We start from the raw sequence: 48,653 nt of genomic DNA on the forward strand, positions 1-48,653 counted from the left end.
CATTCTTCCATGCCATAAAATTCAGCGAATGCAGGATACCGTTTAATAAGCTTGTTGGAGAAAATTCTGCTCAATCTGGGGTCGCGTGCAGTATCAATTAATTCAGGATCACCTATAGCGGCTAGCATGCGTTCAGCTGCATTAGCATATGCCATACGGTCTTTTTTACAAAGTTCTAAATACTCCTGGAGATTTATTTCTTCTTCTTGAATAGACTCATAACGACTTTTAATAGAGCTAAAAATATCCATTATATTCACCCGCTGACATGTAAGTAATTAAAATTCCAAATCCATCAAACCCTTAGACTTATGATTTATAAATTTGTTAATAAAAAAAGTTATGAATATTGCGAAGCAATTAGAACCTAACTTTCTAGTTCAGTTTTAATTGCCTGCAGAAATCGGGCCGCTTCTCCCCCTGTTACAGCACGATGATCAAATGTTAGGGATAAAGGCATTATTTTATGTATAACTATCTCGTTATTTATTGCAACAGGTTCTCTTCTGACGCGTCCGGTGCCTAATATACAAACTGTCGGGGGTACTACAATTGGGCTAGCATAACGGCCAGAGATGGTGCCGAAATTACTTAGAGTAAGTGTAGCACCTTGTAGCTCTGACGGCGGAATTGTGCGTTTCTCTACATCTTTTCTCAGTCTATTTAGTCCTTTTCGTAAATCAGCTATATCTCGCTTTGCTACATCTCGTAACACAGGAACAAATAATCCTTGTGGGGTATCAACAGCAATACCGACATCCACTTTTTTGTGTAGCCGACGTGCCATTCGTTCGCCATCAAACCAGGCATTTAAATGGGGCTCTACTGTGCAAGCCTTAGCAAGTGCCTTAACCAGGCGAATAGTCATGTCTTCTTTGGGCTGCCAGTGATTAATATCTGCATCATCAAACAAGGTAACAGGTACAATTTCCTGATGCGCCAGTGTCATGTTTTTAGCCATATGCTTTCTAACACCAGTCAAAGGCTCTGCCTGACTACCCAGTACGGAGTTCAAGCGAGCAGCCTGTTCTACATCTTCGGTGTTGATAAACTGGTTGGCTCCCGTTGCTTTAACGGTTGATAGGTCAATATTCAGGCGTCTTGCTAAGGCTCGTACTGCTGGAGTGGCTTTTATCTGTGCTTGACGGCTAGTACTGGGTGAGGCACCGATAATAAACTCATCTTCTTCATTGTCACCTTCAGTTGCCTGCTTGATTTCACCTACAACAGTGCCTGTATCCTCATCTTCTTCATTAGCAAACTCCACTAATGGCTCGCCTGTGTGGATAGTGTCTCCTTCATTTACAAAAAGTTTGGCAATTACACCTGACTGGGGAGCGGGAACATCAACAATGGCTTTAGCTGTTTCTACAGATACGAGTATTTGGTCTTCTTTTACCTGTTCGCCAGGTTTTACATGCCACTTCACTATATCTGCTTCAGGAATTCCTTCACCCAGATCGGGTAATTTAAAAAATCTCATGCTTGCTCCATGGTTTTATTCACAGCGTTGATGATGTCGTTTTTACTAGGAATGTAATATTGCTCCATACGGTAATAAGGCATGGTGATATCATAGCCGGTGACTCGTTCTACAGGCGCTTCTAACTCAACAGCAGCGTGGTAGTTAATTTCAGCAGCTATATCAGCACTAACAGCACCTGCTCGAGCAGCTTCGTGGACAATGACACAACGACCGGTTTTTTGGACTGAGGCAAGGATGGTGTCATAGTCAATGGGCTTAATAGTGGCAAGATCGATGACTTCAGCAGAGATGCCAGTTTCCTCTAGTTGCTTGGCTGCTTGAAGGGTTTCTTGAACGGAGGCACCCCAGCTGATCAGGGTGACATCGTGGCCTTCTTTTAAGGTGAAGCAGGTATCTAGTGGCAAAGGTTCGCCATCATTAGGGACGATTTGCTTAGATGCTCGATAGATACGTTTGGGCTCAAAAAATAGCACTGGGTCAGGATCTTGAATGGCTGCCAGCAAGAGGCCATAAGCTCGCTTGGGTGAAGAGGGGATCACTACTCGAAAACCTGGAATATGGGCGAACAAGGCTTCAGTGCTTTCGGAGTGATGTTCTGGTGCATGAATACCGCCACCAAAGGGGGCACGCACTACCATTGGGCAGGTGAGTCGGCCTCGGGTTCTGTTGCGCATTCGAGCAGCATGGCACATGAGTTGTTCAAGCGCTGGGAAGATAAAGCCCATAAACTGAATTTCTGCGACAGGCTTTAGCCCTTGGGTAGCCATGCCAATACTGACTCCGCCAATCAGTGCTTCGGCTAAAGGAGTGTCCATTACGCGTCTAAAGCCAAATTTTTCTTTAAGCCCTTGGGTAGCCCGAAAAACGCCACCATTGACACCCACATCTTCACCCAGCACTACGACATCAGGGTCGTTGGTCATGGCATAGTGCAACGCTTGATTAACCGCCTCCACTAAGGTGATTTTATCAGTCATGACCACCTCCTTTGGTAACCTTGGCTTCCATTGCCATTTGTTGCTCCGTCAAACTAACTGGCATTTGCTGATAGTGGTGAGTAAATAAGTCGCTTACAGGAGGCAAAGGAGTTTTCAAATACTCATCAACTGATTGTTGTACGTGATCTGCAACCTGAGCTTGGAGGCGTTGTTCTTTTTGTTCATCCCACCAGCCATTACTATGTAGATATTGCTGAAGTCGTTTAATAGGTTCCTTAGACCAACCTGTTTTAAGCTCTTCTGCATTTCGGTAGCGAGTAGCGTCATCAGCCGTGGTGTGGTCGCTGAGCCGATAGCTCATAGCTTCAATTAAGGTAGCACCTTTACCCGTTCTTGCCCTGTGAAGGGCATGGCTAATGACCTCATGGAGGGCAATAACATCGTTACCATCGACCTGTAAGGCCGGAATACCTGCACCAATACCTTTTTGCGCTAAAGTAGGAGCGCCACATTGGAGTCTCCTTGGCACAGAAATAGCCCACTGGTTATTGTTGATAATAAATACCAGCGGCAGCTGCCAAATACCCGCCAGATTAATACTTTCTAAAAAGTCTCCTTTAGAAGTTCCACCATCACCACAAGTACAGAGGACAGCACGTTGTTGGCCACGAATTTTAATTGCAGCAGCCGCTCCGGCAGCATGTGGCACTTGAGTAGCAATAGGAACACAATAAGGTAAGTCTTCTTTGCAATCTGGGTTGGCACTGCCTCGTTCATCACCTCCCCAATAACGATACACATCGGCTTGCTTCATACCCCGTATTACCATGGCGGCATGGTCTCGGTAATAGGGGACAAAAACATCATCTGTGGCCATCACACTTCCAATGACGACCGCGATGGCCTCTTGACCCAATGTTGAGGGATAAGTGCCTAGTTGACCTGTTCGCTGTAGGGCAATGGCTTTTTGGTCAGCCTGTCGGGCTTGCACCATTTCTCGATAGTAAGAAACCAGCGTGTCAGGCTTGCTTGCCCACTCTGGTAACGGTTGGGTGAGTTCTGCGCGCTCATTTAGGTATTGCACATAATCAATGGTGACTTTGGTTTGAGAAATACTCTTTTGGGAAAAACTGCTTTGGGACATGTAATCCCCCTTTTTTATATTTATCATTAAGCTGGTGGTAATCTCAGATCTATTGAGAAACCAAGCGTGGAGCTGGTCATGGGTTGTTAGACCGGCGCCAAAAACTATCTTTGTTAGACAGCTGGCCTGTTAGACTGCTGGGAGCTGTAAAGTACTTCTTCAGCCATATGATCGGCTATTTCGCTGCTGGGTATATTTTGACTAAGTGAACGTTTGAGCAGGGTATGCAGGGTGGTGCCAATCTCCTCTATTTTCTTTTTAATGGCGTCCAGCTTAGCGCCTTTGTGTTGTAGTGCAACAAACATCAAGCCACCTGCATTGATTAAGTAATCAGGCGCATACAAAATATTCCGTTGGTGAATAAATTCTCCGCAATGGGGAAGAGCCAGTTGATTATTAGCTGATCCTGCTACTATCTGGCAGTTTAGTTCATTGATGGCTGACTTGGAGAGGATACTGCCAAGGCCACAGGGACTAAAGATATCGCAATTAACTTTATGAATGGCATCAGCTGGTGCGGCGGTGGCGTTAAACTCATTAATGCAGCGAGCTAGTTTGGTTTTATCAATATCTGCCACTGTAAGCCTGGCATCATTTTCATACAGCAGCCTGGCTAGCTCATAACCAACATTACCTAGTCCTTGAATGGCTACATGCACGCCTTTAAGGTTGGTTGTTTGGTGCCCCTTTAATTTTAGGCAGGCTTTGATTCCGTTAAATACTCCAAGGGCTGTATAAGGCGCTGGATTTCCACCAGTCGATGTGCAGGTAACATATTGGGTTTGGCTGGCGATGGCATCCATATCCTCTGTGGTGGTACCTGCGTCCATGGCAGTAATATAGCGGCCTCCCAACTCATTGACAAAGCGACCAAAAGCTTCAAATAGTAACGCACGGTCTTTTATTTTAATGGGTTTAAGGATAACTGCTTTGCCACCACCCAGTGGCAAATTTGCCAATGCTGCTTTATAACTCATACCTTTCGCTAAGCGGATAGCGTCGTCTATTGCCTGATCAGTATTTTGGTACTCGATAATCCGGCAGCCGCCTAGTGCAGGGCCTAATAAGGTATTGTGGATAGCAATAATTGCTTTTAAGCCAGTCTTCTCATCGTATTTAAAGTGAAGATCGTTGACTTTCGCCGTTGTCATGCGTTTAAACATAACGGGGTCCTCCGTTGCCGCTAAACACATAAATGCTGCTATGGCTTTTAACCATTATGTAACTCTAGCCTGAATATTTCACCTGATCATAGTAATTTTGCTTTCATTGACTGGTAATCCTTAGTATTTGACTCGCAGTATCAGGATATTGGTAAGTAAATTGATACTTTCATTTAATTGGCTATCGCTAAGAGCTACTATAAATAAGTAGCAGTGAATTCTATGGAGTAACTGATGACAGATGGCCACCAACGAGATGATGAGCGGAGATGCTTGCCAAGGAAGCGACTAAAAAATTGTCATGTAGAAGTATTAAGCCAGCAAACGGGAGATGCGGTTGGCAAGGTTTTTGATATCAATATAAAAGGGTTTATGCTGTTATCTTCTAACCAGGTTAATCCTTTTGAACAGTATGCATTATCGTTTGTTTTGCCGGATGGCAAACAGCAGGGAACGTTGATTAACTTCGAAGCTGAATGTATGTGGTGCCAGGGCTCAAACTTTTCCAGCGATTTTGGGGCAGGCTTTGAGTTTAAGCGTATAAAAAAAGCCCATCTCCCCATATTAAAAGCCTTTATCGATGCATTTTAGGAAGGATTTTCAAGGATAGGAATGGTTAAAGTTTCTTTAAGTTCTTCCATCACAATATAACTTTTTGACTCTCTCACACCTGGCAGCTTTAGTAAAATATCGCCCAGTAATTCTCGATAAGAAGCCATCTCTGATATACGCGCTTTAATTAAATAGTCAAAATCCCCAGAGACTAAATGGCATTCTAAAACATGGGGAAGTTTAATCACTGCTCGGCGAAACTCATCGAAGATATCTGCAGATTTTGAATATAAACTGATCTCAACAAATACTAATAAGCCAGCTTGTAGTAATTGAGGGTTTAGTTTTGCTGCATAGCCTTCAATGTAGCCTTCTCGTTCTAGTCGTTTAACTCGCTCAAGACAGGGGGTGGTGCTTAAGCCTACCTGATCAGCCAAATCTACATAGGAGATTCGACCATCTTCTTGTAAGATCCGCAAAATATTTCGATCAATTCGATCTAATTGACGGCTGGTTTCGCGTTTATTTCTCATTGGTATCTAAGTTGGCCGTTACTGTTACAGTTCAATGTAATTTATTTTTTAAAAAAGCACCACATTAGCTGTTCAAGTAGGTTGTAATTGTTTTGTTTTATTATTGCAAGCCGATGTGAGTGTCAATTACAAAGAGAAGAATGCAGTAGGCTTGTATTGCTCTGTATAGGGGGGAGAGTGAAAGTAGTCGTTTTAGGCTGTGGCGTTATTGGAGTAACAACCGCTTATTATTTAGCAAAGCAAGGTCACCAGGTTGTCGTTGTTGATCGCCAGCCAGGGCCAGCCCTGGAAACCAGCTTTGCCAATGCTGGGCAAATTTCTACTGGCTATTCATCGCCTTGGGCGGCACCAGGTATTCCATTAAAAGCAATAAAGTGGATGTTGCAAAGCCACTCCCCCCTAGTGATTCACCCTCAGCGAGACTCTTTGTTCTTGCACTGGCTATGGCAAATGTTAGCAAATTGTACCAGTAAGCGTTATGCCATAAATAAAGCCAGAATGGTACGACTAGCGACTTATAGTAAGCAGTGTCTAGTTTCTTTAAGAGAAAATCTCGCGTTAAATTATGAAGGCCGAGAGCTAGGTACACTACAGTTGTTTCGAACGGCTAAACAATTACATGCAATTGATAAAGACATCAAAGTACTTGAACAGTATCAAGTGCCTTATGAGCGCTTAGATGTGGCTGGCTGTATTAATGTTGAGCCCGCATTAAGTGATCAACAACATAAAATAGTGGGCGGTTTACGGTTGCCCCATGATGAAACTGGGGATTGCTATTTGTTTAGCCAGTTATTGATGGAGCAAGCTAAGAAGCTGGGTGCCACCTTTTTATTTAATAAAAAAATACTTGGCATTAATGCAACCACCACTGAGGTAAAGAACCTGGTATTGGAAGATGGCATTATTGAGGGTGACTGCTATGTAGTGGCACTAGGCGCATACAGCCCTGCTTTATTAACTTGGTTGGGGATCAAATTACCGGTTTATCCTGTAAAAGGCTATTCGCTGACGGTTCCTATCAAAAATAGCGAAATGGCACCCTGTTCAACGGTAATGGATGAAACCTACAAAGTAGCGATGACGCGTTTTGATCAGCGGTTAAGAGTAGGGGGGACAGCTGAGCTGGCAGGGTTTGACCTTTCTTTGCAGGAAACGAGACGCAAGACGCTTGCCTATGTGGTATCCGATTTATTTCCCAATGCTGGTAATGTGACAGGCAGCGAGTTTTGGACAGGATTACGACCAATGACGCCTGATGGAACCCCAGTGGTCGGCCCAACGCCGTTGACTAACTTATATTTAAATACAGGACATGGTACGTTAGGCTGGACTATGTGCTGTGGTTCTGCCAAATTGCTAGCTGACCAAATAGCAGGAAATACACCAGAAATTGACCCTGAAGGGTTAGCAATTAGTCGCTACAGTGAATAAGGTAGCTGTAAATAGTAGTTGAATAACTGTTTTATGTGGTAATTGAATTGAATGAGTCGCCCTACCAAAGCGGTAGTTAATTTATCCGCCATTCGCCATAACTACCAGTTAGCGAAGCAATTAACCAAACAACCGGCACTTGCTGTCATTAAGGCAGATGCTTATGGGCATGGTGCAACTGCTGTAGCCCAGGCATTGCATGATATTGCTGATGGCTTTGCTGTGGCTTGTATTGAAGAAGCAATGCAGTTGCGAAAGGTTGGTATTAATCAGCCAGTGTTGTTGCTAGAAGGTTTTTTTACCCAAGATGAGTTGGCGGTGATTGCTGAGCAGCAGTTTACTTGTGTTGTACATAACCAGTGGCAGCTACAAGTATTACTTGCAGAGTCTTTAAGTAAGCCGATTAATGTATGGCTGAAGTTTGATAGCGGTATGCACCGTTTAGGGTTGTTGGAAAATGATTATTTAACTGCTTATCAGCAATTACTCCATTCACCTAATGTACAACAAGTGGTTTGCATGACCCATCTGGCCAGTGCTGATGAGCTAACTGACCCCATGACCCATGATCAGTTAGCCCGTTTCAAGCAACTGATCAAGCCTTTAAATGCCTCTGTTAGTGTAGCGAACTCTGCAGCTGTATTAGGCTGGCCTGAAACCTACCTGGGTTGGGTAAGGCCTGGCATTATGCTGTACGGCGCTTCCCCATTTGTAAAAAATCAACCTGACTCAGCTAAATCACTACAGGCAGCGATGACACTACAGTCAGCACTAATTGCAATAAAAATGGTGAAAAAAGGGGATACTGTAGGATATGGTGCAACTTACCAAGCCCCTGAAGCGATGCGGATGGGGGTAGTCGCCATTGGTTATGGTGATGGTTATCCACGCCATGCTAAATCAGGTACCCCTTTGTTAGTCAATGGTGTTCGCTGCCCCTTGATAGGGAGGGTTTCGATGGATATGTTAGCCGTCGACTTGCGCCCCGTAGCTAATGCTCAGCTTAATGATCCTGTGGTGTTATGGGGGGGGGATTTACCCGCTCATGAGGTAGCAGAGTGGGCTGATACCATCGCCTATGAGTTATTTACGGGAATAACCCGGCGCATAAAAGTGGAGTATACCCATCATAAATAACCATTTTCGAAGTGGATATAACTTAAAAAAACGATTGTTGTCTAATAGTAGGCAAATAGTACTATTTGTTCACACTTGATCTGAAAAGGGTTTTGCTTGAGTCAACTTTTAGGAGTATTGTTTTGCGAATTACTGGTGAGAAGAAATAAGGCCGTTGAGGAGTCAGTATGAAGCTCCAGTCAGTTAATCCTTTTAACCAAGAGCTGCTTGATGAATTCGAGGTGTTTGATAATAACAACTTGGAGCAGGCAATAACTGAAGCTGATCAGGCTTTTAACCACTGGCGTCAGTTTACTTATAGTAAAAGAGCTGATGCTTTAAAAAGGCTAGCCAATCTTTTAAAAAAACAACGCGACTCACTTGCAAAGTTAATTACTTGCGAAATGGGAAAGCTTTATAAAGAAGCGTTGGCAGAAATTGATAAGTGTGCGTTGGCCTGTGAATATTATGCTGATAATGCTGAACAAATGTTAGCGCCTGTGCAAGTAGCTACTGATGCTAGTCGCAGCTATGTTACTTATCAGCCACTTGGTATTATTATGGCGGTAATGCCATGGAATTTTCCTTTTTGGCAGGTTTTTCGGTTTTTAGCCCCTGTATTAATGGCTGGTAACACAGCTGTGCTTAAACATGCTTCTAATGTACCTCAATGTGCTTTAGCTATTGAGCGACTAGTAAAAGAGGCCGGTTTGCCAGAAGGATGTTTTCGCACTTTAATGGTAGGCTCAAATAAAGTAGAGCAAATAATCACTGATAAGCGAATTAAAGGTGTTGCACTCACTGGCAGTGAATTAGCAGGGCGACAAGTTGCCAAACTGGCAGGGTATAATCTTAAAAAATCTGTGATGGAGCTGGGTGGTTCTGATGCATTTATTGTATTGGATGATGCCGATTTAAACATCACTATTCCAACCGCAGTGACATCCCGCTATATGAATGCAGGGCAAACCTGTATTTCGGCTAAACGTTTTATCGTGCAATCAGCAATAGCCGATCAATTTGTTGAGCAATTTAAACAAGCGGTTAGTCAACTAACCCTGGGTGACCCTTTAGACCCTTCCACCACTTTAGCGCCGATGGCTCGTGCTGACTTACGCTCAGAGTTACATCAGCAGGTCAGCTATTCACTTAAGCAAGGTGCTATTAATCTGCTAGGGTGTGAGCAAGGAGAGGGGAATTTCTATCAGGCTTCAGTTTTGGCTAATGTAAAGCCTGGTGTATTAGCTTATCAGGAAGAAATATTTGGGCCTGTTGCCAGTATTATAGAAGTGGCAAATGAGCAAGAAGCAATAGCGGTAGCCAATGACAGTGCCTATGGGCTGGGAGCAAGTGTTTGGAGCCAGGACAATGAGCGAGCAGAGCAACTAGGCTTATCACTAGAAGTAGGTAATGCTTTTATTAATGGCTTGGTAAAAAGCGATGTACGTTTACCTTTTGGTGGTGTAAAGCGCTCTGGATATGGGCGGGAGCTTGCAGCAGAAGGTATTAAAGAGTTTATGAATATTAAATCAGTCTGGATTAAGTAACTCTACTCTTTGCGAATGATTTTTATAACCCTTCGCATTGGGTATATGTACTCTTAATTGTAGGGTATTAAAAGATTGTCAGAAAAGTTGAGCTTATCTGACAATCTTCTTACCTCTTCTAACACTTATTCAAGTGCTAAGCTTAAAAGAAAGCAATGAAGAATAAGAGGAAGGGGCAAGCCTAATGTTTCGTCACGCTATTTTCGATCTTTTTGCACGTTCACCCTTCCACCCTATCCAACAACATATGGTTAAAGTGCTTAGTTGTGTGGAATTAATGCCTGCATTCATGCAAGCAGCAGTAGGTGATGACTGGGATGAAGCTGCTGTTATAGAACGGCATATTTATGAGTTAGAGCATGAAGCAGATGAGCTGAAAAAAGAAATCCTTCATCGCTTACCTAGTGGCATATTAACACCAGTGCCTAGGGAGTTATTATTTAAACTGGTTTATGATCAAGATGAAGTCGCTAATATCGTTGATAATATTACGACCAGAATTATCTCCCGCCAACTGGTTATTCCCGAAGGAATGATGAATCAGTTAAACCAGTTTGTTCAGGTGGTGGTTGATACCACAACATTGGCACACCGTTGCGTTGGGGAGTTAGATGATTTATTAGAAACGGGGTTTAAAGGTAAAGAGGCAGAAATTATTGCTGAAATGACCCAAGAAGTAGAAGATTTAGAAGACACTGCCAGAACCCAACTAAGGGAAAACCGTAAAGCCATTTATAGTCTTGAAAATCAACTGAATCCACTGGATGCCGTTTGCTTATATCGAGTAATTGATGATTTAGCTGAATTAGCCGCAGCAGCAAGGAGTGTTGCTATGCAGTTGGAGTTGATGGTGGTTAAAACCAGCTAATCTTATTTATATTAATCAAGCTCAACAATTAGCCATGGAAACTTGCTGTATTATTCAGCAGCAGTAGATAACAATGCAGCAATAGCTTTATATGAAAAAGTTGGTTACCAAAAAAACATTGCTTTTGAGTATTATTCTAGAAAGGCCAAGTAGTTACTAAGTAGAATATTATATACGCAGATATGGTGATATTTTGTTAATTTTGGTTATATAATGTTATCAGCTATATTCTATTTGTCGTATTTATTTTACAGTGCTGATTCAGTGAACTTTTAGGTTTAAAAAAGCAATATGAATAATAGTGACATAGCAGCAGTAGCTAGCATAAGTGATAGTATAGAAACCAATTATCTCCAGTCAAATTACCAAATCATTAGCTCGGGAGCAGTTATCTATCACCAGTCTAATAATATAGACTTAATATCTGATGATAGTAGGAATCAAAGCTTATTTGGTAAAATTGAATATGGATTAACCATCATAGATAAGAACAATGACGATACTGCAAAAATTGCTGAGTTTTTTCAATCTACGCCTACAGTTGATTTTAGCGTAAATAACACAACTTCAAGCTATTTAAATCTAACAAACACTGAATACTCCAACCTATCATGCTCTGGTGATTCAGATTACCTTTTAATTGGTGTCGGTAATGAAACTCTTCTTGGCAATGACTCATATGATCAGGAATATGACAGCAGATTTATAGATCCACTTTTAGGCGAGAATGAGTTAGCCTCTTACCAAATAGGTGATTTAGTACAAGCAATGGCCAGTTTTAATCAAAGAGAAACTATAGAAGTTACTGTATCAGATGGTGGGTTAACTGATATTGATAAAAGTGGTAATATAACATTACCAACAGTGAGCTTGAGTCAGTAATTACCTATTCTGTAATTGTAGTTTAATAATACTTTAAAGAGGCCACTTAAAGAGGCCTCTTTTTTAATGTGAAGTTAACATTTTTTAAAAAGTAAACTATACTGCTGCTTTGCTCCTAAAGGGTAATAATTTACACTTCCTGTAGCTTCTGGATTTTCTTTTTGTTTCAATTGAAGCCCTGTTCTAAAAAGTAACTTACTTTCTCCACCACACTGAGACCATGTTAGTTGACTAGGGTTTAATGAATCATTGACCCAGTAACCACCTTCAAAAGGACCATCAAAAGACGTATAAAATTTAATGTCATTGAGTGGTTCAGTAAACCGGAAAGAGCTACTTAAACTCAGATTTATATTTTCATCTATAGAAGCATGGCCTTGGTAACTTGCTTTAGATATAGTGTAGGAATAGTTATCTGGTATTTGCAAAATAAATTGAGCACTACAAAAGCGAGTAGTATCTGCATATGATATATCAGGACCTATTATGCCTTTAAGTTCCTGCAAGTTCACAATGATAGATTTATTATCTGGACTAATAGAAGTTTCAAATGATCCGGGTAAGCAACCTGGGCCAATTGTTGAGAGAACTTCTATTTTAACTTTATCAGAAGGAGCTTCATCCATATAATTAAAACTTTCACTGTTTATATCTTGAGCAGAAGATATAAAGCTATAACAGATAAGAATAATAGAAAAAGAGGTATTTCCTATAATTTTGTTTTTTTTAATATCCATTTTTTTCTCTAGTAGTATATATTAATAAAAAAACCAAGCCGACCACAGATGCGAAGTGAGTTACATGCGACTTGGCAAGTTCATACTATAACAGTTGAAACTTAGCTCTGACTTAGGGCATATAAGTGGGCAAGTAAAATTTAGGCAAGAATTAAACTAGAAGAAATAACTATCCAAATATTATGGTTAACCTATCGGCTTCATCATGAAGTCATTGACAATTTTAAACTCTAACCTATCTGACTATCTAAGGCCTAATTTTTTTTAAGATAATTGCTAGAGTAGACTTGTTTAGTTATTATGCTGTTTTAGAATATCCCTGATTGAGATAAATATCTATTGATCTATCCTTCTTCAATCTTCACTACTATATACTGTCACAAGTAGTGATCAGTCATCAGGAAGTACTATAATGGAATTATTAATCTATTAGCTTCCAGAAAAGAAAGATGGTAGTACAAGATAAGTTAGACCCATAAAAATAAGTTTAGGTGGTATAATTTGCTAAATTATGTATCAGGAAAAGCTATTTACTCTGAAGTTAATACACAATATGCCTAAAAGCTTTCTGTTAAGTATATTGTTATTAATAAGTATGCCTGCTTTAACTGAAAAGCAAGAGTTTATTCTTGCAACAGGAGAGTGGGCTCCATTTACAGGAAAAAATTTACCAAATGGTGGAATGTTAGTAGAAATAGTAGAGACTGCATTAAATAATACAAAATTAAAATATCGGATAGTATACTTGCCTTGGAAAAGAGGTTACAAAAACCTTTTAGATGGAGACATTGAAGGGGCTTTTCCGTGGATGTTGACTGCAGAACGGGAAAGATTATTTAGTGTTTCTGATAGTATATATAAATCAAAAGAAAGATTTTTTGCTAGTAAAGACTTTACTATTAATTATCAAAAGTATGAAGATTTTAAAGGATTAAGTGTGTGTCTTCCACTTGGATGGACTAAGGCACCAATAAAAGAATTTTTAGATAATAAAATACTAAGTTTATATCAACCTAAGAATGAAGAAGACTGTTTTCAAGGGATAATCTTAAAGCGTACTCACTTATATTCAGCTAATTCTTTATCAGGCTGGGAAGCAATAAAGAGAGCAGGACTAAACCCAGCTGACTTTAAGGAAATTGGTCCAGTAATAAGAGAAAATACTTTTGTCTTACTTGCTTCAAGTTTGAAAGATAACAATAATAGGCTTATTCAAGAATTTAATAGAGGTATGAGAATAATAAAAAATAATAATGCATATAATGAAATAGTAAAAAAGCATTTGGAGTTAGTGTTGAAATAACAGATATGTCTAAAAATGCTCTTATCAGAAATATCTGTTGTTTAATGACTCTATTAGCCTTATTTTTTGGTATTCTTTTTATAGAGGCATCTATTTCAGCTTTAGAAGGCTGGGATAATCTTCTTCTAGATACTCCCAATATCTATTATCTTGGTTATTGGTGGGGAAATCACCATATGAGCCATCAGTATCTAAATTGATTAACCTGAAATAAACTGTTTTTTTATAATTTGGTGGGTTATGCTTAAAAACGCTACCAAGAACATAACCATCTTCACTCCATGACATTATCTTCTGAACATAGTTTTCATTAAAACTAGTTCCAATATACGTCCAATGACTGTTATTATTTTGATGTGTAGGAATATCATTAATTACTTGCTCATCATTAAAATTGTTTAATATAAAATATTCAACTTTATTTGAATAGTGGTTATATTTTACATAAGTACCACCGACAGTTTTGGGGCTACTTTCGTCTGCTAAATAAATAATTTTATTTCTCCAGGGAGGGTTGTCAGCCAGCTCTTGCTTAATATTGCGCTTTAAGTCGATAAGATTAGATTTTTCTAAATTTAGATAATAATTTATATCTGATAATAAAATATTTTTTGATATCTTTGTTGGATTGTTACAAGATGAAAATGGGTGGTAAGTATTCTTATCACATAATGAAAATTTTAGTTCATCAACTGGGTTAGTTAAATTTTTAATCCATTTATTAAGCTTTATAGGAGCACTTGGATCTATACTAGGGTCGAATACATATACAGTATCTTGAACTGAAGCAACTACAGCCACATGATACCACCAAGAAACAGATCCATCTGGTGCATTAATAGTAGTCGCTTTTAATTTTCCAAAAACAAATAATTTTTTTGTATCCTGATAATTATTATCTGTTAGGATTCTACTAAGTAAAGCTGCTCTTACGAAACACCCATCTTGAGGGTATAGCCAAGGTAATCTTCTTTTAACATTATTTTCATCGGTAATAAATTGACTATCTCTTCCACTCATAAAGGCATTATTTAAATTACTATAACTGTCCCATTTTGGAATTTCAGAAAAGTCAATATTTGTGATACTTGTGGCTATATTTTTTGGAGTATACTCTATACCTCGTTTGTTTCTTTTTTTAGTTTGTTTGAGGTTAAGGTACAGCATTTCATATTTTAAGGCTGCTGATTCATAGCTTTCACCCTTATTACGAGTTGCTGATATACCAGTGAGTTCAGAGTTGACATCAATGGCCCAACATTGTATCCAAGTGGAAGTTAATAGTAATATTAATATAGCTTTATTTACAATCATATTGTCAATGCGGAGTTAGTTAAATTAGCAGTTATAATTTTTTTAGTTGGTTAAGTCATCAATAGGATCATTTCTGAAATCTGTATTTTTTGTAATAGTATTAAATATTCTTTTGATAAGTCTATATAAATTCTTAATGGTGTTTTTTATTAAAAGCACTATAATATTAGAGTTGTAATTGTTAATAATTGGTAATACTTGGTAAAAATTAGGTGAGAGCTGTCTGTTTATTTAGTAGATTCAATATCTCTTGTTTGTTTTCGTCATCTATTATTTTGGATAGTTTGATAGTTTTTGATAGTTGTATAGAATAATCTTGATCTAGGTGTTTTAGGATATTAACTGCTTTAGAGAAGTGATTGTAAACTATACAGGTTTGGATGTACTGTAGCAGGGTCGGTATGAAAAATAGCTGTTCATGCTCATATACTGTACTTTGTTGTGAGGTAAAAAAAGGTTTGATTTTTTCTATGAGTTGATCATTTATTTCGAGTAAATCAACTATGCTTGTATTTTCTTTAAAATTAAATAAAATTTCAATGTATTGAGTTATAAGTATAACAGCTTCCTGGGTAGCTCCTAGTTCGATGTCAATATTCGTTATTAATAGTATTTTCCCATAATTTTTTAGTGATTTTACTGTTGGAGTTGAAATTACCTCTTGCTGAAGCATCAAAAGATACTGTAGTTCTATATAGCTTAGTCCTATTTTTTGTTCAAGTAGTTGAATTCTTTTATATTCTGAATAGATATTAGTTTCAATGCCATGATCTGCATTTACTCTATCATTAAGAAATTCTTTATCATAATCAATGTTGCTGCTTTTTTCTAGTATTTTATACATTATATCAAAAAACTCAGAAATTGAGTTAGCTATTACAAAGCGTTCACAAGCCTCATTATCAATATAAATTACTTGCCCAGAAACGCCATCATTTCTTGGGTTCATGTCGATATGGAGTTGAACATCGTCATTATCATTTCCAAAAGGTATCCAATAGGTGTCATAAAATACAGGTTGTATTTTGTTGCAAATGTTCCACTCGACCCCACGAAATTCGCTGGATACCTTAGTCCACAATTTATAGTTTAAAATGATAGAGCTTACATTTGTATATAATTCCATGTTTGTAAAAAAACTTTCATCATCTAGAAATCTGAAGCATCTTTCTTCATTTATTTTTAAATAGTCCTTCAATTCCTGGTTGATATTGAATTGAAGGGTTGACTCTAATTTTTTGATTTCTTCTTTGCTAGATGTGCGCTTTGATTTATTTAACTTGGCTTTATCATGGGTACTAAACCAATTGCATAATCGCTGATAGGCAGTACTAACATTGTTCATTATCTATTTCCTTTAATGAAAAATAAATTTTTTCATTGTTATATAAGATTTCGTAGAATTGAGGCTACTATATATCACTAAAAAAGAAAGTGTCAATTCAATCTAAGGCATTATTGTAATTGTATTTTGAGTACTCTAAATCTAGTAGTATCTGTTTGAGCGTTTGCTTAATAGGATTCTATGCTTCCTAATCTTTAGCTAAGTTTTCTCGTTTACTCTATACCTGACACAATCAAAGTTGTGTTTAGTTTAAATTAGGAGAAATGCTATGAAGAACGCTAACAAACTTGTACCTGCAGCTCTGGCCAGTGTGATTCTAGCTGGCTCAATTGTTGTTGCACATGCTGGTGATAGGCATGGGCGAGATGGTAAAAACATTAATATGAGTGATGTTAATGTTACCATGGAGCAAGCTATTTCTACAGCTTTGCAGGCAGTTCCTGGTACGGTTGTAGAAGGTGAGCTGGAGGCTAAAAGACGCAATAGAGGTAAAAAAGTTTGGGAAATTGAAGTAAGAGATGGTAATGGGAAGTTTCATGAAATTGAAGTTGATGCTGCTACAGGAGAGTTGATTAGCCAAGAACTAGACGACTAAATTTTACTCTGACTGTTCTCCTACTATAGTTTGCATAATCAGAAGTTTATCTTATGGGTTGTATCTCGCCCACCTCTTGGGCGAGATTTTGTGAGGCGTATATGCAAAAAATCATTTTAGACAAAGTCAATGATATTAAAAAAATAAGATGGCAATCAGCAGGCTTTTTATTAAAGTTATGTATGGCAATGATATTGCTCATTATCATTGCTACGGGTTTAGTTGCAGGTGTAAGCATATTGAGTGCTATATTACTTTTTGCTTGTGCTTGGCTCGTTAAATTAAAAACTGAATCACTTATGGAAAAGATTAAATGGAATTTTCATGGTTATTTGAAAGCTAAGAAAACTGCTTAAAATTAATGAATTTAATATTTTTATAGTTTTTGAAGGTCTAGTATGAAATTTTTTAAGAAGTCTGTAAGTTGTATTTTTATTGTGTTTTTATTGAGTGTCTCAACATTTACATATTCTGGTTCATGGATTGTATTGTCAGACTGGAATACAGATGATATAGAAGAAGTAAACAGTGCTATCAGCTATGATAATAATAAGTCTATGAATAAATTGCTTGAGTTATATAAGCAGGGTATTGCTGAAAATATTTATTTAGACCCTAATTATAAAGTTGGCTCTTCTAATGTGCTAACTATAAACTTTGTTCTAAATGCAGCAACTCAAGAAGAAGCTATCAAAATTTTGAATACCATACCACTTATAAAGAATAGTGATATTAAAGTACAATTAATTGAAACAGGTATGTTCTGGCTTGGTCGAGTCAGCGATACAGCCAAGTAGCTAACTAAGGCCCACTTGGGCTAATTTAAGAGTTGTATACTTAGATGAGAATATTACTTGTCGAAGATGATTCATTGATCGGCACAGCTGTTAAACAAGCTTTACAAGACTCGGGTTATCCTGTCGATTGGATGACAAATGGTCAGCAGGCGATTTCTGCAGTAAAAGTACAAGCTTATGGGGCCATTTTACTTGACTTGGGGTTGCCAGGAAAAAATGGCTTTGAAGTTTTACGAGAATTGCGATTATCATCAATACCTGCTCCTGTCATTATCATTACAGCACGTGATGCTGTTGAAGATCGAATAAAGGGGTTAGACTTGGGAGCGGATGACTTTCTTGTTAAACCGTTCTCTGTGAGCGAACTCCAAGCGCGAATTCGAGCGGTCGTAAGGCGTTCTAATGGAGTCTCAAACCCTGTTTTAGAAAGTAGTGACATGTCGCTTGATCCATCTACTTGTCAAATAACCCGAGAGGGTAAAGTGTACACTCTTACGGGGAGAGAGTTTGCACTAATGCATACATTAATGCTTCATCCAGGCAAAGTTTTTTCGCGAAATGAGTTAGAAGAACATATTTACGGATGGAATGAAGAAGTAGCTAGTAATGCTATTGAGTTTTTGATTCATAGCTTACGAAAAAAACTGGGTAAAGATGCCATCAAAAATATTAGAGGTCTAGGATGGCTAGTAAACAAATAGCAAATATATCACTTCAACGTGATTTAAGCCGTTGGTTGCTGCTCGTTATGCTTTTGTTTTCCTTACCTGCAGGATTAATTACTGGCTTAATCGCTTTTTATGAAGCAGAGGATATTCAGGACGATATTTTATTTCAAGTATCAACTTTATTAAACGCTGACTCACTGCCTTCAAGACAGGCATTATTTCATTCTAATCCAGATGCTTTAATTATTATACAAAATTTAAGCCTTCCAGAAGGTGGTCCATTGAATATTAAGAGAACACTTAAAGATGGTTTACACTCGATTGAAGACAATGGAATTCCCTGGCGTCTTTTAGTTGTCACTTTAAAAGGTAGTAATGGAAGTACAGTTCGTTATGCGCTTGCTCAGCAAACTGAGTTGAGAGATGAAATGGCATTTGCCAATAGTGCCAGTGCCGTCATACCTATTATAATTTTAGCTATCTCATTAGTATTAATGACAAGGTGGGTTATTAGTCACCGAATAAAACCTATTAAGCAACTTGCTAGCGAGATTGATAAAAGAGATGATAATGACCTAACACCGTTATCAATGAAATATCTTCCTGCAGAGATTATTCCATTTGGTTTAGCTATTAATCGCTTATTAAAGAGGACAGAGGAAAGTATTGTAAGACAACAACGTTTTATTGCAGATGCAGCACATGAGTTAAGAACACCTGTCACAGCACTGTCTTTATTAACAGAAAACTTAAAGAAAACTGATTCTGATGAAGAATATAATAAACGATACTTGTTACTTAAGAAAGGACTAGACAGATTAAAACTCTTGGTTGAGCAGCTACTGAACTTAGCGCGTTTACAAAGTGATCACTTTAGTAATCCCAGGAAAGTTTCTCTCAATCAGATTGTCCAAAATATATTAGTAGATACTTACCCGTTAGCTGAAGCAAAAGAAATTGATATCGGAATTGTAAAGCAAGATAGGATAAAGTTAAAAGATAGAGATAATGGATTGTATCAAGTTGTACTAAATGCAGTTAGTAATGCAATTCATTATACACCAGGCAATGGTCGTATCGACATTAGTTTATATATAGATAATAATATAGCTTTTTTTTTAGTGGAAGATACTGGTCCAGGAGTTAATGAGGATGAGCTACAAAAGGTCTTAGAGCCTTTTTATCGAGTTGAAGGGAATTCAGAACCTGGTAATGGGCTGGGATTGACAATATGTGTTGAAGTAGCAAATCGGCTTGGTGGGAAAATTATTCTAAAAAATCGCTCTGAAGGTGGTTTGGCTTTTAAATACTCGCAACCTTTATAGCTCACTGAATTGTTGATGAGTGTGTAATACCGTTACTGGATTTTACACATGTGCTTGAATATTATCTCGTATATCTAAATGATATATCCTGATGAAATTTTCAGGCTAGCTTTTTATTTCTTGGTTTTAGTTATTTAATTAGTGGTATTACTCCAATGAAAAGTAAACGCTGGATATTTAGTTTGCTGATTTGTTTGATAAGTCTGTCAGTAATTTTTTTATATAAATATACAAAAAATAATCAAGAAGAAGTTGAGCCTTCTTCATCTGAGCCTAGTGCAACAATTGATGCTGGAGTAGTTCATCTTAAAAAAACTACTTCAACTTTTGAGACTGTTGGTGAAATAGTCGCCCCACAGTTAGTGGTTTTGCAAAATGAAATGCCTGGAAAGATCGTTTTAGTGAACTTTAAATCAGGAGCAACTGTAGAAAAAGGAAAAATATTACTGCAGCAGGATATTTCTGAAGAGAATGCAAAATTAAAAGCCCTTAACAGTAAAAGGAAGTTACTAAAGCTAAATATGTTGAGGATAAAAAAACTCCTAGTTAAAAAAGCAGTTAGTCAAGATAGCTATGATCAAGCTAAATCACAGTATGAAATTGCCAGTGCAGATATTCAAGCTTTACAGGCTATTATAGATAAAAAAACGTTACGAGCACCTTTTGATGCATATGTGGGTATTCATAATATTGAGGTAGGTGAATACCTTGAAGCTAATAGTAAAATTACCTCGTTAGTTGGAGTTAATGACTATGTGTGGGTTGATTTTAGACTTCCGCAAGATAAAAGTGATGTAAAAACTGGTGACTTGATTTTTATCAATGCTAACAAGCTAACAGGCAAAGTATTGCAAGGTGAGATTATTGCAAAGGATGTTGAAATTTCAGCTAAGTCTCGTAATTTATGGATTAGAGCAAAATTACTGAAAACAACTGATATTAGGCCTAATACAACTGTTAATGTAGAAGTACCCATTGGTGCTATGAAAACTATGCCTTATGTGCCATTGAATGCAGTAAAAATAGATGCATTAGGTAGTTATGTGTATGTATTAGAGCGCACCGAGCAAAAAGATTACAAGGCTTTTCGTCGTCAGGTTTCATTGGGCAAAGAAACTAACAATTTTATTTATATTGAGTCAGGTTTGAAAGCAGGTGAGTTAATAGCGACTAATGGTTCATTTAAACTTCGAGATGGTTTGCTTGTTAATATTAAGCAAAAAATAAATTTAATTGCTGGGCAGTGAGCAAGGTTTATTCAATGGAAAAGCAATCTACTAACTCAAGCTTTATGGATATTTTTATTAATAGGCCTATCCTAGCTATTATAGTTTCTATCGTTTTAGTTTTACTGGGAATAAGAGCTGCTGTAAATTTGCCCGTATTACAGTTTCCAAAGATTGAAAGTACTGCCTTGGTAATTACAACTACCTACGTTGGTGCTTCTGCTGAGGTGGTGCAGGGTTTTATTACTGAACCAGTTGAACGGGCTGCTTCTACGATAACGGGTATTGACTATATTGACTCGACCACACAGGCTGGGTTAAGTACAGTTAAAGTATGGTTGAAACTTAATCAAAACAGTACTGATGCATTAACCGAATTATCATCTAGAATTGACCAAATTAGCTTTGAATTGCCTGCTAAAGCTGAAAACCCTTCGATACAAATAGAGCGAGCTGATCGACCTGGGGCTGTCTTTTATTTGAGTGTTATTACAGATCATTTTTCTCGTGAATCAATTACTGACTATCTTACTCGCCAGGTGAATCCCACTTTGTCATCTATAGACGGAGTTCAGCGCATTGGGATTGGTGGTGGGCGTAACCCTGCTATGCGTGTCTGGATTGATCCATTACAAATGGCTGCATTTAATTTAAGTGCACAAGATATTCAAGCGGCGTTAACCGCCAATAATATTCTTGCCACGTTAGGTCATAGTAAAAATAATTTACAACGTATTAATTTGCTTGCTAATACTACTATGAAAACAGTAGCTGATTTTGAAAACCTAATTGTGAGTAAGGTAGATAATGCATTAGTAAAGCTAGGAGATATTGCAAGAATTGAACTCACAGAAGAAGAAGGGGATGTAAATGCTCGTATTAATCAAAAAAGTGCCATTTTTATCTCTATATGGGCTCAGCCAGGTGCTAATGAAATTGATATTGGTAATCAACTTTACGAATTATTACCCAGCATTAATAATTCCTTACCTGATGGGTTAGCTATTGAAATAGCTTCAGATGCTACACTTTACATGAGAGAAGCCTTAAAGGAAATTTTTTCAACATTACTGGAGACAGTTTTTTTAGTTGGACTTGTCGTATTAGCACTGATGGGTTCAATTAGAACAGCAATAGTTCCTATTATTACTATCCCAATATCAATTTTGGGCGCAATAGCAGCAATGAGCTTGTTGGGTTTTTCTCTAAACTTGTTAACCATACTTGCTATTGTGTTATCAGTAGGATTAGTTGTCGATGATGCAATAGTTGTTGTTGAGAATGTATCTCGTTATATGAGAGAAGGTAAGTCACGAATGGAAGCTGCTTTGATTAGCTCTAGGCAACTATTACTCCCCATTGTTGGTATGACTGTTACTTTGGCGGCAGTTTATGCGCCAATAGGTTTTCTCTCTGGATTAACTGGTATTTTATTTAAAGAATTTGCTTTTACCCTCTCTATTGCAGTATTAATTTCTGGGGTTATTGCTTTGACCTTGTCTCCTATTATGAGTGCTTATGCAAGTCCAGCTAATGGGAGTGAAGGACACATTACTCGAAAAATTAACCAGCAATTTTATCAATTGCAACTATGGTACGGAGAACTGCTTGTAAGGTTGTTTAAGTGGAGATTTCAGGTACTTTTTATTGGTTTTTTTATAACTGTTTTAATTCCCTTTTTATTTATATCGTCTAAAAAAGAGCTAGCTCCTACAGAGGATCAAAGTGAAATAAATATTATTGTTGATGCAGCCCCTGAATCCTCGCTTGATTATACAACTGAATATATGACAGAAGTTGTGGATGGCCTTACTGAACTGCCTGGGATTAAATATATTTGGCAAGTCATTCAGCCTAATGGTGGTTTTGGTGGTATAGAGCTTGTTGAGCCAAAAGAAAGACAGCAAACGACTCAAGAGCTTCTTCCCCAAGTATTTGAATCTGTCTCTAAAATTGCTGGCTTAGACGTTGTTCCAATACTACCCTCTGCACTACCTTCTTCAGGTAATTATGATGTTGAACTAATAGTACAGTCGCCTGAGTCACATGAAAATATGCAACAGTATGCAGAAAAGTTAATTTCTGCGGCATATAAAAGTGGCTACTTTATGTTTGTTGATACAGATTTAAAAGTTGACTTACATCAAGTGAATTTAATAATTGATAGAAAAAGAGTTGCAGAGTTAGGTATGGATTTATCGTCTGTTAGCCAACAACTCAGTATTTTGCTATCGGGTAATTATATTAATCACTTTAATTTAGATGGAAAGGCTTATCGAGTAATACCCATGGCAGAGCATTCTGCACGGCAAAATCCTGAGTCAATCATGAATTTACACCTCTTTAGTTCACTAGGGGAGAAAGTACCAGTATCTGCCATAGCAAGTTTTGAGCATATTGCATCACCGCGTGTATTGTATAAATTTCAGCAAAAAAATGCATTTCGTATATATGGTGGTGTGCAGTCGGGTATTACCAAAGAACAGGCGCTAAAAACGCTAGAAACGGCTGCAGGTGAAGTCCTACCAGTCGGATATACTATTGACTATGCGGGTGAATCTAGGCAAATCCGACAAGAAGGGAATTCTTTACTTAATGTCATGTTAGTGGCGTTGGTATTTGTCTTTTTGGTTTTGGCTGTTCAGTTTAATAGTTTTAGGTATCCTTTAGTTGTACTAATAGGCTCAGTTCCTCTCGCCTTAGCAGGAGCAATGTTATTTACCTTTTTGGGATGGACAACAATCAATATTTACTCTCAAATTGGACTTATTACTTTGATTGGCTTAATAGCTAAGAATGGAATTTTAATAGTTGAGTTCGCAAATCAACTGCAAGAAAATGGAATTAAAAAATTAGATGCTATTAAACAAGCTGCTGAAACTCGTCTGCGACCTATTCTTATGACAACTGCCGCTACTGTATTAGGCCACTTTCCTCTTATTCTTGTGTCTGGAGCAGGGGCAGAGGCACGAAATAGTATAGGGATTATTTTGGTAATGGGAATGATTATAGGTACATTATTTACTTTATTTTTTCTTCCTTGTATATATTTGGTTTTAGGTAAAAATGATGAATCCGTAGAAAATAGTCATCAATCAATGCCTATAGTAAACTGAGGGTTCTGCTTGTTTCCTGGAAAGCTAAAGTGAAGTTTGAACAAGTCATTTTCGCTGAAGTAGAAGAATGGTGGTGTTTTGTGAAGCGAAAGGCTAATCAACGCTATCTATGGAATGTGATAAACTCTGTTTTAGGTAAGATTTTGCTTCTATACCCTTCGCGAATGATTTTTAGGGTTTGTTGTCATCACATCTCATCCCAATCACCTATTATTTATAGGCTCATGGGGCTTCGTTGCTCGACGGCCGCCCCTAAAAAACCTACGCTTTGGGTATATACTAATCCCTAGAAATGATTTGCAATTGGTATACAAGTAACTTAAATGACATCACTCACCCTCCTAATTTTAAGCTAAGTTTTTGCTGATAAAATGAAAGCGTGTTTGCTTGTGAAGGCTAGTAAGATCAAAAATAATTTACAGTATAGTAAGATTTATGTTCTCAATTAACTCTATTAGCTCATACGTATCAAAAAAATTACTGCATTCAGATGCTAATCAAATTACGGTACGTAACCAATCCAGAGTAAGCAGTAACAATTTTTAACTTCATTATACCTCAATGGTTTGCTAAATGAAAAATGTGATTAAACCAGTCTTTTTAGGTTATTTTCTAATTGGTTTTACACTACTATCTGGTTGTAGTAGCACATCTGAAGTTCCTTCTTTAGGTGAACATATGATCCAGCAAGGAAGAAGTGTATCTAAATTAGGACAGCAGTGGCAAGAAGGGAAGTCTCTTATAGAAGAAGGTGAAGAACTCATTGAAGATGGTGAGGGAATGATAGCCGATGGGGAAGAGCAGGTATCAAACGGACAGAAAAAGCTCTTAGAAGGTAGAAAGTTAGTAAGGGAAGGAAGCAAAAAAATGCAGGAAAGTGAAAGCTTGTTTTATCAGCAAGGAAAAACAGCTCCATGATAAGCAGCATATTTTAATAAATTTTCTGTCAAACTCTTGTAAGCATTACTATTTATCAAATAAATTTGATTGTTTAATGGTATCCATATGAATAAACTTAAAACTATTAGTTTACCTGCATTAGTGTTTGGATTTTTTGCAACTGGATCTTTTGCTGAAGGGCAAAAAAGAACAGATACTTGTGATACATATGAGAAAGTGACGAAAAATTTTTTAATACAGGAGAAACAAGCTAAATGGAGTGGCTGTTTGAATGATAAACCGTTGCTTAAAGTTAATTACACAGCTGATGCTTTATTTTTTGATATCTCAAGCGATTTTTCGAATGAAATAAATTTTAATCAATATAGGCCGCGTTTTGATATATTATGCACTGATGGCAGCTCACACAATGCACCTCTGATACAAAACTCTGAAAGCAAGTATATTTTAGCAGTAGAGCACTTCTTTGCTAAAAAAACATATAACAATGGTATAACTGACATTGCTTGCGAAGTGGCTACACATGATTATGTAGCTGATGTTCCTTCATTTGTGTTTACTTATAAGAGTCAACCACTTATTATAAATAGCATACCTAAGAATTGTGATGAGGTACAAGCACCATGGATTTGTGGAGATCCTTGGCCAAATGCTACTGAGGCAAAGCCCTTGCCATCGTTATCGATTCATGCAGGCTATTTACCTAGCCTAAAATCTAGTAGTTCACCGTTTGTATTGATGTGTAAAAATTCGGCGATTCAGAATAGTCCCCGCTTTCTCATTCTTAAAAATGATAATGGTTATATCTCTTTAGAGAGTCTTAATGAAAGACTTGATGCAGGCTATAGCTGTTTAGGAGGAAGTTCTAACGATTTCTATAGAATAAATATATTATAAAAATAGTTTTTTGATAAATATTTAGTATTTTTAGATGCCCTCAGTATTTGTGAGATGCAACAAATTTGTACTGGTACGGTATTGTTGAGTCAGGCATACTGAGGCATCCCATCTGTTTTATACTCACTGATAAATCTACCTCGGCTTTAGTGTTGATTTGGGAAAGAAGTGTATTAACTCGGTAAGCACGTGAAGATAAACTTTTTTAAACACTTGCAGATGTTCACGAGTGGATCAATATTTTAACTATATTAATTACAGTTCATTACATAGTTGTTGCTGAACAAGTTGAAGTCGAGATTGGTGGAATGAAGACCAAGTTTTTCATAGCTATGCTTTGTGTGCTTTCGATTGGTGGAGTCTTAAAAACTTATGCTAAAAACATCTTAACTTTTTCTACAGTTGAAGGAGCACAGGTACTGGCTAGCAAAAGTGAAATCATCATTCGTGAGGCTTATCGGCGATTAGGAATCCAAATTAAAGTCATACCATTACAAGCAGAACAGGCGCTTGATATGTCAAATTCTGGTGTTTATGACGGAGAGTTATTTCGAGTTGCTAATATTCATAAGCAATACCCCAATTTACGGATGGTACCTGCTGTGATTCTTTACAATGAAGACGTCGTTTTTGCGAAGAACAGTCTAACCTTTGTTGTTGACGGCTATGAAAGTTTAAGGCCATATCGAATTGGGATAGTCAAGGGGGTAAAGAATGCAGAAATAGGCACGGCAGGGATGAATCGAGAGGTAGTGACGACTTATAAGAACTTATTTTTATTGTTAAAAGCTGGACGAATCGATGTAGCATTTTGCACTAGAGAGAAAGGGATAAAGTTTATCAAAGAGCTCAATATCAAACATATTAATATGCTGGAGCCTCCTCTTAGTCGAGAGAAACTGTACCACTATCTACATAAGCGTCATGAACACTTGCTCCCTAAGGTTACTAAGGTATTGAAACAAGTGGTTAGTGAGCTTTGTGCCCCTTCTGCAACCACGTGTACCTGGCTTATAAATCCCTTATAGATAACCTCGTTAGAACTTATAGCGACTACAGAATGACCAGAAAATTGTATCCCACGGCAGTTTCGATGTATAAAAAGCCTTCTACCCTATGTATATTGGGTAAGAATCACTCTTATAGCGAGCTAAAGAAAGGTCAGCTACCACAAACGAGTAGTGTTTGATCGTTACTGGATTATGACAAAGGTGAAAAGAGGCTTGTAGTGGCAGCCTCTTTATTTCCCCAACCTCAAATTATCCACAATAGCCAGACTGGGTTCAGCCTGATTTAAGGTATAAAAGTGTACGCCTGGTACACCTTGGTTGATTAGCTTTTCACATAGTTGGGTAATTACATGTTCGCCAAATTGTTTGATACTAGCTGCATCATCGCCATAAGCTTCTAGTTGTTTGCGAATCCAGCGTGGGATTTCTGCACCGCAGGCGTCGCTAAAACGGGCCAGTTTGGTGTAGTTGGTAATTGGCATAATCCCAGGGATGATTGGTATTTCTATGTTTAGTTTTTGACAACGCTCGATAAAATAAAAATAGCTATCAGCATTAAAGAAATATTGAGTGATAGCAGAGTTGGCACCTGCATCAACCTTGCGTTTAAAGTTTTCTAAATCTTTTTCTGCATTGGGGGCTTGTGGATGAATTTCTGGGTAGGCAGCAACCTCTAAATAAAATTGATCACCACTTTGTTCACGAATAAATTCAACCAGCTCATTGGCATAACGAAGTTCACCCGATGCTAAACCCATTCCTGAAGGTAAATCTCCTCTTAAAGCAACAATGCGATTAATATCGTGCTTTTGATAAAGTGCTAATAATTCAGCTATTTCGTTTTTATTTGCACCTATGCAGGATAAGTGAGGTGCTGTTGGAATGTTGGTTAAGTTTTTAATGTCAAATACTGTGCCAGCAGTACGATCACGAGTTGAACCTGCTGCGCCATAAGTTACGGAAAAAAACTCTGGGTTGGTAGTCGCGAGTTTTTTAGCGGTATTTAATAGTTTTTCTGCACCAGCTTCGGTTTTTGCTGGGAAAAACTCAAAACTGATTGGAAGTGATGATTGTGTATTCATAATGTTGTTAGAAGCAATGCTGTTGCTTTCCCGAAGCTGATTTTAATTCACACTGTTGCAAAAGGACTCAGTCCCTTCTACCTCACAGAGCGTGTTGAGTAAGTTGCTTCCCCCTTTGATAAAGGGGTTCTAGGAGGATTTAAAGGAGCCAGATTTTTTGAATGATATCTGTCTTATTTGTATGTAAAAATCCCCCTCAATCCCCCTTTAGTAAAGGGGGAGGGTGTAAAGAAGAATAATTTAGTATTTATAATTATCTGGTTTAAATGGCCCTTCAACAGGGGTATTTACATATTTAGCCTGCTCTTCGGTCATTTGGGTAATAACCCCACCAAAGCCTTCTACCATATAACGGGCAACTTCTTCGTCCAGTTTTTTTGGTAGAATTTTTACATATAGGTTCTGTGGTTTTTCGTCAGCAGATAATTCACCAAATTTATCTTGGTATAAGTGAATTTGCGCTAATACTTGGTTGGCAAACGAGCCGTCCATAATTCGGGATGGGTGGCCTGTTGCGTTCCCTAAGTTAACTAGGCGACCTTCCGATAGTAGTAAAATATGATCTTCAGTTGCTGGGTTGCGATGGATTTTATGTACCTGGGGTTTGATTTCTTCCCACTCCCAGTTTTTGCGCATAAAAGCCGTATCGATTTCGGTATCAAAATGACCAATGTTACAAACAACTGCACCACATTTTAGTGCTTGTAACATATTTTGATCACATACATGCACATTGCCTGTAGTGGTTACTAATAAATCGGTTGTACCTAATAATTCACGGTTAATACCTTCTGGATTGCCTGTATTAACGCCATTAATATAAGGTGAAACCACTTCAAAGCCATCCATACAAGCTTGCATGGCGCAAATAGGGTCGATCTCTGTTACCTTAACAATCATGCCTTCTTGACGTAGTGAAGCAGCAGAGCCTTTACCTACATCCCCATAACCAATAACTAAGGCTTTCTTACCTGATAGCAGGTGGTCTGTTGCCCGTTTAATGGCATCATTTAAACTATGACGACAGCCGTATTTGTTGTCATTTTTAGACTTGGTAACTGAGTCATTAACATTAATTGCAGGCACTTTTAAAGTACCTTTTTCCAACATGTCTAACAGACGATGTACACCTGTGGTGGTTTCTTCAGAAATACCGTGGATATGGTCCAGCATATCAGGATATTTATTATGCAGGATTTCTGTTAAGTCACCACCATCGTCCAGCACCATATTGGCATCCCATGGTTTGCCATCTTTAAGAATAGTTTGTTCAATACACCAAACGTATTCTTCTTCAGTTTCGCCTTTCCAGGCAAAAACAGGTGTGCCACTGGCAGCAATAGCCGCAGCTGCGTGATCTTGAGTGGAGAAAATATTACAAGATGACCAGCGCACTTCTGCCCCCAGTTCAACCAGAGTTTCAATTAATACTGCAGTTTGGATGGTCATATGAATGCAGCCAAGAATCTTGGCGCCAGCCAGTGGCTTGCTGTCGCTGTATTTGCGACGAATAGCCATGAGTGCTGGCATTTCAGATTCGGCAATTTTAATTTCTTTGCGTCCCCAGTCAGCGAGAGAGATATCTGCTACTTTATAGTCGTTAGCCATGAGCTCATACCTGTAAAGAGTTAGTTAAAATTGGGTTAGATTTTAGCTGCTTGCTTCAAAATATCGGCTTTATCAGTTTTTTCCCAAGTAAACTTGGCTTCTTTACGACCGAAGTGACCATAAGCTGCTGTAGATCTATAAATGGGGCGCTTTAAGTCAAGCATATCAATTAAGCCTTTAGGGCGCAGATCGAAGTGCTCTCGAATCAGTTCGATGATTTGGTCATCGCTAATTTTACCGGTGCCAAAAGTATTCACACTAATGGAAGTTGGTTCTGCTATACCAATGGCATAAGAAACTTGAATTTCACATCGATCAGCAAGTTCAGCTGCAACAATGTTTTTGGCTACATAGCGGCCTGCATAGGCAGCACTGCGGTCGACTTTTGATGGGTCTTTGCCAGAAAATGCACCACCACCATGACGAGCCATACCACCGTAGGTGTCCACAATAATTTTCCGGCCAGTTAATCCGCAGTCACCTACCGGGCCACCAATAACAAATTTACCAGTAGGATTAATAAAATATTTGGTTTGTGGAGTTAACCATTCTTCAGGTAACACTGGTTGAATAATCGTTTCTAATACGGCCTCGCGTATTTCTGACTGTTTAATCCCATCTTCGTGTTGAGTAGATAACACAACAGCATCAATACCGCAGGGTTTGCCTTGTTGGTCATATAAAAAAGTTACTTGGCTTTTAGCATCTGGTCTTAGCCAAGGAAGAATGCCATTTTTTCTTACTTCAGCCTGACGTTTAACCAGGAGGTGGGCGTAGGTAATAGGAGCAGGCATTAGTACATCCGTTTCATTAGTGGCATAACCAAACATTAAGCCTTGGTCGCCGGCACCCATCTCTTTATGTTCGGCTTCATCCACACCTATGGCAATATCAGGTGACTGCTTGCCAATAGCATTCATGACTGCGCAAGAAGCGCCATCAAAGCCCATTTCAGAGTGGTTATATCCAATATCCAGTACAACTTCGCGCACCAGGTCTTCAATATCGACGTATGTTTCTGTACGTACTTCGCCAGCAACTAAAACCATTCCAGTTTTAACTAGCGTTTCTACTGCAACCCGGGCGTCTTTATCGTCTGCAATAATGGCGTCTAATATTGCATCTGAAATTTGGTCTGCCACTTTATCGGGGTGTCCTTCTGAGACAGACTCAGAAGTAAATACAGAATATTCGCTCATTGGTTCTTTCCTAAATTAATGGGTTAGTTCGTTATATTTGATGCTGGCTTAATAAAATGCCGCACCTGGAGTTGAAATCCATTGCGCAATCCCAGGTACAGACTTTCTTGTGGCTCAAGGTCAGTCTGCTGGACCCAGCCATTTACTTCATCTTCAGCAAAGCCCAACCACATGTCACCGCAGGCTTGTTGTACCCAGCTTTGATCATGGGCACATAAGTCACTAATTAATAATGAGCCACCAGGTATTAATACTTCACTTGCTTTAATAAATAACTCAGCGGGAGAGGGTACATGGTGTAGTACCATATTCATCACTATACAGTTAGCTGTTAGAGGCGTTGCTAAAGCGTCGACAGCTTCTTGATGAATAAACTGAATATTATTTAGCTGCTGGTCTGCGGCAAACAACTTAGCTTTCTCTAGCATTTCCTGAGAAATGTCAACAGCAATTACCTGCTCATATAAAGGGGATAATACTTTTAAAAATTGGCCTTCACCTGGTCCAATTTCAACAGCTGTACTATTTTCAGGAATTGCCAGAGTAGTCAGGACTTCTTTAATACTGGCAGCATAAATGTCGTATTCTGCAATTAATTCCTGCTGCTGCCGGAATTTATCAGCAAATTTTGCAAAGAAGGCTCTAGCTGTTTCTGCTCGTTGTTGCTTAACTTGCTGGAGCCTATCGTGAGTTGCTGTGCTTATAGGGAGCAGGTCAACAGTCTTATAAAGAGTCGTTAGCAATTGAGCAGTAGCCTGGTCTGGTTTAGGCCACTCTCGTCGATAAAAAATCGTGTTCCCTTCTCGACGGGTTGTCACTAAACCGGCCTTTGCCATTAGTTTTAAGTGATGGCTAAGGGCTGACTGCTTAATATCGAGAATTGCGCACAGCTCCAACACACCAAATGAATCTGCTTTAAGCACCCGTAAGATATCAAGCCGTAGAGGATCAGCGCTGGCCTTACAAAAACTGGCCAGAGTTTCAGAGCTGACTGGAGCTTGGCTCGTTGGGGGAGCTATGCTGTCTTGAGATAACGAGTGGGTAGTCATGGCAGCCAGTGTAGCAGTTGCTTAAACTAGTCACAACATCTATATCAAAATTTTTTGATATAGATTCTACTGGGATAGAGATAAGGGGTTCTGCAGCCTAACTGTCGCGGCTCTGGTATTAGTGATACAGCCATAACCGTTCGGGCCGAGATTGTTTTTCCGCCCAGCCCTGTTACGAGTCATTTATGTAGAATGACTACACAGCATGCCTTGTGCCTTGCTGGACAGAAAAATAGCCTCCGGCAGTAGTGATTCAAATAGTGTTAACAGGCCCTAGTAAGTAAATAGAAAGAAAAAGCTTGACTATAATTTAAATACAAAAGCCTACAAACAGGGAGCGTGTAGCATATTAATGCAAAGGATATTACTCTTTTATGATAGTTTTATTTTTTTTACCGCAATTCTTTTTTTAAGAGCATCTTACTTAGTTTTATTAATAGTCGCTCGGGATTGCTAGATGAAACGGTTCGGGTCAATTCGTACAAAGATGTTAATGTTCCCGATTTGTTTTCTATTGGTAATGTTGTTGGTTTCATCCAATTTTGTGTATATCTATATTGAGCAGTCCTTCTTTGTTAAGGAATTTCAGGAACAGAAGCTTGACCATTATGCTCAGCTCATTCATGCGTACTCTGAGTTTGCAACTAACCATGCATTAATTTACGACAGCTTGCGTGAATTTCAATTGGGTATTGATAAGCAGAGTTATTACAGAAATGTTCAGGATCGACTAAAAAGCGCTGAAAATGCACTCAATTGTGTATCGGTGTTGGCAGAGGAAATAAGTAATACAGACAAGGCTTTTCCAGCGGATAAGCTTAATAGTTTAATTTCAAATATGACGAGTTACAATGCGATGACGTCTTCTTTATTTCGTCAGGCTTTTACAAATGTAGATAATGCCTACACAGCAATGGCTCAGCTGACGTTAAAGTATAGTGAAATAATTAAAAAATTTAGTGGTTTGATGTCATCCCTAGATCAAAACTTAGCTGAAAGAGCAGGTTTGGTTGAGTCTCATGCAAAGAGTAGTTTGATTGTTTTTTTATGTATTACCTTTGTGTCCTGTACTCTTGTTTTTTTACTGAGCGTATTTTACGTAAGAAAGACTGCTAAACGGTTATCAGTAGCTATCGCCAGTATTAAAGAGATGACAAGTGGTAAACTGTCTAGGCGTTGTGAAGTAGAGTCAAATGATGAAATAGGCGAGTTAGCAAAAGAAGTAAACTACTTAGCAGAAAGCCTTGAATATGCAAAGGCTGTAGGTGAAGAGAAAAGCTCATTCTTGGCGAACATGAGTCATGAGATAAGAACTCCTCTTAATGGGGTCTTGGCGACGGCTGAATTGCTTTTAGAAACACCTAATACCAATAATGAACGATCTAGTTATATTAAATTAATCTACCAGTCTAGTAAGTCACTATTATCAGTGATAGATGATATTTTGGTCTACTCGAGTTTAGAAGCAGGAAAAGTAACAATAGAAAATAAAAAATTTCCACTGAAAAAACTGCTAGAGGAAATGAAACTATTATTTTCACAATCGGCAGAGCAGAAGAATGTTAAGTTTTTTTTGAAGTGTAATGAAAGAGTAGCTGATTATTATATTGGTGATGAGGGGCGTTTAAGACAAATTTTGTTGCACTTGGTGGGCAATGCGGTGAAGTTTACTTATAGAGGTTGTATTGTCGTTGATGTTGACTCGGTAGTTATAAACTATAAAAACTGTATTTTTATTAATGTGCGTGATACCGGAATAGGTATTAATGAAAAGCATATTAATAACATTTTTAAAGGCTTTTATCAGGTCGAACATACCAGTACTCGCAATTATGGCGGCTCAGGATTGGGTTTGGCTATTAGTCATCAGTTAACGCAGTTGCTGAATGGTGAGTTACTAGTGAGCAGTAAACCTGGTGAAGGCTCAACTTTTACTTTAAAACTTCCATTAGAACCAGCGGTAGTATCTGAAAGTACAGTCACATCTGATATGGCTGATAAGAAACAGGCAAGAGACTATAACAAACATGTATTAGTGGTAGATGATACTCCTAGTAATCAAATGATTGCTAGGGCGGTGTTAAATAAATTAGGGTTTAGTGTAGTGATTACAGAAAATGGCAAAGCGGCAATTACTCAAATACTAAACCAGCAGTTTGATATTGTGTTTATGGATATGCATATGCCAGTGCTGGATGGCATCGAAGCAACGAAACAAATTAGAAAACTTGCCGGAAAGAAAGGTAAAATACCTATCATTGCATTAACAGCTAATGTAATGCCTGAGGATAAAGATTTATGTCTCGAGGCTGGCATGAATGGTGTTATTACCAAACCAATTACTAAAGCTAAAATTGCTAGTGAAATAGATAGAATACTTTCTTATGAAACTGTTGAGGAAAATAATAGTATTTCAGACGTAACAGTAGTTAAAGGAAGGTAAAGAATTTTATTGATGAGCTTCTTTTTTTCTTCTGACCGAATTTTCTAAGATTTGTTTGCGCCTCATTTCTGTCGCAGTATGCCACTCCATAATTTCTGCTAACGAGCGAAAACAACCAATACATACATCATTATTATCCAAGCAGCAGTTGCGTACACAAGGAGAGCCCGTGATTGAAGGCTTGTGACTACTCATAAAAGCGTACTCCCTTTGAGTTCGATTATTTTTTAATAGTTAGCTGATCAATTAGTTTGAGAGGCAGAAAAAGAAATAATTCAATTAATTAATCCATATTTGGCGTAAATTTCTTTAAGCAATGTGTTGTTTGACTTCCCTTTTTGTTGGTAAACGGTATTAAACGCTTTTTGTAGTAGTTGAACAGTAGTATCAGCTGTGCTTTTACTAAAGGCATAACAAGTAGGAACAGGCTTGAATGAATAGATTGTTTCAAAGTCATTTAGGTTATAGCCTAGCCTTGTCAGGATCCAGCTGGCTACGTTGATATCATATCCCCAGGCATCAAATCGATGAGAAACTAACATTTTTGCCAATGTTTCTGGATGATTATTGCCATATTTAAAATTATCTGGATTTAAATCTAACCCTCGAAATAGTTTTTCTGCAATATCATCTTTTACTACCCCAATGGTCAGACGATTTAGGTCATTTTTATTGCGAATATTAATTCCTGCATCTTTTCTAGCGGTTAACACAACTTGAGTATTCATATAAGAACAGACCCATTTAAATAGCTTTTCCCGCTCCTTAATCTTGGTCATCCCAAATAGTACGATATTAGGGCGGTTAAGCGCCATGTTGTATCCTCGGGTCCATGGCATAAGCTTGATATCAGCTGCTGTAATAGGGCAATTAATAGATTTTGTTGCAATAACCAATAGGTCAACTGATACTCCCTGTAATGTACCATTTTTCATAAAATTATGAGGTGGGTAGTCTTCAGTAATGTAAGTTAACTGTTGGAGAGGACAGGCTAAAACGATAGAGGGGGTGAGCACCAGTATTCCGCTCAATAATACACTAAGCCTCTTTCTCAATGATGTCACAGGTTTTGCTCGTCATACCTAAGTTTCTTTAAGCATAGTTGGAAAACTTTCTGCAGTTGAGGAAGTAACTATTTAGTCAAGAGACAATTCTTTTTGGAAAGTAACTATAGTGAACCAAAACTAGGGAACACCTTTTTCTTGATGGGTTGGGCAGGCTGAAAGCTGACCGCTACGTCAGTTTGCTGTGAGTGAGTCAATCCGTTGCCATTTTGCGGTTAATACATTTGCTGATAAAGCCAGAAAAAGAGACAATATTGGCCGTTTTTTCAAAGCTGTTCCAAAGTTAACTTGCTAAGTAGGGGTTGCAAAAGTTCATGAGTCAAATGGCCATAAATTAAGTGCTTTGCAACACCCTCCAATTAGGTTGTAGGAGACTATTTCATGTCGTCGACCCGTCAAGAGCGCGTCAATGCCATTCGTGCATTAAGTATGGATGCAGTACAAAAAGCCAAAAGTGGCCACCCTGGTGCGCCAATGGGAATGGCTGATATTGCTGAAGTACTCTGGTGCGAATACTTGCAACATAACCCTGCTAACCCTAACTGGGTTAACCGTGACCGCTTTGTGCTGTCTAATGGCCATGGCTCTATGCTGCTTTATTCTTTGTTGCACCTTACTGGTTATGATCTATCAATCGACGATCTGAAAAACTTCCGTCAATTACACTCAAAAACAGCCGGCCACCCAGAATTTGGCTATGCACCAGGGATAGAAACCACTACCGGGCCTCTAGGGCAAGGAATAGCGAATGCCGTGGGGATGGCAATTGCCGAAAAAACACTGGCCGCTCAATTTAATCGCGATGAGCATGAAGTCGTTGATCACTACACTTATGCTTTCACTGGCGATGGCTGCTTGATGGAAGGTATCTCCCACGAAGTATGCTCTTTAGCCGGTACTTTGGGGCTAGGCAAGCTAATCGTTTTTTATGACGACAATGGTATTTCTATCGATGGTGAAGTCGAAGGCTGGTTTACCGATGACACGCCAAAGCGTTTCGAGTCTTATGGCTGGCAGGTGATTCCTGGTGTAGATGGCCATGATGCAGAAGCAATCAAACAAGCAGTTGAAGCTGCAAGAGCCAACCCAAATCAGCCGACTTTAATTTGCTGCAAAACTATTATTGGCTTTGGTTCACCAAATAAAGAAGGTAAAGAGTCTTGTCACGGTGCCCCATTAGGTGATGATGAAATTGCCTTAACCCGTGAAAAACTAGGCTGGACTCATGGCCCATTTGAAATCCCAGAAAATATTTATCAAGACTGGGATGGTAAAGCAAAAGGCCAGACCATAGAGCAAGAATGGAATACAGCGTTTGCTGCATATAAAGAAGCACACCCGGAGTTAGCTGCAGAACTAGAACGTCGTTTAGCAGGTGAATTACCATCTGACTTTGCTGAACAAGCAGAAGCTTACATTAAAGAATGTCAAAGCAAAGGGGAAACTCTGGCTAGCCGGAAAGCTTCTCAAAACACTTTGAATGCCTATGGTCCATTATTGCCTGAGTTATTAGGTGGTTCTGCTGACTTGGCTGGCTCTAACCTGACTTTATGGAAGGACAGCAAAGGTGTAGCGAAAGAAGATGCCAGCGGTAACTACATCTTTTATGGTGTCCGTGAATTTGGTATGTCTGCCATTATGAACGGTATTGCCTTACATGGTGGCTTTGTTCCTTACGGTGCGACTTTCTTAATCTTTATGGAGTATGCCCGTAATGCCGTGCGGATGGCTGCATTAATGAAGCAGCGCAGCATCTTTGTTTATACCCACGACTCTATTGGTTTAGGCGAAGATGGCCCCACTCACCAACCGGTTGAGCAAATGGCCAGCTTAAGAACTACCCCTAATATGTCGCTATGGCGCCCTTGTGATACGGTTGAGTCTGCAGTAGCGTGGAAAGCAGCGATTGAGCGTAAAGATGGTCCAACTTCTCTGGTATTCTCTCGCCAAGGCTTGCCACATCAGGCGCGTAGTGATGAGCAGCTAGCAAATGTTGCGAAAGGTGGTTATATCCTTCGTGATTGTGATGGCTTGCCAGAGCTAATTTTAATTGCCACTGGTTCAGAAGTTGGCTTGGCTATGGAAGCAGCAGAGCAGCTAGCAAACAAAGGTACAAAGGTAAGAGTGGTTTCTATGCCATCAACTGATGTATTCGAAGCGCAAGATGTAGAGTATAAGCTACAAGTGTTACCTTTAGAGGTATCAGCCAGAGTAGCTATTGAAGCGGCTCATGCTGACTACTGGTACAAGTATGTAGGTTTGGATGGTCGTGTAGTGGGTATGCAGACATTTGGTGAGTCTGCGCCTGCTGGTGACTTATTCAAAGAATTCGGCTTTACAGTTGAAAATGTTGTCACAGTAGCGGAAGATTTGCTCAACATAGAGTAAAACAAAAAGGCGGTATTTACCGCCTTTTCTATTTTTGCTGCTGTTATTCGGTCATTTGTAAACATCGGAAATTAGCTAACATGGCATTTCGTTTAGCTATCAATGGCTATGGTCGGATTGGCCAAAGCGTATTAAGAGCATTGTACGAAACCAGTCACCGTCAACACATGCAGGTGGTGGCAATTAATGAGTTATCAGATTTAGATACTATTACCTATCTCACCCGTTATGATACTACCCATGGTCGCTTTCCTGCTTCAGTAAAACGACAACGTGATCACTTGGTAATTAATATTGACCCTATTCAAGTGATTAATCAGCCAGATCCAACGAAGTTGCCTTGGAAAGAGCTAGGCATCGACTTAGTGCTGGAATGCACAGGCTCTTTTACTGACCGACAAACTGCAGAGCAACACTTAGCAAGCGGAACACCTCGATTGCTATTTTCTCAGCCTGCTGAGCCTGAGTCGGTAGATGCGACTATTGTATATGGTGTGAATGAAGAAACGCTTCAGGCCAGTCATCAAATTGTTTCCAGTGCGTCATGTACAACTAATTGTATTGTGCCGGTCATTAAAACGTTAGACGACACATTTGGTATTGAGCACGGTACTATAACGACCATTCACTCAGCTATGAATGATCAGCCAGTCATTGATGCCTATCATCACAGTAATTTACGGCTAACGCGCAGTGCTTTGCAGTCAATTATTCCAGTAGATACTGGTCTAGCAAAAGGGATTGACCGGTTGCTGCCGAGTCTTGCCGGAAAATTTCAGGCATTAGCCATGCGCGTACCAACCATTAATGTTTCAGCCATGGACTTAACTGTACAGGTAAGCAGAGCAACTAATGTGGCTGATGTTAATGAAGTCATTCGAGATGCCTGCCATGGTCGATTACAAGGGTTAATGGGAGTAACAGATGAACCACTGGCGTCGTGTGATTTTAATCATGATGATCGCTCGGCAATTGTCGACTTAACTCAAACTAAGGTTAGTGGCACTAATATGGTAAAAGTGATTGCCTGGTTTGATAATGAGTGGGCGTTTGCTAATAGAATGTTAGATGTCAGTTATCATTGGTTAAATATATAACTGCTGTTGTATTTTAAGGGGGATTTCAATGGCTGTGATCCAAATGAAGGATCTTGATCTTGCTGGCAAGCGGGTGCTAATCCGTGAAGACTTAAATGTGCCAGTAAAAGAGGGAAAAGTAACCAGCGATGCACGAATTTGTGCTGCCTTGCCCACTATTCAACAGGCAGTGGAGGCTGGTGCCAAAGTGTTGGTGATGTCCCACTTGGGGAGACCAACAGAAGGTGAATTTGCTGAAGAGTATTCGCTAGCACCTGTCGCCGATTACTTAGCTAAGTTGCTAGACAAGCCAGTAAGACTAGAGCGAGACTGGTTAAATGGTGTTGAGTTAGAAGCTGGTGAAGTAGTACTGCTGGAAAATGTTCGCTTTAACCAAGGCGAAAAGAAAAATGATGACCAGTTAGCCAAGCAAATGGCCAGTCTATGTGATGTTTATGTGATGGATGCATTTGGCACTGCTCATCGAGCCCAAGCTTCAACCCATGGGGTAGCTAAATATGCGCCTGTTGCTTGTGCTGGCCCGTTATTGGTTAATGAATTGGATGCATTGGGCAAAGCGCTAGATAATCCAGAGAAACCTTTGGTAGCTATTGTTGGTGGCTCAAAAGTTTCCACTAAACTCACTGTATTAGAGTCTCTTGCCAAGGTTGCTGATAAAATTATTGTGGGTGGTGGCATTGCCAATACATTTCTTGCTGCCGCTGGCCATCCAGTAGGCAAATCTTTGTATGAAGCTGATCTGATTCCAGAAGCCAAAAAACTAATGGAACAAACGGATATCCCCTTACCTGTTGATGTAGTAACAGGCAAAGAATTTTCTGAGTCTGCAGCAGCAGAGCTGAAAGGTGTATCTGATGTAGCTGAAGATGACATGATTTTTGATGTTGGGCCACAAACCTCTCAACAGTTCAACACCATTTTGGCAGATGCGAATACCATTATCTGGAATGGTCCGGTTGGGGTGTTTGAATTTGATCAGTTTGGTGAAGGCACTAAAGCATTATCCTTGGCGATTGCAGATAGTGCAGCTTTCTCTATTGCTGGCGGGGGGGATACCTTGGCTGCAGTAGATAAATACGGTATCAAACAACAGGTGTCCTATATTTCTACTGGGGGTGGTGCTTTCTTGGAGTATGTAGAAGGGAAAACCTTGCCAGCAGTAGCAATATTAGAAGAGCGCGCCAAAGAGCGACGTTCATAATAATAACGTAATAAAAGTATACCCCACTTGTAGGGTGTACAAATCCACGCAGCTTGCACTTTTATATATGAATCGCGGCAGTTTTGAAGTTGCCGCCATTACTTTGAGGACTGAAGATGGCACTGATTAGTATGCGACAGATGCTGGACCATGCAGCCGAGCATGGTTATGGTGTTCCAGCATTTAATGTCAACAACCTGGAGCAAATGCGCGCGATCATGGAAGCGGCTGATCAAACCAATAGCCCGGTAATTGTTCAAGCATCTGCAGGGGCAAGAAAGTATGCGGGGGCGCCTTTCTTGCGGCATTTGATTTTGGCTGCAATTGAAGAATTTCCTCATATTCCAGTAGTGATGCACCAGGACCATGGTACTTCTCCTGCCGTGTGCCAGCGTTCCATTCAACTAGGTTTTTCTTCAGTAATGATGGATGGCTCGTTAGGTGAAGATGGTAAAACACCAACTTCTTATGAATACAATGTTGACGTTACTCGTCGTACTGTTGAAATGGCTCATGCCTGTGGTGTTTCTGTCGAAGGTGAATTGGGGTGCTTGGGTTCATTAGAAACAGGCCAGGCTGGAGAAGAAGATGGTATTGGTGCAGAAGGTACGCTAAGTCATGACCAAATGCTGACAGACCCAGAAGAAGCGGCTGACTTTGTTAAAGCAACGAAAGTAGACGCACTGGCTATTGCGATTGGTACCAGTCATGGTGCTTATAAATTTACCCGTGAACCAACTGGTGACATTTTAGCGATTGAGCGTATAAAAGCGATTCATGAGCGTATTCCTGATACTCACCTGGTGATGCATGGTTCTTCTTCCGTACCACAGGATTGGCTAGCAGTGATTAATGAGTTTGGAGGGGAAATTCCAGAGACTTATGGCGTGCCAGTAAAAGAAATTCAGGAAGGCATCAAGTATGGTGTGCGTAAAGTGAATATTGATACTGACTTACGATTAGCTTCTACAGGTGCTATTCGTCGTTTTTTAGCTACTCATAAATCTGAGTTTGACCCACGTAAATATCTGACTGTAGCCACCAAAGCAATGAAAGATATTTGTGTAGCACGCTATGAAGCATTTGGCACTGCAGGCCAAGCCAGCAAAATTAAGCCGCTGAGCTTGGAAAAAATGTTTCAACTTTATTCAGCTGGCGAATTAGATCCAAAAGTGAATTAATAAGAGTTTTTTTTAATAATCTTAAGCGGCTATATTCTTTGTAGGATGTAGCCGCTTTTATTTTCAGAAACTGTAACAAACTAGCTAGCCATATATTACAGATTGTTCCTATAAACCTGTGAACCACTTCTCTTGTTTTTAACCTCAATAAAACCTGTTATTTCTATAATTACACTTGCATGAGTTGGATAATCACCAACACCTGAATATCGTTAAATTTAGGTGTTCGATATGCAAGGAGTTAGCAAATGCATTACCTTAATTTAAAGCACACGGCAGCTGTATTATTGTCGGCTTCTGTGCTGGGGAGCACAGGACTTTATGCGGAGCAAACAGAGCACGAAATTAATCGTTATATTAATGCTCCTATTGATTTCACTTATCTAAATGGTACTGGTGAGCGAATTTATTACCAGGTAATAGATGGTTTAGCTATTTATGAAGGAGATATTATTTTAGGCACCCATGAAGAAGTACAGCAATATGGTGTGCCATCATTTGAAGTATCACCATGGACTGAAATTGATGATGTTGGGGAAGATGGCGAAGCAGTCAATGAGTTTAGTGCGCCAACTAAAAATAAACGCAGCTTGTGGCCTAATGGCGTGCTTTATTATCAAATAGACTCTAATTATCCCAGCCAAGGTAGATCAAAAATTGAAGCTGCACTTAAATATGTTGCCTCAAAAACTAATGTTAAGTTTGTAAAGAGAACGAATCAAAGTAACTATGTAAAAGTGATTAATGGCTCTGGTTGTTGGTCTTATGTCGGTATGACAGGCAGGCAACAACAGCTATCGCTCAGTTACCCTGGTTGTGTTTATCAAGGTATTATTGCCCATGAATTTTTACATGCCTTAGGTTTTTATCATGAACAGTCCCGAGCGGACCGTGATAATTACGTTACTATTCATTGGAATAATATACAGTCAGGTATGGAGGGAAACTTTAGAAAAGCCGATACCGATTTAAAAGTAGGGCCTTATGATTATTATTCAGTCATGCATTATTCTGCTTACGCATTTTCTAAAAACCGACGACCCACAATCACTCCTAAAGACCCAAATGTTCCAGCAGATAAACTGGGTAATCGTAGCGGGCTAAGTGACAAAGATGTTGTTGGCGTTAATTATTTGTATCCTGATGGAGATCCGGGCCCTGGCCCTGGTAAAGACCCTAAAATTCAGTTGAAGTATAAGAAAGCTGAAATTAAAAAAGGTCAGACTTATGATTTACCCCTGGAAATCATTGATGATGATTATGACAAATTGTCAATTGTAACCAATTCTAATAATCAAGCATTGTTGCCAGACTCTAACCTTGAGTTGAAAAAAGGCTCGCAAAAAGGCAGTTATATTCTCCATATGAAACCTTTAGCGACTGCTACAGGGACGGCGGTCGTTACGATTACTGTATTTGATTTTGATGGTGGGGTTGCTGAAGCTAAATTCACCCTAATAGTGAAGGATGATGGCAGTAGTAAATTATCAGTGAGTTTTAGTAAGGGCAGTGCAGAAATACCGAAAAATCAAACTTACAGTGCTAGCTTCATGGTAAAAGGTGCTGAGCCAAGTGACCTCACTTTTGTACCAAACTCTGATAATCAGGCATTGTTACCTGATAGCAACTTGGTTATTAAGAAAACCCAGGTACCTAGTAAGTTCTTACTGGAAATGAAACCACTTAAAGATGCAGTGGGTAAAGCCAATGTAAAATTGTCAGTCTTTAGTACCAGTGGTGGTACAGCAGAAGATCGCTTTACCTTAGTTGTTAAGGATGATGGCAGTCAGAAACCTTATAAGCTCTTGGTCTCTAAGTTAGGTGCTTGTGTGACTGTGACTAAAAACCGCCTGGAAAATGCCCAATATGCTGTGAAACCTAATTATTGCCAGGGTAAGGATAATCAGCTGTGGAATAAAGACAGTGCTGGTAGAATAATGCCTAAGTCTCATCCAAATCACTGCTTGCAGGTTTCTAAAGCCGCTAATGGTGCGATTAGTTTTGTAGCTCCTTGTAAGGATAGTAAATTAAACATCTGGCAAGTCGATAAAGAAATTATCCGTAGTGCGGCTAACAAAGAACAGGTGTTGGACTTTTATGTCCGTCAGCTCAAAATAGGGCTGTGGAAGTATCATGGTGGTAATAATCAACGTTGGTTGTGGATAACTAAAGAAAATCTGTCAGAGCTGCGCCTGTTATTAAAGGCAAGATAAGTTACTAAAAATCAGCTAAGCACAGCTAATCGCTACTATCTATCTTTCGCTTAAAGCTACCACTTTGGTAGCTTTTTTTGTTGTATCATGAGCGACGACTATATTCATTGTAAGTTGATAAAAAATAGAAAAATGATAGAGACAGCTATGGAGTCAATTAAAGCTTGGATCAAAAAACATAATATTACTGAAGTAGAGTGTCTAATTGCTGACTTTACGGGTATTGCTAGAGGGAAAATAATGCCTGCAAACAAGTTTTGTCAGGATATGGGAATCAGGTTACCCGAAGCGGTTTTAATTCAAACGGTAACGGGGGACTATGTTGCTGATGAGCTGTATTATAAATTAACTGACCCTGCTGAAGTTGATATTAAACTACTGCCAGATCCTAATGCAGCTTATTTAGTGCCTTGGGCGCAAGAGCCCACTGCTCAGATAATTCATGATGTATATGATAAACATGATAATCCGATTGATCTGTCACCTCGTAATTTGTTAAAGAAAATTCTTAAGCTATATGAGGAAAAAGGCTGGAAACCGATTATTGCACCAGAACTAGAGTTCTATTTAACCAAGACTAATATTAATCCAGATCACCCGTTAGAGCCTCCAGTTGGGCGTTCCGGTCGACAAGAAACAGGACGCCAGTCGTTTAGTATTGATGCGGTCAATGAGTTTGACCCATTGTTTGAAGATGTATACGACTACTGTGAGGCTCAAGGGCTGGATGTGGATACCTTGATCCATGAAGAGGGTACTGCCCAGATGGAAATTAATTTTCAGCATGGTGATGCTCTCACCTTAGCTGATCAGGTGTTTCTATTTAAGCGAACAGTACGAGAGGTAGCACTTAAACATAGTGTCACTGCTACTTTTATGGCTAAGCCTATTACGGATGAACCTGGTAGTGCGATGCATATTCACCTAAGTGTGCATGACTGTAAAACTGACCAAAATATTTTCAATGATGACAGTGGCAGAAGTACGCCATTGTTTGAGAGTTTTATTGGTGGGTTACAAAAATATATTCCAAGTGCTATGCCGCTGTTTGCTCCTAATGTTAATTCCTATCGACGATTTTTACCTGGCGAGTCGGCCCCTTTAAATGTTGAGTGGGGGGTTGATAATCGAACAGTCGCATTTCGGGTGCCAGAGTCGTTACCTGAAAATCGCCGGGTAGAAAACCGGCTGGCAGGGGCTGATGCTAACCCTTATTTAGCGGTTGCAGGGTCATTAATATGTGGTTACATGGGTATGCTTGAAAATTTAAAGTCCAGTGCACCGTCAACCGGTAATGCTCATGAGTTGGAAAATTACAGTTTGCCGTTAAGTTTAGAGCATGCCTTGATGGGCTTTGAACAGTGCAAGCCCTTATATGACATGCTGGGTCAAAAGTTTGTTGATGCTTATGTGGCGGTAAAAGAAACAGAAAGTGAAAACTTTAAACGTATTATTAGCTCTTGGGAGCGCAAATACTTACTGCTTTCAGTTTGATTGAAAACTATGCAGTTGCTGATACATAAGGTTTGGATTAAATAAGAGCCAAGTAAGACAGATAAATAGACGTTTGCTAATAAAAATTTATTTCTCAACTTTTTGCTTTCCAGTGTCAAGCCGGTATACCCTTCGCGAAAGATTCTTACTTAGGGTCTATTGATGTATTTCTGCAAGCAAACTTCAATAGGCCCTGAAATAACCTCGAACTGGAGAATAGCGAATTATGGTAGAGACGGTTGTGGGGGGCCTGTTAGATAAAGGGCTGCCGCCTCAGCGTGATCACATGTTGGTAGAAATTAAACAACTTACCAAACAGTTTGGTACCACTTTAGCAGTGGATGATGTGTCGCTTGAAATTAAAAAAGGTGAAATTTTTGCGCTGCTGGGTGGCTCAGGCTCAGGCAAGTCAACCTTGTTGAGGATGTTAGCTGGTTTTGAGCAGCCAACTGCAGGGAGAATCTATCTTGATGGTGAAGATATAACGGATTTCCCCCCTTATCAGCGACCAATTAATATGATGTTTCAGTCTTATGCGCTGTTCCCTCACATGACAGTTGAGCAAAATATCGCTTTTGGGCTAAAGCAAGATAATCTGCCCAAAGAGCAGATTTTGGCTCGGGTAAATGAAATGCTTAAACTGGTGCATATGGAACAATATGCGAAGCGAAAGCCGCATCAGTTATCAGGCGGTCAAAAGCAGCGTGTCGCGTTAGCCAGAAGCTTGGCCAAAAGACCTAAACTATTGCTACTTGATGAACCAATGGGCGCTTTAGACAAAAAGCTTCGAAGTAGAATGCAGTTAGAGGTAGTGCAAATTCTTGAAGAAGTCGGCGTTACCTGCATTATGGTCACTCATGATCAAGAAGAAGCGATGACCATGGCAGAACGGATTGGCATTATGAATGATGGTTGGATCGTTCAGGTAGGAACACCGGTTGATATTTATGAAACCCCTAACTGTCGTATGACGGCGGAGTTTATTGGCTCAGTCAACATCTTTGAGGGTGAGTTAGTAAAAGACGAAGCAGATCATGTCATCATCAGTTCCCCACAGCTAGAACGAGATATTTATTTCAGTCACGGTATTATTAGTGCATTAGATGAAAAGTGGGTCTATGTTGCCATTCGTCCAGAAAAGACGCTTGTCACTACAGCTAAGCCAAGAGGTCAATACAATTGGGCAAAAGGGGTTGTACACGACATTGCCTACTTAGGTGGCCACTCTGTTTATTACATCAAATTGGCTAATGACACAATTATTCAGTCCACCATGGCGAATGTAGAGCGTAAAATGGACCGGCCGACCTGGGATGAGCCAGTTTATATCAGCTGGGAAGATGACAGTGGTGTGGTGCTTACATCATGAGCTTTAATATCAATAAACATAGCCTTTTGCGGTGGATACCCTCCGGGCGCAGCTTTATTGTGGGGATACCTTATAGCTGGCTGTTAGTATTCTTCTTGGTTCCTTTTATTATTGTATTAAAAATAAGTCTGTCTGAAGCAGAAACTGCAATACCCCCTTATTCTGATGTATTTCAATATGTGGATGAAACAGTCAAAATTATCCTGAATTTGGGTAATTATTTGTTTTTGTTAGAGGATGATCTTTATTTAGCTGCTTACATAAGTTCACTAAAAATTGCGTTTTTCTCAGCAATATTCTGTTTGTTGCTGGGATATCCAATGGCTTATGCGATGGCACAAGCATCAGATAAATGGAAAGCTATCTTATTGCTCTCAATATTATTACCTTCATGGACTTCTTTTTTAATTCGAGTTTATGCTTGGATAGGGATATTAAAAAATAATGGGTTGATCAATAATTTGCTTATGTGGTTGGGGATTATTGATAATCCTTTACCCATGCTAAATACTAATTTTGCTGTATATGTTGGTGTTGTGTATACCTATCTGCCATTTATGGTGCTGCCAATCTATGCCACTTTGACGAAACTAGATCACTCTTTGCTGGAGGCGTCTGCTGATTTAGGAGCGAAACCGTGGCAAACATTTTTAAAAGTAACATTACCGCTGTCAAAAAATGGCATTATTGCAGGCTCAATGCTGGTGTTTATCCCTGTAGTAGGAGAATTTGTTATCCCCGAGTTATTAGGAGGGCCTGAATCGTTGATGATTGGTAAGGTGCTTTGGCAAGAGTTCTTTAATAATCGTGATTGGCCTATAGCTGCGGCACTTGCCATGGTTATGCTGGCATTGTTGATTATTCCGATAACTTTTTTCCAAAAATATCAAGCAAAAGAATTGGAGAGCTAGCAGTGAGAAAGAGTCGTTTAACTTTTTCAAATTATGTGCTGGCTTTTGGCTTGTTATTTCTTTATCTGCCAATGGTGCTGTTAATAATTTACTCTTTTAATGAGTCTAAGTTAGTTACAGTATGGGCTGGCTTTTCCACAAAGTGGTATTTGGAGCTATTCAGTGATCGACAGTTAATAGCAGCAGTATGGATGAGCTTGCGCATAGCTTTTATGTCAGCCTGTATGGCGGTCGTGCTGGGTACCATGGCCGCTTATATTATCGTGCGGTATCGGCGGTTTAAAGGGAAAACTGCATTTAGCAGTATGATCACAGCACCCTTGGTTATGCCAGATGTGATTACTGGCTTATCGCTGCTATTATTGTTCGTTGCAATGTCACAGGCATTTGGTTGGCCTGCCGAGAGAGGCATGTTGACCATCTGGATTGCTCATGTCACTTTTTGTACAGCTTATGTGGCTGTAGTGGTCTCATCGCGACTGAAAGAAATGGATACTTCGTTGGAAGAGGCCGCAATGGATCTTGGAGCATCGCCACTTAAAACTTTTTTTCTTATTACTGTTCCAGTGATTGCTCCAGCACTATTATCGGGTTGGCTGATAGCATTCACTTTGTCGCTGGATGACCTAGTTATTGCAAGCTTTGTATCTGGGCCGAGTGCTACAACACTGCCAATGGTTGTGTTCTCTTCAGTACGTTTAGGTGTGAGCCCTAAAATCAATGCTCTTGCTACATTGATTATCTTGATTGTTTCTTTGGTAGCTTTTATGGCTTGGTGGTTTGCTAGGAAAGCAGAGCTTAAGCAACGACAACAGTTATAGTTACCTGTCCCTAGTACTTCATAAAGTTAATCCCTGTTTCAATTACGGGCTTTACCTAAATAGTCAGGTAGAAGTCCGTAAGGTATTCCATAGTTTTTTAGTTCACGCTAATAAAATGCGTTAATCAATGTCCAAAGCATATGGCTTTTAGTTTATGGACTTATTGTTTGTGGACTTATTATTTATGGAGTAATGGGATGAAAATCATGGTAAAGGTAATTACTGCTGTCTTGGTTTGTTTGTCTGTGCAGACATATGCACAAGTAGTTTCAACTGTTGCAGGCGTAAAAAGCCATCCTGTATCTGATCAAAAAGTAATCATGCAAGGCTATATTGTAAAGCAACTGTCTCATGAAACCTATTTGTTCAAAGATCAGACAGGACAAGTACAAGTAGAGATTGATATCGAAGAGTGGCCTCAAGAGCAGCCAGTTGTTGATAAGGCTGTCGAGATTGTTGGAGAAGTTGAGGTTGAGTCAAACGGGCCTATAGGAGTAGATGTAGAGCAGGTTCGTCTTTTAGATTTGGCTAAAAAATAAACTATAGTGAATTATTTTCACTTAGCTGTTGACTTAAACTCAGAAGTGCGTAGAATGCGCCGCCACTGACTGGAGATGAGCAGAAAAGACAGCAACTG

The 48,653-nt window shown here is 39.2% G+C and carries 43 protein-coding genes (1 of these 43 only partly in view); 28 read left to right on the forward strand and 15 right to left on the reverse strand.

Annotated features, from left to right (window positions below; all coding sequences use genetic code 11):
- The 5 genes from ORQ98_RS16675 to ORQ98_RS16695 all read right to left on the reverse strand — a co-directional run.
- Positions 1-251: the beginning of a PrkA family serine protein kinase gene (locus ORQ98_RS16675; protein ID WP_274689937.1), read on the reverse strand. Its footprint begins 1,672 nt before the window's first position; only the first 251 of its 1,923 coding nucleotides appear in the window; its start codon is at positions 249-251; its stop codon lies off the left edge, out of view.
- A 116-nt stretch (positions 252-367) separates the two neighbouring features.
- Complete coding sequence (locus ORQ98_RS16680) at positions 368-1,483, reverse strand: dihydrolipoamide acetyltransferase family protein (protein ID WP_274689938.1); 1,116 nt, start codon at positions 1,481-1,483, stop codon at positions 368-370.
- Positions 1,480-2,463: an alpha-ketoacid dehydrogenase subunit beta gene (locus ORQ98_RS16685; protein WP_274689939.1), complete on the reverse strand. Its 984-nt coding sequence runs from the start codon at positions 2,461-2,463 to the stop codon at positions 1,480-1,482. The genes ORQ98_RS16680 and ORQ98_RS16685 overlap by 4 nt, the downstream gene beginning before the upstream one ends.
- Entirely contained in the window at positions 2,456-3,568 is a 1,113-nt protein-coding gene (pdhA, locus tag ORQ98_RS16690) for a pyruvate dehydrogenase (acetyl-transferring) E1 component subunit alpha (protein WP_274689940.1), read from the reverse strand. The genes ORQ98_RS16685 and pdhA overlap by 8 nt, the downstream gene beginning before the upstream one ends.
- A 113-nt stretch (positions 3,569-3,681) precedes the next feature.
- Positions 3,682-4,731, reverse strand: coding sequence for a Leu/Phe/Val dehydrogenase (locus tag ORQ98_RS16695; RefSeq protein WP_274689941.1), 1,050 nt, complete (start codon positions 4,729-4,731; stop codon positions 3,682-3,684).
- Between the two features lie 234 nt (positions 4,732-4,965).
- Here ORQ98_RS16695 and ORQ98_RS16700 point away from each other — a divergent pair, with 234 nt between their 5' ends.
- Complete coding sequence (locus tag ORQ98_RS16700) at positions 4,966-5,322, forward strand: PilZ domain-containing protein (protein WP_274689942.1); 357 nt, start codon at positions 4,966-4,968, stop codon at positions 5,320-5,322.
- Here the strand turns inward: ORQ98_RS16700 and lrp are convergent.
- On the reverse strand, positions 5,319-5,816 hold the full coding sequence (gene lrp / locus ORQ98_RS16705; protein ID WP_180570458.1) for a leucine-responsive transcriptional regulator Lrp: 498 nt from the start codon (positions 5,814-5,816) through the stop codon (positions 5,319-5,321). The two genes, ORQ98_RS16700 and lrp, sit on opposite strands and share 4 nt — an antisense overlap.
- A 177-nt stretch (positions 5,817-5,993) precedes the next feature.
- On the opposite strand from lrp, the gene ORQ98_RS16710 reads away from it, so the two are divergent.
- The 5 genes from ORQ98_RS16710 (at position 5,994) to ORQ98_RS16730 (ending at position 11,663) form a co-directional block, all read left to right on the forward strand.
- Positions 5,994-7,250 (forward strand): D-amino acid dehydrogenase, encoded by a 1,257-nt coding sequence (locus tag ORQ98_RS16710; protein WP_274689943.1) that lies wholly within the window; start codon positions 5,994-5,996, stop codon positions 7,248-7,250.
- Between the two features lie 51 nt (positions 7,251-7,301).
- A complete protein-coding gene (alr, locus tag ORQ98_RS16715; RefSeq protein ID WP_274689944.1) occupies positions 7,302-8,387 on the forward strand; it encodes an alanine racemase in 1,086 nt (361 codons plus the stop codon).
- Between the two features lie 167 nt (positions 8,388-8,554).
- Complete coding sequence (locus ORQ98_RS16720; RefSeq protein ID WP_274689945.1) at positions 8,555-9,913, forward strand: NAD-dependent succinate-semialdehyde dehydrogenase; 1,359 nt, start codon at positions 8,555-8,557, stop codon at positions 9,911-9,913.
- Between the two features lie 184 nt (positions 9,914-10,097).
- Positions 10,098-10,781 (forward strand): TIGR00153 family protein, encoded by a 684-nt coding sequence (locus ORQ98_RS16725; protein WP_274689946.1) that lies wholly within the window; start codon positions 10,098-10,100, stop codon positions 10,779-10,781.
- A 291-nt stretch (positions 10,782-11,072) separates the two neighbouring features.
- On the forward strand, positions 11,073-11,663 hold the full coding sequence (locus tag ORQ98_RS16730) for a hypothetical protein (protein WP_274689947.1): 591 nt from the start codon (positions 11,073-11,075) through the stop codon (positions 11,661-11,663).
- 74 nt (positions 11,664-11,737) lie between these two features.
- Here ORQ98_RS16730 and ORQ98_RS16735 read toward each other — a convergent pair whose 3' ends face one another.
- Positions 11,738-12,400 carry a DUF4360 domain-containing protein gene (locus ORQ98_RS16735; RefSeq protein WP_274689948.1) on the reverse strand — a complete coding sequence of 221 codons (663 nt, stop codon included), beginning with the start codon at positions 12,398-12,400 and terminating at the stop codon, positions 11,738-11,740.
- Positions 12,401-12,953: 553 nt separating this feature from the next.
- Between ORQ98_RS16735 and ORQ98_RS16740 the strand changes: the two genes are divergently transcribed.
- Positions 12,954-13,703: a substrate-binding periplasmic protein gene (locus ORQ98_RS16740; RefSeq protein ID WP_274689949.1), complete on the forward strand. Its 750-nt coding sequence runs from the start codon at positions 12,954-12,956 to the stop codon at positions 13,701-13,703.
- A 90-nt stretch (positions 13,704-13,793) separates the two neighbouring features.
- On the opposite strand, the gene ORQ98_RS16745 is transcribed toward ORQ98_RS16740, so the two are convergent.
- Both ORQ98_RS16745 and ORQ98_RS16750 read right to left on the reverse strand, forming a co-directional pair.
- Positions 13,794-15,017, reverse strand: coding sequence for a protein-glutamine glutaminase family protein (locus ORQ98_RS16745; protein WP_274689950.1), 1,224 nt, complete (start codon positions 15,015-15,017; stop codon positions 13,794-13,796).
- A 208-nt stretch (positions 15,018-15,225) separates the two neighbouring features.
- A complete protein-coding gene (locus tag ORQ98_RS16750; protein WP_274689951.1) occupies positions 15,226-16,362 on the reverse strand; it encodes an SMI1/KNR4 family protein in 1,137 nt (378 codons plus the stop codon).
- A gap of 268 nt (positions 16,363-16,630) precedes the next feature.
- Between ORQ98_RS16750 and ORQ98_RS16755 the strand changes: the two genes are divergently transcribed.
- From ORQ98_RS16755 to ORQ98_RS16800, 10 genes are all read left to right on the forward strand, one after another.
- Entirely contained in the window at positions 16,631-16,957 is a 327-nt protein-coding gene (locus tag ORQ98_RS16755; RefSeq protein WP_274689952.1) for a PepSY domain-containing protein, read from the forward strand.
- A 101-nt stretch (positions 16,958-17,058) separates the two neighbouring features.
- Positions 17,059-17,313, forward strand: a complete 255-nt coding sequence (locus ORQ98_RS16760; RefSeq protein ID WP_274689953.1) for a hypothetical protein — start codon at positions 17,059-17,061, stop codon at positions 17,311-17,313.
- Positions 17,314-17,355: 42 nt separating this feature from the next.
- Positions 17,356-17,754, forward strand: coding sequence for a hypothetical protein (locus ORQ98_RS16765; protein WP_274689954.1), 399 nt, complete (start codon positions 17,356-17,358; stop codon positions 17,752-17,754).
- Between the two features lie 44 nt (positions 17,755-17,798).
- On the forward strand, positions 17,799-18,455 hold the full coding sequence (locus ORQ98_RS16770; protein WP_274689955.1) for a response regulator: 657 nt from the start codon (positions 17,799-17,801) through the stop codon (positions 18,453-18,455).
- The gene (locus ORQ98_RS16775) at positions 18,437-19,747 is read left to right on the forward strand and encodes an ATP-binding protein (RefSeq protein WP_274689956.1); all 1,311 of its coding nucleotides are present in this window, start codon (positions 18,437-18,439) and stop codon (positions 19,745-19,747) included. The genes ORQ98_RS16770 and ORQ98_RS16775 overlap by 19 nt, the downstream gene beginning before the upstream one ends.
- Before the next feature lie 155 nt (positions 19,748-19,902).
- A complete protein-coding gene (locus ORQ98_RS16780) occupies positions 19,903-20,994 on the forward strand; it encodes an efflux RND transporter periplasmic adaptor subunit (protein ID WP_274689957.1) in 1,092 nt (363 codons plus the stop codon).
- 14 nt (positions 20,995-21,008) lie between these two features.
- Positions 21,009-24,089: an efflux RND transporter permease subunit gene (locus ORQ98_RS16785; RefSeq protein ID WP_274689958.1), complete on the forward strand. Its 3,081-nt coding sequence runs from the start codon at positions 21,009-21,011 to the stop codon at positions 24,087-24,089.
- Positions 24,090-24,662: 573 nt separating this feature from the next.
- Positions 24,663-25,007, forward strand: a complete 345-nt coding sequence (locus ORQ98_RS16790; protein WP_274689959.1) for a hypothetical protein — start codon at positions 24,663-24,665, stop codon at positions 25,005-25,007.
- A gap of 87 nt (positions 25,008-25,094) precedes the next feature.
- Positions 25,095-25,886: a hypothetical protein gene (locus tag ORQ98_RS16795; RefSeq protein ID WP_274689960.1), complete on the forward strand. Its 792-nt coding sequence runs from the start codon at positions 25,095-25,097 to the stop codon at positions 25,884-25,886.
- Between the two features lie 308 nt (positions 25,887-26,194).
- A complete protein-coding gene (locus ORQ98_RS16800) occupies positions 26,195-26,914 on the forward strand; it encodes a substrate-binding periplasmic protein (RefSeq protein ID WP_274689961.1) in 720 nt (239 codons plus the stop codon).
- Positions 26,915-27,126: 212 nt separating this feature from the next.
- Here the strand turns inward: ORQ98_RS16800 and metF are convergent, their stop codons facing one another.
- The 4 genes from metF to ORQ98_RS16820 all read right to left on the reverse strand — a co-directional run bounded on the left by metF (position 27,127) and on the right by ORQ98_RS16820 (position 31,834).
- On the reverse strand, positions 27,127-27,978 hold the full coding sequence (metF, locus tag ORQ98_RS16805) for a methylenetetrahydrofolate reductase [NAD(P)H] (RefSeq protein ID WP_274689962.1): 852 nt from the start codon (positions 27,976-27,978) through the stop codon (positions 27,127-27,129).
- 240 nt (positions 27,979-28,218) lie between these two features.
- The gene (gene ahcY / locus ORQ98_RS16810) at positions 28,219-29,586 is read right to left on the reverse strand and encodes an adenosylhomocysteinase (protein ID WP_274689963.1); all 1,368 of its coding nucleotides are present in this window, start codon (positions 29,584-29,586) and stop codon (positions 28,219-28,221) included.
- Positions 29,587-29,621: 35 nt separating this feature from the next.
- Positions 29,622-30,785 carry a methionine adenosyltransferase gene (gene metK, locus ORQ98_RS16815; RefSeq protein WP_274689964.1) on the reverse strand — a complete coding sequence of 388 codons (1,164 nt, stop codon included), beginning with the start codon at positions 30,783-30,785 and terminating at the stop codon, positions 29,622-29,624.
- Positions 30,786-30,808: 23 nt separating this feature from the next.
- Positions 30,809-31,834 (reverse strand): ArsR/SmtB family transcription factor, encoded by a 1,026-nt coding sequence (locus ORQ98_RS16820; RefSeq protein ID WP_274689965.1) that lies wholly within the window; start codon positions 31,832-31,834, stop codon positions 30,809-30,811.
- Positions 31,835-32,291: 457 nt separating this feature from the next.
- Between ORQ98_RS16820 and ORQ98_RS16825 the strand changes: the two genes are divergently transcribed.
- On the forward strand, positions 32,292-34,277 hold the full coding sequence (locus ORQ98_RS16825) for an ATP-binding protein (protein ID WP_274689966.1): 1,986 nt from the start codon (positions 32,292-32,294) through the stop codon (positions 34,275-34,277).
- A 6-nt stretch (positions 34,278-34,283) separates the two neighbouring features.
- Here ORQ98_RS16825 and ORQ98_RS16830 read toward each other — a convergent pair whose 3' ends face one another.
- Together ORQ98_RS16830 and ORQ98_RS16835 are read right to left on the reverse strand one after the other, a co-directional pair.
- A complete protein-coding gene (locus tag ORQ98_RS16830; protein WP_274689967.1) occupies positions 34,284-34,472 on the reverse strand; it encodes a DUF1289 domain-containing protein in 189 nt (62 codons plus the stop codon).
- A gap of 80 nt (positions 34,473-34,552) precedes the next feature.
- Positions 34,553-35,308, reverse strand: a complete 756-nt coding sequence (locus tag ORQ98_RS16835) for a substrate-binding periplasmic protein (RefSeq protein ID WP_274689968.1) — start codon at positions 35,306-35,308, stop codon at positions 34,553-34,555.
- A gap of 414 nt (positions 35,309-35,722) precedes the next feature.
- Between ORQ98_RS16835 and tkt the strand changes: the two genes are divergently transcribed.
- The 10 genes from tkt to ORQ98_RS16885 all read left to right on the forward strand — a co-directional run bounded on the left by tkt (position 35,723) and on the right by ORQ98_RS16885 (position 48,555).
- Entirely contained in the window at positions 35,723-37,729 is a 2,007-nt protein-coding gene (tkt, locus tag ORQ98_RS16840) for a transketolase (RefSeq protein ID WP_274689969.1), read from the forward strand.
- 80 nt (positions 37,730-37,809) lie between these two features.
- On the forward strand, positions 37,810-38,826 hold the full coding sequence (locus tag ORQ98_RS16845) for a type I glyceraldehyde-3-phosphate dehydrogenase (RefSeq protein ID WP_274689970.1): 1,017 nt from the start codon (positions 37,810-37,812) through the stop codon (positions 38,824-38,826).
- A gap of 28 nt (positions 38,827-38,854) precedes the next feature.
- Complete coding sequence (locus tag ORQ98_RS16850) at positions 38,855-40,027, forward strand: phosphoglycerate kinase (RefSeq protein WP_274689971.1); 1,173 nt, start codon at positions 38,855-38,857, stop codon at positions 40,025-40,027.
- 116 nt (positions 40,028-40,143) lie between these two features.
- A complete protein-coding gene (fba, locus tag ORQ98_RS16855; RefSeq protein ID WP_274689972.1) occupies positions 40,144-41,208 on the forward strand; it encodes a class II fructose-bisphosphate aldolase in 1,065 nt (354 codons plus the stop codon).
- 248 nt (positions 41,209-41,456) lie between these two features.
- Entirely contained in the window at positions 41,457-43,421 is a 1,965-nt protein-coding gene (locus ORQ98_RS16860; RefSeq protein ID WP_274689973.1) for a M12 family metallopeptidase, read from the forward strand.
- A gap of 147 nt (positions 43,422-43,568) precedes the next feature.
- Positions 43,569-44,915 (forward strand): glutamine synthetase family protein, encoded by a 1,347-nt coding sequence (locus ORQ98_RS16865; protein WP_274689974.1) that lies wholly within the window; start codon positions 43,569-43,571, stop codon positions 44,913-44,915.
- A 226-nt stretch (positions 44,916-45,141) separates the two neighbouring features.
- The gene (gene potA / locus ORQ98_RS16870; RefSeq protein ID WP_274689975.1) at positions 45,142-46,284 is read left to right on the forward strand and encodes a polyamine ABC transporter ATP-binding protein; all 1,143 of its coding nucleotides are present in this window, start codon (positions 45,142-45,144) and stop codon (positions 46,282-46,284) included.
- Positions 46,281-47,195, forward strand: coding sequence for an ABC transporter permease subunit (locus tag ORQ98_RS16875; protein ID WP_274689976.1), 915 nt, complete (start codon positions 46,281-46,283; stop codon positions 47,193-47,195). Before potA ends, ORQ98_RS16875 begins: the two co-directional genes overlap by 4 nt.
- A 71-nt stretch (positions 47,196-47,266) precedes the next feature.
- Positions 47,267-48,016 carry an ABC transporter permease subunit gene (locus tag ORQ98_RS16880; protein ID WP_425347692.1) on the forward strand — a complete coding sequence of 250 codons (750 nt, stop codon included), beginning with the start codon at positions 47,267-47,269 and terminating at the stop codon, positions 48,014-48,016.
- A 197-nt stretch (positions 48,017-48,213) separates the two neighbouring features.
- On the forward strand, positions 48,214-48,555 hold the full coding sequence (locus tag ORQ98_RS16885) for a NirD/YgiW/YdeI family stress tolerance protein (protein ID WP_274689977.1): 342 nt from the start codon (positions 48,214-48,216) through the stop codon (positions 48,553-48,555).
- The last annotated feature ends 98 nt before the right edge of the window (positions 48,556-48,653 follow it).

The sequence above is a fragment of the Spartinivicinus poritis genome, from assembly GCF_028858535.1.
Classification (GTDB): Bacteria; Pseudomonadota; Gammaproteobacteria; order Pseudomonadales; family Zooshikellaceae; genus Spartinivicinus; species Spartinivicinus poritis.

Coding starts and splice junctions, on each gene's coding strand:
- ahcY (WP_274689963.1), bottom strand. CDS start 29,586: ATGGCTAACGACTATAAAGTAGCAGATATCTCTCTCGCTGACTGGGGA.
- ORQ98_RS16865 (WP_274689974.1), top strand. CDS start 43,569: ATGGAGTCAATTAAAGCTTGGATCAAAAAACATAATATTACTGAAGTA.
- ORQ98_RS16885 (WP_274689977.1), top strand. CDS start 48,214: ATGAAAATCATGGTAAAGGTAATTACTGCTGTCTTGGTTTGTTTGTCT.
- ORQ98_RS16830 (WP_274689967.1), bottom strand. CDS start 34,472: ATGAGTAGTCACAAGCCTTCAATCACGGGCTCTCCTTGTGTACGCAAC.
- ORQ98_RS16695 (WP_274689941.1), bottom strand. CDS start 4,731: ATGTTTAAACGCATGACAACGGCGAAAGTCAACGATCTTCACTTTAAA.
- ORQ98_RS16755 (WP_274689952.1), top strand. CDS start 16,631: ATGAAGAACGCTAACAAACTTGTACCTGCAGCTCTGGCCAGTGTGATT.
- ORQ98_RS16820 (WP_274689965.1), bottom strand. CDS start 31,834: ATGACTACCCACTCGTTATCTCAAGACAGCATAGCTCCCCCAACGAGC.
- ORQ98_RS16685 (WP_274689939.1), bottom strand. CDS start 2,463: ATGACTGATAAAATCACCTTAGTGGAGGCGGTTAATCAAGCGTTGCAC.
- ORQ98_RS16745 (WP_274689950.1), bottom strand. CDS start 15,017: ATGATTGTAAATAAAGCTATATTAATATTACTATTAACTTCCACTTGG.
- ORQ98_RS16880 (WP_425347692.1), top strand. CDS start 47,267: ATGGTGCTGTTAATAATTTACTCTTTTAATGAGTCTAAGTTAGTTACA.
- ORQ98_RS16760 (WP_274689953.1), top strand. CDS start 17,059: ATGCAAAAAATCATTTTAGACAAAGTCAATGATATTAAAAAAATAAGA.
- ORQ98_RS16795 (WP_274689960.1), top strand. CDS start 25,095: ATGAATAAACTTAAAACTATTAGTTTACCTGCATTAGTGTTTGGATTT.
- ORQ98_RS16790 (WP_274689959.1), top strand. CDS start 24,663: ATGAAAAATGTGATTAAACCAGTCTTTTTAGGTTATTTTCTAATTGGT.
- ORQ98_RS16825 (WP_274689966.1), top strand. CDS start 32,292: ATGAAACGGTTCGGGTCAATTCGTACAAAGATGTTAATGTTCCCGATT.
- metF (WP_274689962.1), bottom strand. CDS start 27,978: ATGAATACACAATCATCACTTCCAATCAGTTTTGAGTTTTTCCCAGCA.
- ORQ98_RS16750 (WP_274689951.1), bottom strand. CDS start 16,362: ATGAACAATGTTAGTACTGCCTATCAGCGATTATGCAATTGGTTTAGT.
- ORQ98_RS16740 (WP_274689949.1), top strand. CDS start 12,954: ATGCCTAAAAGCTTTCTGTTAAGTATATTGTTATTAATAAGTATGCCT.
- ORQ98_RS16730 (WP_274689947.1), top strand. CDS start 11,073: ATGAATAATAGTGACATAGCAGCAGTAGCTAGCATAAGTGATAGTATA.
- ORQ98_RS16700 (WP_274689942.1), top strand. CDS start 4,966: ATGACAGATGGCCACCAACGAGATGATGAGCGGAGATGCTTGCCAAGG.
- potA (WP_274689975.1), top strand. CDS start 45,142: ATGGTAGAGACGGTTGTGGGGGGCCTGTTAGATAAAGGGCTGCCGCCT.
- metK (WP_274689964.1), bottom strand. CDS start 30,785: ATGAGCGAATATTCTGTATTTACTTCTGAGTCTGTCTCAGAAGGACAC.
- ORQ98_RS16800 (WP_274689961.1), top strand. CDS start 26,195: ATGAAGACCAAGTTTTTCATAGCTATGCTTTGTGTGCTTTCGATTGGT.
- ORQ98_RS16775 (WP_274689956.1), top strand. CDS start 18,437: ATGGCTAGTAAACAAATAGCAAATATATCACTTCAACGTGATTTAAGC.
- ORQ98_RS16860 (WP_274689973.1), top strand. CDS start 41,457: ATGCATTACCTTAATTTAAAGCACACGGCAGCTGTATTATTGTCGGCT.
- pdhA (WP_274689940.1), bottom strand. CDS start 3,568: ATGTCCCAAAGCAGTTTTTCCCAAAAGAGTATTTCTCAAACCAAAGTC.
- ORQ98_RS16735 (WP_274689948.1), bottom strand. CDS start 12,400: ATGGATATTAAAAAAAACAAAATTATAGGAAATACCTCTTTTTCTATT.
- tkt (WP_274689969.1), top strand. CDS start 35,723: ATGTCGTCGACCCGTCAAGAGCGCGTCAATGCCATTCGTGCATTAAGT.
- ORQ98_RS16850 (WP_274689971.1), top strand. CDS start 38,855: ATGGCTGTGATCCAAATGAAGGATCTTGATCTTGCTGGCAAGCGGGTG.
- alr (WP_274689944.1), top strand. CDS start 7,302: ATGAGTCGCCCTACCAAAGCGGTAGTTAATTTATCCGCCATTCGCCAT.
- ORQ98_RS16765 (WP_274689954.1), top strand. CDS start 17,356: ATGAAATTTTTTAAGAAGTCTGTAAGTTGTATTTTTATTGTGTTTTTA.
- ORQ98_RS16845 (WP_274689970.1), top strand. CDS start 37,810: ATGGCATTTCGTTTAGCTATCAATGGCTATGGTCGGATTGGCCAAAGC.
- ORQ98_RS16785 (WP_274689958.1), top strand. CDS start 21,009: ATGGAAAAGCAATCTACTAACTCAAGCTTTATGGATATTTTTATTAAT.
- ORQ98_RS16875 (WP_274689976.1), top strand. CDS start 46,281: ATGAGCTTTAATATCAATAAACATAGCCTTTTGCGGTGGATACCCTCC.
- fba (WP_274689972.1), top strand. CDS start 40,144: ATGGCACTGATTAGTATGCGACAGATGCTGGACCATGCAGCCGAGCAT.
- ORQ98_RS16725 (WP_274689946.1), top strand. CDS start 10,098: ATGTTTCGTCACGCTATTTTCGATCTTTTTGCACGTTCACCCTTCCAC.
- lrp (WP_180570458.1), bottom strand. CDS start 5,816: ATGAGAAATAAACGCGAAACCAGCCGTCAATTAGATCGAATTGATCGA.
- ORQ98_RS16770 (WP_274689955.1), top strand. CDS start 17,799: ATGAGAATATTACTTGTCGAAGATGATTCATTGATCGGCACAGCTGTT.
- ORQ98_RS16720 (WP_274689945.1), top strand. CDS start 8,555: ATGAAGCTCCAGTCAGTTAATCCTTTTAACCAAGAGCTGCTTGATGAA.
- ORQ98_RS16680 (WP_274689938.1), bottom strand. CDS start 1,483: ATGAGATTTTTTAAATTACCCGATCTGGGTGAAGGAATTCCTGAAGCA.
- ORQ98_RS16780 (WP_274689957.1), top strand. CDS start 19,903: ATGAAAAGTAAACGCTGGATATTTAGTTTGCTGATTTGTTTGATAAGT.